Origin of the sequence: Streptomyces sp. NPDC051105 (assembly GCF_040682795.1) — a bacterium.
GTDB lineage: Bacteria > Actinomycetota > Actinomycetes > Streptomycetales > Streptomycetaceae > Streptomyces.
On the sequence record NZ_JBFBBR010000003.1, the window covers coordinates 1 to 57671 of the forward strand.

The following is a 57671-nucleotide window of genomic DNA, read 5'->3' on the forward strand; positions in this document are numbered from 1 at the left end:
GGCACGAGCAGCGCGCGGTACGCCGGATCATCGGTGACGAGCAACCGTACGCCGGGCAGTTCGAGGCCGGCGAGGAGAGGCAGATGAGCCCGCGCCCCTTTCAGGGGCGTCAGTCCCCGCGCCCCTCAAGGGGCGCGGGGAACTGCGCGAACAACCACGATGGCGCCGCACAGGGCGAACCCCCCGCAACCCCCTCAAGGGGCGCGGGGAACTGCGCGAACAACCACGACGGCGCCACACAGGGCGAACCCCCCGCAACCCCCTCAAGGGGCGCGGGGAACTGCGCGACCAGCCCCCGCGGCGCCGCACAGGGCGAACCCGCCGCAACCCCCTCAAGGGGCGCGGGGAACTGCGCGAACAACCACGACGGCGCCGCACGGGCGCAACCGCCGCCCCCGCAAGGGGCGCGGGCTACCGCGAAGGCGCCGCACCCGTGAAGCGGCCGGCACGGCCGCTCTCAGAACAGGCTGAGCAACGCCTCCGCCGGGTCCGTCAGGCCGGTCTCGCCGTCCGGCAGGGGGAGTTCGAACCACACGGTCTTCCCGCGTGGCGTCCGGCGTGAGCCCCACGCCGCGCTCAGCAGCCCGACCAGTTGGAGCCCCCGCCCGCCCTCGTCGGTGTCACGGGCGCGCCGGCGCCTCGGCTGGACCAGGCCGGAGTCCCACACCTCGCACACCAGGGTGCGGTCGAGGAGGAGGCGGAGCCTTATCTCGCCCTCGCCGTACCGCAGCGCGTTGGTGACCAGCTCGCTGACCAGCAGCTCCGTCGTGTCGACCAGCGGCTCCAGGTCCCAGCTGAGCAGCTGACCGCGCGCGTACTCACGGGCGCGGCCCACACTGCGCGGCTCGCGCGGCAGCGTCCAGTCGCCTACCGACCCGGCCGGCAGCCCCTGTACACGTGCCATCAGCAACGCGATGTCGTCCTCGCCGTGGTGCGTGTCGAGGGTGCTCAGGACGTGGTCGCAGACGTCCTCGAGGGGCTGGGAGGGATCCGTGAGCGCCCCTACGAAGGCCTGGAGCCCCTCGTCGAGGGGATGGTCGCGGGATTCGACCAGGCCGTCCGTGTAGAGGGCGAGCAGCGCGCCCTCGGGGAGTTCGACCTCGACCTCCTCGAAGGGCTCGCCGCCGACGCCGAGCGGCATGCCGGGGGGCACGTCGAGCATCAGCGCGTCCTCCCCGGGCTCGACGAGCACCGGCGGCAGATGGCCGGCGTTGGCGAACGTACAGCGCCTGGTGACCGAGTCGTAGACGGCGTACACGCAGGTCGCGAGGTAGACCTCGGAGAGGTCGGCGTCGCGGGGCTGGCGGCCCGTGCGGGTGGCCTGCTGGACTCCGCCGGGGGTGCCGAGGCCGCGCGCGATCTCGTCCAGGGCCGAGAGGACCTCGGCGGGTTCGAGATCGAGAAGGGCCAGGGTACGGACCGCCGTGCGGAGTTCACCCATCGCGACCGCCGCGCGCAGCCCCCGGCCCATCACGTCGCCGACCACCAGCGCCGTGCGGTGGCCGGGGAGTTCGATGACGTCGAACCAGTCGCCGCCGACCTCGGTCGCCGCGTTGCCGGGCAGGTAGCGGCAGGCGATGTCCAGCCCCGAGGCCTCCGGGTCGCCGGGCGGGAGCAGGGACCGTTGCAGTATCAGCGCGCGTTCGTGCTCGCGCCGGTACAGGCGCGCGTTGTCGATGCAGACGGCCGCGCGGGCCGCCAGCTCTACGGCGAGGTCCCGGTCGCGGTCGCCGAACGGCTCGCTGCCCTTGGTGCGGGCGAACTGGGCGAGGCCGACGACCGTGTCGTGGGCGACCATCGGGACGGCGAGGGTGGACTGCACGAGGCCGCCGTCCTCGGCCGGCACGTGCTGCGGGCGGGCGGTGCGCAGGGCGTCCGCGCAGGGCGAGTTGAAGGGGTAGTGGTGGACCGCGCCGACGGCGACCGGGGCGCCGCCGCCCACGAAGGGCGCGTCGGAGACCGCGCTGGCGAAGGCGACCCGGCGCAGCTCCGCGCTGCCGTCGGAGAGTCCGGGCGGCCGCTCGTCGCCCGCCAGCAGGCCCTGGTAGAGGTCGACGGTGGCGAGGTCGCAGAAGCCGGGCACGACCACGTCGAGGAGTTCGCGGGCGGTGGTCTCCAGGTCGAGGGAGTTGCCGATCCGGGCGCCCGCCTCGTTGAGGAGGGCGAGATTCCGCCGGGCCGCGGCGGCCTCGCGGGCGGCGGCGCGGCGGGCGGTGATGTCCAGGCCGAGCCAGGCGATGCCGATGGGTCGGCCGGTGCCGCTGTGCACCCGGTAGAGGTTGATGGACCAGTGCCGGCGCTCCTCGGAGCCCGGCACGAACCCCGTGACGTGCATGTCCGTGATGGAGTTGCCGGTCTCCAGGACCCGGCGCAGGGTGGCCGCGACCCGCTCGGCCTCGGAGCGCGGCAGATAGTCGTGGACGCCCTTGCCGCGGTGGTCGTCGGGGCTGCCGCCGAAGATGGAGGAGAACCGCACGTTGGCGCGGCGGATCCGCAGGTCGGGGTCGATCAGCAGGAAGCCGAACGGAGATTGACCGAATATCGACTGCGAGGCGGCGAGGTCGGTCTCGATGCTGCGTAGGGTGCGGACGTCGACCACTATGCACACGGCCGCGTTCTCGCCCTCGGCGGTGCGGGTGGGCATGACGTAGACCTCGGCGAGGCCCTCCTCACCGCGCTCGCCGTCCACCGTGTCGGGCATCCGGAACGGGACCACACCGGTCCACTCCCGCCCGTCCAGGATCTCGGCCATCTTCCGCTGGCCGCGCTCGCGCAGGTCCGGGTCTATGAACGCCTCGATCGGATCCATGCCGACGGCGCGTTCCGCGGGGATGCCGAAGATCTGCTCGGCGCGCAGGCTCCACTGGTCGACCAGGCCGCCGGCGCCGATGGAGAACGAGGCGACCTTGATGTAGTCGTAGATCGAGCCGGGTGGGCTGCTCTGCCACATGGCGTCGCCGGGGGCCGCGGCTGTCTCCGCGGTCCCCGCCCTCGCACCGTCCGACGGGTCCTCGGACTCCGTGGCCTTAGCTGGTATCTCGCTCACGCGAACCGTCCCCTCCAGCTCACCGCACCCGGCACCGGTCACCGGGGGCGGCTGCCCGCAGTATCCAGCACTACGGCGCCGCCTGACACGGTGTTCACGATCACAGCACGGTCCCGACGATTTCCGGACCGGACCGTGACAACACTTCCAGTCTTCTAACCAGGGAACACGCCATCGAATCACGCACTCCGGCACCCGTTCCCCGGCCGCTCCCACGAGTGGACGTCGTAGCGCTGCGTGTACACCCCGTTCACCCCGCCCGGCCGGGTACCGCCAGCTCGAACCAGACCGTCTTCCCGGTGTCGCCGGGCCGGGTACCCCAACTGCGCGAGGAGCCGGCGACCAGCTGGAGACCGCGGCCGCTCTCGTCGTCGAGGCCGGCGGGGCGCTCGAGCGGCGGGTCCGGGAGCGGGTCGGAGACCTCTACCCGGAGGGTGTCGCCGAGGCCGACGGGGCGGACCAGGCGGACGCCGATGGGGCCGGTGGCGTGCCGGAGCGAGTTGGTGACCAGCTCGCTGACCAGCAGGGCGGCGATGTCGGCGAGGCCGTCGAGACCCCAGCCGGTCAGTTGGTCACGGACCGCGGTCCGGGCGGTGCGCACGGCACCCGGTTCCGCGGGAAAGGTCCACTCGGCGGTGTCACCTTCGGTGTCGATCACACCGATCACTTCCCAGTCGCATCGCTGGCCGCGAGCCCACCCATGTCCGGTTTCGTGGGGTTAATGGGCACATACCCGGTTACCGGGATGCAGTACCGCACGGGAGGGCGCACTGTGGCCCGAACGGCGCACAGGAAGAGGGCCGAGCGCCCAGGGGGTAGGGGGTGCGGCTGTGGGGGGGTGCGGTGCCGCGTGGGCTTGTCGCGCGGTTCCTCCCCCAGCCTTCGGCCGGGGGTACCCCCAGCGCCCCTATTCGTCGGGGCTTCGCCCCGTACTCAACCGGTCGGCCACCTCACGCACCGCCGGCACGTCCTGGTCCAGCCAGTTCACGTCCCAGAGTTCGTCCGGGGTCAGCCACCTCAGCTCGTCGTGGTCCTGGAGGGGCTTCGGGGCGGGGGAACCCGGGCGCGGGGCGGCCGTCCACACCTGAAGGACGTACGGCTCCCGCAACGGCCACTCCCCCGGCACCCGCGTCATCGGCTCCGCCTCCACGCCCAGTTCCTCGCGCAGTTCGCGCACCAGGGCCTGTTCGGGGGTCTCGCCGGGCTCGACCTTGCCGCCGGGCAGTTCCCAGCGGCCGGCCAGTTCCGGGGGTGCGCTGCGGCGGGCCGCGAGCAGGCGGCCGGCGTCGAGCAGGGCGGCTCCGACCACCACGATCCGTTCGCTCATGGCCCGGAGCCTACGGGAGGCGGCGCGGGATCAGTTGCGCGCGCCGTCCCCGCCGAGGCCGATGCGTTCGACCCAGTAGAGCTGCTTGTGTCCGCGGTCGTCGAGACTGTCGGCGATCTTCTGCGCCTCGGCCCGGGTCGCGTACCGGCCGACGCGGTAGCGATTGCCGTTGTCGTCCTGCCGTATGACGAGCCAGGGGAGAGAGACCGTACCTTCCGTCATCGCGCCCCTCCGTTTCTCCCGGCTCCCGCCCATCCCCGCCCCGCTAAGGAAACCGCACTCCGCATATGCCCGAGCGTACGCCTAACCTTTACGCAGCGAATACGGCTTTTCACAAAGAGGTACGCAACCAGCCAGAACGGTGGGGGCGCACGATGACGAACGCGCCGTTCGGGCATCCGGCACCACGAGTCGGAGGCATACCGCGGACAGCCCGGGCCACCTGCGGGAACGGCCGGATCGCAGCGGCCGGGTCCAGGCCCTGACAGAGACCGTGGAGACGTCAACTATCGCAAGGGTGTGCGCTACTTCACGGGGAGGTGGTACGCGGCGCGGTACCGGTCGGCCGGGATGACGACGTCGGCGGTCTCCACCGGACGGCCGGAGGCGAAGTACGTCCGCTGGATCACCAGGACGACATGACCGGGGACGCCACCCAGGGTGAGCAGTTCCTCGGCCAGGCCGGGGCGGGCGCCGACCTCCTCGGTGACGTTGTCCACGATGACGTCGATGGCCCGCATCCGCTCGACCACGCCCATGCCGCCCAGGGGGCCCTCCTCGGGCAGCATCACCGGGGTGCGGCCGGTGACGGCGAGGGGCTCCCAGGAGGTGGAGAGCATCATCGGCTCGCCCGCGTCCCGGAACAGGTACCGGGTGCGCATCACACGGTCGCCGACCTGGATGCCCAGCCGGTCGGCGATCACGGCACCGGCCTCGGCCTGCTCACTGCGCGACTCCCAGGTACCGCGCGCGGTCGCGTCGGTCTGCTCCTGCCGGAACGGGGTGGCGCCGCCGACCGGGCGGAACCCGGAGCGGGCCACCCGCCGGGGCACGGGCCGCTCGCGCACATAGGTCCCGGAGCCGGAGCGGCCCTCGACCAGCCCCTCGGCCATCAGCACCTTGCGGGCCTCCAGGGCGACGGTGTCGGAGACGCCGTACTCCTCGCGGATGCGGGCCTGGGAGGGGAGCCGGGTGTGAGGGGGCAGCGAACCGTCGACGATCTTCTTACGGAGATCACCCGCGACACGCAGATACGCCGGCTGCTCACCGAAAGTCACTGGCCGCTCCCATCAGGTTGTACAGACAGCAACAGCCTGGCAACCGTGGGTTGTGCCATGCAAGCAAAGGCCAGAGAATCACTCGATGTGATGACATGTGGCCGGGGAAGGCTTTACGCAGGCACTTTCTCCCCGCTATAGCCGCGGTCACACCTGCATACCGGAGCCACTTCCTCCGCTGCCCGAGTCGCCGCCTCCCTCCTCGTACGCGGGCGGGACGGTGGTGAGGCCCAGAGCTTTGCGTACGGTCACCGTGCGGTGCGGGTCGATCAGCTTGCCCCCCTTGTCGTAATGCGCGTAGAAGGTATCGGCGTCCGGCGCCTTCGCGGCCTTCCCCCACTCGGCGCGCGCCTTGTCGAGGTCGGCGGCCAGGGCGAGGACCGGCTGCTTCGTGTCCGCGGTCCACTCGTACGAGCGCAGCATCGCCGACTGCTCGCCGAGCGCCGTGGCCACCCGGCCCGCCCACGCCTTGTTCCCGGGCAGGTCGTCCTCGATGTAGTCGGAGTCCGGCGCGGTGTCCAGGGCGGCGTTCAGGACGTGCGCGGCCTTGAGGTAGGCAACCTGTTCGGGGGCGTAGGAGTCGGCGTCCTCGTGGTAGGAGCTGGTGAGCCTGCCACCCTCCGTGGCGCTGCCGAAGGCACAGACGACACTGCGGTCCCCGGCGGCCCAACTGTCCTCGCTGGGCGTGAAGTAGTACACGGCGACGTTGTCGGGGACCGCCCAGACGTCGAAGGCGTAGGTCTCCTCCAGTACGTAGCAGCGTTGGTCCGCGGAGTCGCCGACCGCGTCGTCGCCCGGGTAGTCGGTGCCCTTGAGGTCGTAGGTGCCGAAGACCTCGCCGTCATGCCCACCGTCGCAGCCGACGTGCGTGACGTCGGTGACCAGGTCGTCGTCGAGCGCGTGGCCCGGGGTGTCGAAGCAGTCGCCGGTGGACAGCGAGAGGGTGGAGCGGTCGTTCGCACCCTCCTTGACGCCCTCCCAGAAGCCGGCCGCGCCGCCGGTGGCGAGCAGCAGCACCCACAGGGCCAGCCCGATCCCGGAGAGCACCGACCCGGTGACCGCCATCGCCGTGCCGCGCTCACCCCGCTTGCGGATCTGGCTCAGCGCGACCAGTCCCAGCACCAGGCCCACCCCCGGCAGACAGCACAGCAGGCCGAGCACGAGGGAGGCGATGGCGAGGCCGTTGACGGGCGCCGGGACCGTGTAGGGGCTGTAGCCCTGGCCCCAGGGCTGGTACGGCGAGGGGTACGGCGGCTGCTGTCCGTACGGTCCCTGCGGGTACTGCTGGGGGTACTGCTGCGGGTACTGCGGGTACTGCGGCGGGCCCGTCTGGGGCGGCTGGTACGGCCCTTGTGGCTGCTGGGGGCCGGGAGGCGGAGGTATGGACACCGGTACCGTGCTCCTGAGGGGGCGTCTGGCCGCGTGAAACGGACGGCTGAACTGACGTACGACTGCGCGCATCGTAAGCGCGCCGTGAACGGGGGCGGAATGAGGGTGGGAAGAGCGGTCGCGCGCGCGGTGAACGCGCTGACCGCCCGCTGGGCGGCCGCTTCGGCTTCCTCGCCCCGCACCGGCGCTCCCGGCTCGCCCTCGCGCCGGGTCGGGTCAGGGATCCCCTGCCCTTCCCCGAGTACTCCTGGGAGGACGACCGATGAACGACACCGTCAGCGCCGTCAACGCGCTCACCGCACGCTGGGCGCAGCGGACCAGACAGGGCACGGTCTTCTCGGCCGCCGGTGTCTGGCCGCTGCTGGCCTTCCTCGCCGACGGCGCCGCGGGCCCCGCCCGGGACGAACTGACCCGGGCCGTGGGGTTGCCGGCGGACCAAGCGGCGGCCGGTGCGCGGGAGTTACTCGGCGGGCTCGCATCGATGCACGGTGTCGGGGCGGCCCTGGGACTGTGGACCGACCGTGCGCTGGAGCTGCGCGAGCAGTGGGCGGCCGGGCTGCCCGCCGACGCGCACGGGGTGCTCGGCGCCGACCCCGCGGCCTCCCAGGAGGCGCTGGACGCGTGGGCGGCCAAGCGCACCGAGGGGCTGGTCGAGCGGATGCCGGTCAAGTTGACCGAGGGCGCCCGGGTGGTGCTCGCGACCGCACTGGCCCTGCACACGGACTGGCGGCAGCCGTTCCGGGAGACCGTGCTGCGGCCCGGCTCCGGGCCGTGGCAAGGCCGTACCCTGGCCGGTCTGCACCGCAGCAGTGTCCGCACGGACCGGATCGGGGTGACCGCGGGCCCGGACGGGTACGTCACCACGCTGAAGGTCCTGGGCGGCAACGCCCTCGACGTGCATCTGCTGCTCGGCGAGGAGGGGATGGCGCCCGGTCAGGTGCTGCACACCGGCATCGGCGTCCTGGAGCGCGCCCTGCCGGTGACCACCGGCGGCCAGCTCCCCTACGGGCAGGCGGGTCCGGGGGTGGCCGTGGAGCTGCTGCCCTCGGCCACCCCGGACCCCGTACGGCTCGATGTGACGACCGTCGGCTTCGAGGTGCGCGCGGACCACGATCTGCTGCAACTGCACGGTCTGTTCGGGCTCTCCACGGCGGCCGACGCCCGTGAGGGGCACTTCCCCGGCATCAGCGCCGCGCCGCTGGCCATCGGGGCGGCCGGGCAGTCCGCGGTCGCGGAGTTCGGGCCGCTGGGTTTCCGGGCCGCCGCGGTGACGGCCGTACTGGCGGCACCGGGCGGCGGCCCGCCGCAGTACCGGCACGAGTCGACCGTCGTCCGGGCCACCTTCGACCGCCCGTTCGGCTTCCTGGCGGTGCACCGCGACACCCGTCTGGTACTGGCGGCGGGCTGGGTCACGGAGCCGGCCGGCGGCGCCGGCTAGCCGAAGCCGGTACCGCTGCCGGAGCCCCCGTCCAGGACGGCGTCAGACGGCGGGCGGTACCCGGCCCCCGGTCAGCCGCAGCCTGATCGTGCGTGCCTCGGGGCGCAGCGCGAACTCGGGCCACACGTCCGGTCCGCAGGCCCGGGAGCCGAGGCCGTGCTGGGCCGCGTCGATGATGAGGTGGCTGGTGGTGGACTCCGGGAGTTCGTAGGGGTGGGCGGCCCGGGCGAGCTGCTGAGGGGTGTGCCGGGCCAGGGTGAAGCCGGGGCGCCGTCCGTGGGTGTCGGGGAGCGCCGTGAGCCGGAGCACCTCGGTGTCGGCGCTGGTCAGCGTGAGGCGGCGGAGCCGGGAGCGGTGGCCGGTCTCCTGGGGGCGCGCGTAGCCGGCCGCGAGGTCCGCGACCGCGGCGGAGAAGCGGCCGGTGCGGGCCGCGCGGAGGCTGTCCGGGTAGGACTCGTGCGGACCCAGGCCGAACCAGTCGGCGCCGTCCACGGGGGCCGTCCCGTCGGGCAGTTCGAAGCGCACCCCGATCCGCGGCCAGACCGTCGTCCAGCCGCGCGCGGGCTCGATCTCCACGCGCAGTTCCAGCTCGCCGTCCTCGACGGACCATACGGTCTCCACCGTCACCGACAGCGCGGAGTGCGCGGCGGAGACCCGGTCGACGGTGCGCAGGGCGTCCGCGGTCCGCTCCACGCCGATGCGCCGGGTGGTCAGCCGGTCGAGGCCGTCGCGGCGCCACAGATCGGCGCTGGAGATCTCGGCGAGGCTGGCGTCGCTGCCCTCCAGCCGGTCGGAGGTGCCCTCGTCGTTGTCGGTCGGCGCCCGGAACAGCTCCAGCCGCGGACCGGTCACGGCGCGCCCGGCGAGGCGGGTGAGGGAGCCGCCGGTGAACTCGGCGATGCCGAGGGCGAGCGTGCCCTCGTCCGGCCGCCAGCCGGTCCGGCGCCGGACGGCGGGCACCGTCCGCCGTACCGAGCGGTCCAGCTGGGCGGTGGCGACCTCGTGTCCCGCGGGCGCCCAGGGGGTCTCCGCGGCGAGCACCGCCTCGACCGTCAGCCAGGTCTCGGCGTCCTGGGCGACCGGGACCGCCGGCAGCGGCACCCGCCCCGACTCGCCCGCCGCCACCGCCGGGACCTTCAGGTCACCCGACGCCACGAGGGCGCCGTCGTGCTCGACACGCCAGCGAAAGCGCAGGTCGGAAGTGTCGGCGGAGTGCCTCAGGTTGGTGATCGCGAGCTGGTCGTCGTCGAAGTCGAAGCGGATCGGCTGCACGACCGCCTTGAACTCGTGGAGGCCGGGCGTCGGCACGTCGTCGCTCAGCACCATGCCGTCCATGACGAAGTTGCCGTCGTGCACGACCTCGCCGAAGTCGCCGCCGTAGGCGTAGTACGGCGTTCCCTCCGGGGTCCTGGCCAGGATGCCGTGGTCACGCCACTCCCAGACGAAGCCGCCGTGCAGCCGGGGGTGACGGTGGACCAGTTCCTCGTACTGGTCGAGGGCGCCGGGGCCGTTGCCCATCGCGTGGGCGTACTCGCACAGCAGGAACGGCCTGGTGCGCTGCCGGGCGCCCTGGGCGGGGGTGCAGCCCAGCAGCGGGGCGCGGGAGCCGTCCGTGCCGATCTGCTCGGTCTCCGTCACGGTCGCGTACATGCGCGAGTAGACGTCGGTGTAGTCGCCGGTGTAGTCGCCCTCGTAGTGCACGGGACGCTCGGGGTCGCGGGCGTGCACCCAGGCCGACATGGCGGCGAGGTTGGCGCCGGTCCCGGCCTCGTTGCCGAGCGACCACAGCACGATGCCGGGGTGGTTCTTGTCCCGTTCGACGGTGCGCTCGATGCGGTCGAGGCAGGCCGCGCGCCAGGCCGGGTCGTCGGTCGGGTTGCCGGTCCAGCCGACGTCGTCGAAGCCGTGGGTCTCCAGGTCGCACTCGAGGACCACCCAGAAGCCGAGTTCGTCGGCGAGGTCGAGCAGCCGGGGGTGCGGCGGGTAGTGGCTGGTGCGGATGGCGTTCACGTTGAACCGCTTCATCCGGGCCAGGTCCTCGCGGGCGTGCGCCTCGTCGAAGACCCGGCCGCGCTCGGGGTGGGCCTCGTGCCGGTTCATGCCGTGGAAGACGACCCGCCGGCCGTTGACCAGGAAGCGGTCACCGCGTATCTCGACGGTGCGGAAGCCCACCCGCAGGGCGATGGTCTCGGCGGCCGAGGACACGGTGACGTCGTACAGCCGGGGCTCCTCGGCCGACCACGGCCGCACGCCCGGGACGTCGAGGGGCGCCACGTCGGCCGCCGTCTCCCAGACCCGCTCGACGCCCAGTTCCGGGATGCGCAGGGTGACCGGGAAGGCCGCCGGGTCGGCGGTGATCTCGGGGTCGATCCGGCCGCGCCCGTCGTCGTAGCCGGTGCGCAGCCAGACGTCCTCGACGCCGCCGGCCGGGCGGGCGAGCAGGGTGACGTCCCGGAAGATGCCCGGCAGCCACCACTGGTCCTGGTCCTCCAGGTAGCTGGCCGCCGACCACTGGTGCACCCGGACGGCGACGACGTTGTCACCGGGGCGGACCGCGGACGTCACGTCGAACTCGTGGGCCAGCCGGCTGCCGCTCGCGCTGCCGATCTCGACGCCGTTGACCCACACCTTGAACAGCGACTCCACCCCGTCGAAGCGCAGCAGCACCCGCTCGGCGTCCGACCAGCCGTCGGGGAGGCCGAAGTGGCGGCGGTAGTCGCCGGTGGGGTTCTCGTCGGGGACGTGCGGCGGGTCGATCGGGAACGGGAACTGGATGTTCGTGTAGATCGGCCGGCCGTAGGCGCCGTCGCCCTCCAGCACCCAGTGCGCGGGCACCGGGATGCCGTCCCAGCCGTGGTCGTCGAAGTCCTCGGCCGCGAACTCCTCGGCCACGGCCGCCGTCGGCGACAGCCGGAAGCGCCAGTTTCCGTTCAGCGAGAGGGCGGGGGCGTCGGAGTGCAGCCACGAGCGGGCCGGGCGCAGGGCGCCACGCCACGGGGCGGTGTCCGATACGTACGCGGAGTGCTCGGAGGGCAAGAGTTCACAACTTTCTGCGTGTCGGGGGGTGTTGTCCACTAACGGAGGACGACGGTGCGGATCTCCCAGGGGCCGAGCTCGAGTGCGAGCCCGTCCCCCGCCATCGGCTCCGCGGCGATCGGCCGGCCGAGCAGGTCGACGGTCGTGGCCTCGGTGAAGGCGCCGGTCACCCGGACGGTCGACGCGGTGTCCCGCAGCGCGGCCAGCCGGACCTCGGTGCCGGGCCCGTGCCCGTCGATGACCCGGCGGATGCTGGACACCTGGACGTCCCGGCCGTCGACCTGCACACCGGTCGCGTCCGGGGGCAGCGGGCCGCCGCCGGGGGCGGTCCCGCGGGCCACCAGGACGTCGGCCCGGAACTCCTCGGTGAGCGCGACCGCGTTCGCGTCCCGCCAGCCGCTCGCCCAGGGCAGCACGGCGAACCGGTTCTCGATGCGCATGCCCAGGTCCTGCGCGCCCGGGACGGGGATCTCGCTCGCCGCGGGTTCGTCGCGCAGGGGGTGGAGGTTGACGCTGATCGAGCCGATGGCGCGGAGCAGGGTGACGGCGAGGGCGGAGCCGTCGTCGACGAGTTCGTACTCGGCGGAGTGGTCGAGCAGGACGGTGGCCGGGCCCGCCGACACGAAGGAGCTCGCGGGGAAGGTCGGCAGGGGGTACTCGCCCCAGCCGCCCTCGGCGGTCAGCCCGCGCTCGGTGACGGCGAACTGCCCGGCCGACGCGGAGGCGCCGACCGGCGCCGGCAGCGGCACGTGGAAACGCAGCCGGTGGTCGGCGGACCGGTTGAGGAACGCGGTGGAGATCCGGACGAACGGCTCGCCCGCGCGGACCTCCACCACCATGTCCACGGGGGTCGGGACGGTACGGAGGTCACGCCGGTCCCGGTCGTCCACGCGGAGCGCGGCCGGCCAGTCGTAGACACGGGTGACGCGCAGCCTGGCCCGCAGCGGGCCCTGGTCGAGGAGTTCGACGCCGACCCGGGCCGGCTCGGACACGAGGACGTCGTGCGCCGGAGGGGCGTAGTTGTAGCTGTCGCCCCGGTCGCCGCCGTCGACGAGGCGGCCGACTCCGGACAGGACGGTGCCGTCGGGCCCGGTCACCTCCAGGGTGCCGTCGGCGGCCACCGTGACGTCGACCAGACCGTTGGAGAGCCGGTCGGACGCCGCCGTGACCGGGCGCAGCGCCGGGGCGGCGGGCCGGTCGGCCGGCTCGACCCGGAAGGCGGCCAGTCCGCAGGCGGGGACGGGTACGGCCACCAGCGCGGTGGCCCGGGCCTGTGCCAGGGTCCGCACCCGCCACTGCCCCGGGTGCGCGGCCGCGGCGGCGGCGACCTCGCCGCGCAGCGTCATCAGGTCGAAGGGGCCGGCCGGTGCCTCGGCGAGGTGGAAGACCAGGGAGTTCGCGGTGAGTTCGTAGCGGTCGATCAGCAGGCCGAACAGCTCGCGGCGGTGGATCCGGCGCAGCACGCGTTCGAGCCGCGAGGCGTCGAGCCGCTCGTCACTGAGGACGGTCGGGGCCTCGGAGACCAGCTGGACGGGGTGTGCCGAGCCGTCGGCGGTGGTCGCGACCAGCGCGCTCCCCTCCGGTGCGGCCACGACGTCCACCTCGACCAGTGCGGTACGGGGTGCGGGCAGCGGGTTGGCGACCAGGTGGCCGTCGCTCGGGACCAGGGCGGCGGGCTCGGCGAGGGCCGCGTCCCGGACGGCCCGGGCGGTCTGTGCGGCCTCGGCGAGGCGGGCGGCGACCTGGTCGCAGGTCTCGTCGGTACCGGAGCCGACCACCGAGTCATGGGCGGTCGACTCGATGATCTTGTGCCAGGCGAGGGCGAGGAAGTTCGTGTCGTCGCGCCGCGACCACAGGGCGTTCATGCGTTCGGCGTGGTCGACGGTCCGCTCGGCGAGGGCCATCCGCTGCTTGAGCCCGAGCCGCACGGACAGCACGCCCGGCAGGATGTTGCCCCGGACATGGCTGCGCAGTTCACCGGTGACGACGGCGGTCACCTCGTCCCGTACCTGCTTGCGGAGGTACTCGTCGAGGGTCGCGACGGTGATCGGCCGTTCCTCGCCGGAGGCCTTCCGCAGCCAGTCCCCCAGCTTCGGGTCGGGCGCGTTGTGGTCGGTGCCGGCCATGGCCAGGAGCGGGTCGCCGCCCCAGCGCCCGGCGGTCAGCTCGGCGTACTCGGCGAGCGCCTGCCGGATCCGGTCCGGTACCAGCAGGACGTCGAGTCCGTTGTCGTACCCGTCGAAGAGGAACTCGGTGCGGACCTCGGAGCCGTCGGGGGCGCGCCAGCGGAAGGCGTGGCCGTCGACCGAGCCGGGCACCCCGCGCCACAGGGCGGCGTGCTCGAGGCCGGCGCGGGCCAGGATCTGCGGCATCTGCGCGATGTGGCCGAACATGTCCGGCAGGTAGCCGATCGGCATCGCACCACCGAGCCGCTCGGCGGCCGCCCACCCCATCTGGAGGTTGCGGACGATGGTCTCGCCGGAGCAGAGGAACTCGTCGAGCAGGATCAGCCAGGGCCCGACGGCGAGCCGGCCCTCGCGGACCAGGGCGGCGACCCGGTCGCGGTTCTCCGGGCGCATCTCCAGGTAGTCCTCGACCGCGGCCATCTGCCCGTCGACGGTGAACCGGAAGTCCGGGTCCGCCTCTGCGGTCGCCAGCACGGTGTCGAGGGCGGTGACGAGGCGGTGCCGGAACACCTGGAACGGCTCGTACCACTCCCGGTCCCAGTGGAAGTGGGGCACGAAGACAGCCGAGTCGGTCATAACGCGGAACACCTTCTGTGTGGGGGTCACTTGAGCGAGCCGGCGGCGAGGCCGGTCCGCCAGAAGCGCTGGAGCAGGATGAACACGACGATCACGGGCACGATCGACACCAGCGAGCCGGTGATGATGGACTGCTGCAGCAGGGGAGCCCGGGCGGTCTGGCCGTTCCACTCGTACAGGCCGAGCGTGATCGGGAAGAGGGACTCCTTCTGGAGCATCACCATCGGCAGGAAGAAGTTGTTCCAGATGGCCACGAACTGGAACAGGAAGATGGTCACCAGGGCCGGTGTCATCAGCCGGAACCCCACCGAGAAGAAGGTGCGGAACTCGCCCGCGCCGTCCAGCCGCGCCGACTCGATCAGCTCCTGCGGCACGGACGCGTTCGCGAAGATACGCGCGAGATACACGCCGAACGGGCTGACGATGCTGGGCAGGAAGACCGCGAGATAGGTGTTGACCAGGCCGGTCGCCGAGAACAGCAGGAACAGCGGCAGGGCGAGCGCGGTGGTGGGGACCAGGACGCCGCCGAGGATGACGGAGAACAGGAACTCCCGGCCGCGGAACCGGAACTTGGCGAGGGCGTAGCCGCACAGCGCGGAGATCAGGGTGCCCACGGCCGCGCCCAGCACCGCGTAGATCACGGTGTTGAGGATCCAGCGGCCGAAGATGCCGTCGCTGCGGGTGAACAGGACATGCAGGTTGTCGAACAGGTTGAAGTGCGAGAACGCCAGCCCGTTGGTGGCGGCGAGGTCGCCCTGCGGCTTGGTCGACGCGACGATCAGAAAGTAGACCGGCAGCAGGAAGTAGACGGTCAGCAGCAGCATCAGGGCCATGGCGGCCGTACGGCTGACGCGGCTCTCGCGGATCGTGGAGGTGTTGTCGCTGGTGCTCACAGTCCCGCCTTCTTCGAGGTCAGTCGCATGAACCCGAAGCTCAAGACGAAGGTGATGACGGCGATGACGACGGAGATGGCCGCGGCCTGCTGGTAGTTGTTCCCGGAGGCCACCGTGTAGGCGAGCATGTTCGGGGTGAACGTGCTGGAGATGTTCGAGGAGATCTGCCGCAGCACGGCCGGTTCGGCGTACAGCTGGAGGGTCCCGATGATCGAGAACACCGTGGTCAGGACGATCGACGGGGCGATGATCGGTACCTTGACCCGCCAGGCGATGGTCCAGTTGCTCGCGCCGTCGATCTTCGCGGCCTCGTACAGCTCCTGCGGGATCGACTGGAGCGCCGAGAACATGATCAGCATGTTGTAGCCGGTCCACAGCCAGGTGGAGACGTTCGCGGTCGACCAGAGGACGGCACCGGGGCCGAGGAAGTCGGGGTGCAGCCCGATGCCGTTCAGCGCGTCGACGACGGGGCTGAGCTGGGGCGAGTAGAGGTACGACCACATGATCGCGGCGATGACGCCGGGCACCGCGTACGGCATGAACGCGGTGATGCGGAAGAACCCCTTGGCCTTCAGCAGGGGCGTGTCGAGGAGCAGCGCGATGGTCAGGGCGACGAAGAGCATGACGGGCACCTGCACGATGCCGAACAGCCCGATGCGGCCGATGCTGGACCAGAACTCGGTGTTCTGGAACACCTTCACGTACTGCTCGAAGCCGCCGAAGGTCGTGTACGACGTGCCGTACTGCCCTCCGCTGCGGCGCACGACGCGGAAGCTCTGCCAGAGCGCGTAGCCGACCGGCACCAGGTAGAACAGCAGGAACGGCAGGAAGAACGGGGTGACGAAGGCGGCGACGGTGCCCGCCCGGGGGCCGCCGCCGTTGAGGCGGCGGCGACGGCCCCCGGGCGTGGTCACCGCGCCGGACGCGCGGTTCGCAAGATCGGTCATACCGCGGTCACTTACCCGCCGTCGCCGGGATCGCCTGGTCCTTCATCGACTTCAGCGCGGCGGCCTGGGCGGTCGCGAGCGCGTCGGTGAGCGTGCCCTTCCCGGCCGCGGCCTTGGCCATCGCGTCCTGGAGCGCCAGGTTCACCGTCTTCTGCGTGGGGCCCCAGGCGAAACTGGTGTCGATCTTCTTGGACGAGGCGGCGAAGACGTCGAAGATCTTCTCGTTGTTGTAGTACGGCACGCCCTGCTTCAACGCGGGAAGCTCCAGGCCGGCGTTGGCCGCCGGGTAGAGGCCGCCCAGCTTGTTCTCCAGCGCCAGCGCGTCCGGGTCGGTGTTCAGCCAGGTGTTGAACTCGACCGACTCGTACAGGTGCTTGCTGCCCTTCATGAACGCGACGGTCGAACCGCCCCAGTCACCGGAGCCGCCGTTCGTGCCCCAGGTCGGCATCGGGACGATCGACCACTTCCCGGCCTGCTTGGGCAGGTTGTCGCGGAACCCGCTGTACCCCCAGGCGGCACCGACGTAGCTGGCGATCTGGTCCTTCTGGTACGCCGCGTACATCTGCGTCGACCCGTTGGCGAGGTCGGTGCGCACGAGCTTCTCGGAGATCAGCTTCTGCCAGTAGTCGGCGACCTGCTTGCTCTGCTGCGACTCGACGGTGACCTGCCACTTGCCGCCGGAGTAGCCGTACATCTTGGCGTCGTTCTGCCAGAGGAGCCCGTTGAACCACTCGGCGTTGTTCGGGTCGAAGAACGTCATGTCGAGGTTCGGGTCCGCCTTGTGCAGCTTCTCGGCGGCCGTCGCGTACTCGTCCCAGGTCGTGGGGACGGCGACGTTGTACTTCTTGAAGAGGTCGGTGCGTACGAACAGGGCCATCGGGCCGGTGTCCTGCGGGATGGCGAACACACCGGTGCCGCCGAAGCTGGCCTGCGACCAGGTCCACGGCACGAACTTCGACTCGGCCGCGGTGGCCGCCTTGCAGGCGGAGGCGTCCACGAAGGCGCCCTGCGTGCGCAGGTTCGGAAGCTCGTCGTAGCCGACCTGGGCGAGGTCCGGCGCCTTGCCCGCCTTGAGGGCGTTGCCGATGAGGCCGTACTGGTCGTTGGAGATGTTCTTCATCTGGACCTGGACGTCCGGGTGCTGCTTGTTCCACAGGGCGACGACCTTGTCCATGCCCGGGACGGTGTTCCAGTACTGGAGGGTGACCTTGCCCTTCGCGGGCTCGCAGGACGCGGCGGACGACTTGTCCGACGAACCGGACGAGGAGCATCCGGCGAGTACGACGATGCCCGCTGTGGCGGCCGCGGCGGCGAGGCGGGTGCGTGTGACTGTGCTGCTCATATCTTCCGTTCCAGAGAACGCCTGGCGAGGGTCGGCAGGCGGGTCGACGTTGACACCTGGAGGCGGATGCCTTCTGGTTGGAATCAGGTTCCGTGAGCGGTAACGTGAGCGCTCACGGGAGCGGTAACGGGAAGTTGATTGGGAGTGTGAGCTTCGGTCCGCCGGAGTGTCAAGGCTCATGACGCCGGACCCGGGCATACTCGGTGTCCCTGCGACGCGGTCGCGTCGGCAACTGCACGGAGGTGAGTGATGGCGCCGTCGGGGACCGGACCCCGCAGGGTGACGATCGACGATGTGGCCGAGGCCGCGGGAGTGTCCCGGCAGACCGTGTCACGCGCGCTCAACGACAAGGGCGAGATCGGCGTCTCCACCAAGCAGCGCGTCCTGGACGCCGCCCTCGCGCTGGGCTACCGGCCGAGCCGGTTCGCCCGGGGGCTGGTGCGGCAGGACACGATCAGCGTCGGACTGGTGATCCCCGACCTGCTCAACCCGTTCTTCACCGAGGTCGCCGCCGCCGCGCTGGACGCGGCCCGGGGCCGCGGCTGGCACGTCGTGGTGTACGACACCGGCGACCGTGTCGAGGAGGAACGGGGCACCCTGGAGGTGATCGCCTCGCAGGTGGACGCCGTGGTGGGCTATCTGAGCCTGCCCGAGGACGAGATCGCGCGGCTCACCCGGGGACTGCCCGTCGTCCTCATCGACCGCAAGCACCCTACCGAGCGGTTCAGTTCGATCCGGATCGACGGCGAGGCGGGCGTGCACGCGGCGATACGGCACCTGATAGGGGCCGGGCACCGGCACATCGGCATGCTGGACCACGCGGAACGCTCCGAGCCGAGCGTCCGGCACGAGTGGTTCGACATGGCGATGTCCGCGTGCGCGCTGGACGCCGGTTCGGTGGCCCGCGCCGACCAGAGTGTGGAGGGCGGGGAGCGCGCGCTCCAGGAACTCCTGGCCCGGCACCCGCACCTGACCGCCGTGTTCACGTTCAACGACATCATCGCCTTCGGGGCGTTGCGCGCCGCCCGCCGGCTCGGCCGCCAGGTCCCCGAGGATCTCGCCGTGCTGGGCTTCGACGGCCTGGGCCTCGGCACCCTCGTCGAGCCGGCGCTGACCACGGTGGCCCTGGACACCCGCCGCCTCGGCGCGCTCGCCGTCGAACAGACGGCCAGACTCCTGACCGGAGCCGGCCCGCTGCGCCCCGACGAACTGACGGTGGGAGCGGAACTGCGACTGCGCGAGTCGGCGTAGCCGGCGGCTCGCTGGTGCGGGCGCGGTGGCCGCTCTCGCGTCGCGCGGGCACGGCGGCCGCCCTCGCGTCCGCACAGGCACCGTGGCCGACCTCCCGCCCACGCAGGCAGAGTGGCCGACCCCGGGTCGGCGTGCCGTGCACCCCGCTCCCGATGCGCACATGGCCGTCGACGGTCCGGTAGGCCCGGTGTTCCGGCTTGATCCGAGGCCGCCGCATCGCGGGCACCGTCATCTTCGCGCCAATCTCGTGAGCGCCAACTTGCCAGCTGACAAAGGACGTTGCCAAGATTCACCGGTCCGGCCAACTCTCACAAGAGCACGACAACCACGACACGCCACAGCCACCACCGGGAGGACATGGCATGCCGAACAAGATCGAGATCCGGCCGCTGGACAAGAAGGAGACCACCGGCGACAGCGGTGGCAACGGCGGCAGCTGACCAGGCGCCGATGCTGGACCGTTTCCTCACGGTCGGGGAAGTCACCGACTCGGCACGGCGGTTGGTCTCCCGGTTCCCCGGGACCGGCCGGCTGCGCCGGATCGGCACGTCCCGGGCCGGCCGCCCGCTCCTGATGCTGTCCGTGGGACACGGGCCGCACCACGTCCTGGTGGTCGCCCGGCCACACCCCGACGAGCCGGTCGGCGGGAGCACCGCGATCGCCCTGGCGGAGCGGGTGGCGAGCGCCCTGGCGGAGCGGGTCGCGCACGGCCACCGGCCGTCCACGGCGACCCATCCGTCTGCGATGACCCCTCCGTCCACCGCGACCCCTCCGTCCACGGCAACCCCTCCGTCTGCCGCGACCGATCCGTCCACGGCGGCCCATCCGTCCACCGCGACCCATCCGTCCACGGCGACCCATCCGTCCACGGCGACCGATCCGTCCCTCGTCACCTGGGACATCGTCCTGTGCCTCGACCCGGACGGCGCCGCGCTGAGCGAGGGCATCGAGGAGGCGACGGCCGGGTCCCACCACACCCTGGCCGACTACTACCGTGCCGCCTACCGCCCGGTCGCGGCGGAACAGCCGGAGTGGGCGCCCATCGAATCCCGGTACCTCCCGGAGAGCCAGGCGCTGTTCGACGTCATCGACGAACTGCGGCCGGTCCTCCAGTGCTCCCTGCACAACGTCGAAGCGGGCGGCACCTGGGTCCAGTTGACCCGCGACCTCCCCCGATTCGCCGCGCCGTTCCGGAAGTCCGCCGCCGAGCTGGCCGTCCCGGTCCAGCACGGCACCTTCGACGCCCTGTACTGGGAGAACCCCGGCCCCGGCGTCTACGTCCTGCCGCCGCCGGAGAGCGCGGCCCGCCTGGCGGCCGGGTCCGAGAACATCGGGTTGTCCACCTGGTGCGCACCCGCGCGGTACGGCGGGGTCACGGCGATCATCGAGGTGCCCCTGTGGGCGACCGACCTGGCCGACGACCTGTCCCCGCGCCCGGACGCCGGTGCCGTACTGCACGACCTGGCCGAGCTGGTACGGGACGGCGGACGCCAGGTGACCGCCGTCCTCGACAAGGCCCGCCCCTTCCTGCCGCCGGCCCGGGACAACGCGCCCAGACGCGTCCTGGAGTGGATGGCCGACGGTCTCTACGACCTGGTCGCCGGCTCCTGGGAACCGCTCGCCCGGCAGGCGGCCGACGGTCCACCGGGGTTGACGACGGCCCAGGTCTGCGCCCTGGACATCGTGGCCCGCCGCCAACCGCTGCGCGCCGCGGGCCTGCTGCTACGACTGCTGGAGGCGGCGGACGACCCCGCCGCGCCGGGGCTGTACCGCGATCTGGAGGGCCTCTTCACCACCTGGTCCGCGGACTTCGAGAAGGCCCTGCGACTGCGCCGGGTGTCTGTGCGCCGGCAGGTCGCCCTCCAGACACGCACGGTCCTGGCAGCCGCCGAGGGCGCACTGGCCACCCTCCGATGAGCAGGCCGCAGGCCGGGATCGGCACGGACTGGTCCGGCCACGACGGTCGGCCACCCGGCCCCCGGGCCGAGTGTGCTTCAGCGGTCGGGGCTGAAGTTGCCTGAAGCGGCATTCGAGAGGAAAGGGCTGCCTCGACAGTGCCGAGCCATGCGCCTCGGGTCGAATCGTCCCGCCCGCCCAAGAACATGGAAGAGGCCGAGCCCCCAAGGAGGCTCGGCCCCAAACCAGCGCGCTCAACGATGAAACTAAGCAATGGAGTGGTCACACATTGAACCGGAACATTTTGCGCAGAGCTCCCACCTGCGGAAACGCCGTTTTGGACGGGGTCATCCCAGCACAATCCCAGCACGGGAGATCCATCCCAGCACCAGCGGACGCAGACGCCCCTTGGGCCACAACGAGGCTTATGTAGCCGTGGCCCCTCACCCCAAGTCGGCTTCGCTCGTCCAAGCCTCGTTGAGACGGACCGTGACGCCCGGACCGCTTTCCGGCGTACTGCGTCACCCAGAGGAGTCAGAGTCTCCACCGCCGGCCGCCCCACCCAGCACCCGCTCAAGCCTGCGCGCCTCGTCGGCCAAGCGCAGAGTGACAGCCTCGCTGCCATAACCCTCGTGGGTGAGATGGCCGGCGAGTGTCTCCAGGAGAGTGATGCCGGAGCGCACCCGCGCCTCGACACCTGCGCCCTCCCCTGCGAGGGCATGGTCCTGCCCGCGCAGTGCCGACAGAGCGAGTCTCGTTTCCTCGCGTACATCGACCGGCAGTCCCGATCGCCCAAGGTGGCGGAGTAGACGCTGCATCACGCGATCTACCTCCTCAAGGAGGCGCACATCGCGATCAACGGTGAACCCTGCGTCCGTCACGGCGATGTTACGCAGAAAGCTGGTGTGCGTGTCGCTCGGCAGCGGGGTCTGCAGGGCTAGGTCCGCCGCCGTCGCTCTTGCCGTAGTGCCCTCCCTGCAGTTCAGTGCTTGGCGGAAACAGGGATGGACGTACAGATCGTCCTCGTAGAGTTGGACGGGCAGCGATGTTGAACCCGCATACGCGACGCTGTCGCCCCGCCGCACACCGAGGAAACCGACGGCGAAGAGGGCCGCCACCATGGCTTGTGCGGTGAGGTGTTCCGTGTAGGCGGAGTGCGCCTCGTGCAAGTTTGTGCGGATGGCCGAAAAGCGCTCGCCGAACTCCTCCCGGGAGACACGAGGTTCGCCGTTCTCGAACAAGGCGAAGACTTGGCGCAGAAACGGAAATCCGACGTTGTATTCCCTGGCAAGATCCTCCAGCTTCCACTGCGAGAAGCGCTTGGTCGCAGCCAGCACATCGGACTCGCGCACCGTGCTGTGCCCCCGTTCCCATGCGACGTCACGGCAGAGGGTGAGGGTGTCCGGGGCACAGTCGCACGCTCGACGCCTTTGAAGGTATGGCGCGGTGGGTCAGCGCTTAAGGCGAGGAAACCCAGAGCACTGCCCTCGGATCCCGGCCTTCCCCTCCGGAAACCTCCCCCTCGATCGCCCCCAGCAGCAATCCGGCACGAGAGCGGCAACCCAGCACGGATGGCCCCGCGGTCAGTAGTGATAGCGCGCCGCGAGGATCACGATCTCTTTGTCCGTGACCAGGTATACGAGGCGGTGTTCGTCGTCGATCCGCCTCGACCATGCCCCGGGCAAGTGGTACTTGAGTGGCTCGGGCTTGCCGATCCCCGTGAAGGGATCGCGCTTGACGTCCTCGATGAGCTTGTTGATCCGAACGAGCATCTTGCGGTCGTTCTTGAGCCAGGACGTGTAGTCCTCCCAGCCCTGATCCTCGAAGACAAGCCTCACGCAGCACCCTCAGCAGGATCCGTAGCATCCGGATCGATCAGCTCGCGCTCCGAGACGTTGATGTCGCCCAGGGCGTTCTCGTACGCCTTGAGCAGTCGCCGCGCGTTCGCAGGGGAACGCAGCAGGTACGAGCCCTCGCGCAGTGCCGCGTAATCCTCGGCCGAGACGAGCACAGCATTGCCGTGCTTGGAGACAATCTCGATGGCCTCGTGATCGTCATTGACCTTCTTGATCAGCGGAAAGAGAGCCTTGCGGGCTTCGCTCGCAGTTATCGACATGAACTGACCCCCTACCTCGAGTGGTACTGAATAACGTACCACTCACGGCCACCTCAAGCGAAGTCAATAAGTGACGATCCGTCATGAAACCCAGCACCATCCCAGCACGGGAAACAGCAGGGGGTCGACTCCTTGAAGAGTCGACCCCGTTTTACCTGCATGTTTGCCAGGTCGCCAACGTGGTGTTATTTCATCCGCTCACACATTGAACCGGAACTCCACCACATCCCCGTCCTGCATCACGTAGTCCTTGCCCTCCATGCGGGCCTTGCCCTTCGCGCGGGCCTCGGTCACCGAGCCGGTTTCGACCAGGTCCTCGAAGGAGATGACCTCGGCCTTGATGAAGCCCTTCTGGAAGTCGGTGTGGATCACGCCGGCCGCCTCGGGGGCCGTCGCGCCCTTCTTGATCGTCCAGGCGCGGGACTCCTTGGGGCCGGCCGTGAGGTAGGTCTGCAGGCCGAGGGTGTTGAAGCCGACCCGGGCCAGGGTGGCGAGGCCGGGCTCCTCGGCGCCGACCGACTCCAGCAGCTCCAGGGCGTCCTCCTCGTCGAGCTCCGCGAGGTCCGCCTCCAGCTTGGCGTTGAGGAAGATCGCCTCGGCCGGGGCGACCAGCGCGCGCTGCTCGGCCTTGAAGGTGTCGTCGGTCAGCTCGTCCTCGTCGACGTTGAAGACGTAGAGGAAGGGCTTGGTGGTGAGGAGGTGCAGGTCGTGGAGGAGCTCGGCGCGGTCCGAGCCCTGGAGGATGCCCTGGGAGAACAGGGTGTCGCCCTTCTCCAGGATCTCCTTGGCCTCCTCGACGGCCTTGACCTTCGGCGCCACGTCCTTCTTGATCCGGGACTCCTTCTGGAGGCGCGGCAGGACCTTCTCGATCGTCTGGAGGTCGGCGAGGATCAGCTCGGTGTTGATCGTCTCGATGTCGTCCTTCGGCGAGACCTTGCCGTCGACATGGACGACGTTCTCGTCCTTGAAGGCACGGATGACCTGGCAGATCGCGTCGGACTCACGGATGTTCGCGAGGAACTTGTTGCCCAGGCCCTCGCCCTCGGAGGCGCCCTTCACGATTCCCGCGATGTCGACGAAGTCGACCGTGGCCGGGATGATCCGCTGCGAGGAGAAGATCTCGGACAGCTTGGCCAGGCGGGCGTCGGGGACGCCGACCACACCCACGTTGGGCTCGATCGTGGCGAACGGGTAGTTGGCCGCCAGCACGTCGTTCTTGGTCAGGGCGTTGAACAGGGTCGACTTGCCGACATTGGGCAGGCCGACGATTCCGATCGTGAGCGACACGTTGCGACTTCCCGTAGTGAGTGGGTGAGTGAGCCGGAGGCTGCCAGTGCCGGCGGGCCGGCCGATCCACCAGTTTACGGGGTTCGGAGCCCCTGGCCGGTGGCCGCGTCGAACACCTGGACAAGCTCCGCTCTTCGGCTTGGTTTCGGCGTGTCTGGGCTGCGACTTGGCACATTAACCGACCTAAGTTGGTCCGGTGGAGCATCACAGGACCCGTCCCCGACAGCACGGACAGCGCCGTGGCGCCCCCCGCCCACCCCTGCCGCCCCAGGCCGGACGGCGTCCGGCGACGGCCGAGCGCCGACCGGCCCCGGGGAGGCCCGGTGCGGCGGCGGCCGGCCCCCGGCAACCGCCGGGCCCACGGCTCACCGGACTCGGCGGCGGCGTGTTCTGCGGGGCCGCGATGGTCCTGCTGGGCTTCCTGGACGCCTTGCTGTTCGGGTCGTCCCTGACGGTGTACGGCGTGCTGTCCCTGCCGGTGTGCGCGCTGACCGCGCTGTGGGTGCGCGGGAGCGATCTGCTGACCGCCCCCGTCATCGTCCCGATCGCCTTCGCCGCCGGCCTGCTGACCGTCGCCGACGACGGCGGCGGCGGCTTCCTGGGCGGTGTGATGGGCCTGGTGACGGCCCTGTCCACGCAGGCCGGCTGGCTCTACGGCGGCACGCTGGTCGCCGGGGTGATCGTCATCGGCCGCCGGATCCGGCTGGTCCGGAGCCGGCGCGGAGGCTGACCCCCGGCCGTCCCCGACTGTCTCCGGCTGCTGCCCCGGCTGCCCGAGACTGTCTCCGGCTGCCCCCGGCCGTCCCCGACTGCCCGCGGCTACTTGGCGTGGTGCGCCGCACGCATCGCGGCGCCCACGATCCCCGCGTTGTTCTGCAGTTGCGCCGGCACGATCTCGGCCTTGATGCCCTTGATGAGGGGCAGGAACTTGTCGGCCTTGCGGCTCACCCCGCCGCCGATGATGAACAGCTCCGGAGTGAACAGCATCTCGACATGGGCGAGGTACTTGGTGACCCGGTGCGCCCAGTGCTCCCAGCTGAGGTCGTGGTCCTCCTTGGCCTTGCTGGAGGCCTTCTTCTCGGCGTCATGGCCGTCCAGCTCCAGGTGGCCCAGCTCGGTGTTGGGGACCAGCTCGCCGTCGGTGAACAGGGCACTGCCGATGCCGGTGCCGAAGGTGAGCAGGATGACCACGCCCTTGCGGTCCCGGCCGGCGCCGAACTGCATCTCGGCCACGCCCGCCGCGTCCGCGTCGTTGACCACGGTCACCGGCAGGCCGCCGAGCCGGTCACTGAACAGCGTGCGCGCGTCGGTGTCGATCCAGCTCTTGTCGACGTTCGCCGCCGTGCGGATATGTGTGCCGTCGCTGATCACTCCGGGGAAGGTGAGCCCGACCGGGCCGGTCCACCCGAAGTGGTCGATGACCTGCTTGACCCCGTCGGCGACGCTGTCGGGCGTCGCCGGATGCGGGGTGAGCACCTTGCAGCGCTCCTGGGCCAGGTCGCCCTTGTCCAGGTCCACAGGAGCGCCCTTGATCCCGGAACCACCGATGTCCACGCCGAAGATCTGCATGGCTCCACGTTACGTCGTACGACTGACAGTCACGACGCCGGAGGGGTCGCCGGTCACACCGTCGTACGAGCGCCGTTCAGGCGCCGGTGCCGCTGCCGCCGCGCTCGGCGACCAGGGCGGCCGCCTCTTCGCGCAGGTCACGGCGGAGTTCCTTGGGCAGCGAGAAGGTGATGGACTCCTCGGCCGCCTTGACGATCTCCACATCGCCGTAGCCGCGCTCGGCGAGCCACGCCAGGACCTCCTCGACCAGCACCTCCGGGACGGAGGCGCCGGAGGTGACGCCGACCGTGGTCACCCCGTCCAGCCAGGCCTCGTCGATCTCGCTGGCGAAGTCGACCAGGTAGGCCGCGCGGGAGCCGGCCAGCTTGGCGACCTCCACGAGCCGCTTGGAGTTGGAGGAGTTGCGGGAGCCGACCACGATGACCAGTTCGGCCTCGGCGCCCATCTGCTTCACGGCGAGCTGTCGGTTCTGGGTGGCGTAGCAGATGTCGTCGCTCGGCGGGGAGATCAGCTGCGGGAACTTCTCCTTCAGCGCGTCGACCGTCTCCATGGTCTCGTCGACGGAGAGCGTGGTCTGGGAGAGCCAGACGACCTTGGACTCGTCGCGGACCTCGACCTTGGCCACGTCCGCCGGGCCGTCGACGAGCTGGATGTGGTCGGGGGCCTCGCCGGAGGTGCCGATGACCTCCTCGTGGCCCTCGTGGCCGATCAGGAGGATGTCGTAGTCCTCGCCCGCGAAGCGGACGGCTTCCTTGTGGACCTTGGTGACGAGCGGGCAGGTCGCGTCGATGGAGGCCAGGCGGCCGCGTGCGGCCTCCTCGTGGACGACGGGGGCGACGCCGTGCGCGGAGAACATCACGATGTTCCCCGGCGGGACCTCCTCGGTCCGCTCGACGAAGATCGTGCCCTTCCTCTCCAGGGTCTGCACGACGTACCTGTTGTGGACGATCTCGTGCCGGACATAGATCGGGGCCCCGTACTGTTCCAGGGCCTTCTCGACGGCGATCACGGCGCGGTCCACACCCGCGCAGTAGCCACGGGGGGCGGCGAGCAGGACACGGCGGCCAGGCGAAGCAGTCATGGCACCCATCGTAAGGCCGCGTTCGGGGGCCCAGAGATCGCGTCCCGGTGACGATCCCGGGGAGACGGACGGGAACCGGAGCCGGGTGCGCCACACGTCCTCGGGAGGCACTGACGTCCGAGACCGGTACGAGGACGGCACCCCGCCCGAGGCGGACGAACGGCACCGGTTGCGGCGCTCTCTCGGGTGGTGCTGGCCGCGCAGCGTCAGTGGCGGGCCACGCGACGAAGGCTTGTCGGTGGGCGCCGTTACTCTCGGCGCATGGCTTTGAACACGTCTGTCGAGGCGCCCGTGCCTGTCGGCGAGGTCTCCCGGTTGATCGGTGGGTGGATCGACCGGCTCGGTGCCGTGTGGGTCGAGGGGCAGATCACCCAGCTCTCCCGGCGGCCAGGGGCGGGTGTGGTGTTTCTGACGCTGCGGGATCCGTCGTACGACATCTCGATCGGCGTCACCTGCTACCGGCAGGTGTTCGACGCCGTCGCCGATGTCGTCGGTGAGGGCGCCCGGGTCGTCGTCCACGCGAAACCGGAGTGGTACGCGCCGCGTGGGCAGCTGTCGTTGCGGGCGGCCGAGATAAGGCCGGTCGGGGTCGGGGAGCTGCTGGCGCGGCTGGAGGCGCTCAAAAAGGCGCTGGCCGCCGAGGGGCTGTTCGCCGCCGAACGGAAGAGACCGCTGCCGTTCCTGCCGCAGCTGATCGGGCTGGTGTGCGGGCGGGCCTCGGCCGCCGAGCGGGATGTCCTGGAGAACGCCCGGCACCGGTGGCCGGCGGTGCGGTTCGAGGTGCGGAACGTGCCGGTGCAGGGCGTGCACGCCGTGCCGCAGGTCGTGCAGGCCGTGAAGGAGCTCGACGCGCTCCGCGACGTCGACGTGATCATCGTGGCTCGCGGTGGTGGCAGTGTGGAGGATCTGCTGCCGTTCTCCGACGAGCAGTTGGTGCGGGCCGTCGCCGAGTGCCGTACGCCCGTCGTGTCCGCGATCGGGCACGAGCCCGACAGCCCGCTGCTCGACTTCGTCGCCGACCTGCGCGCCTCCACCCCCACCGACGCCGCCAAGAAGGTCGTGCCGGACGTCGGCGAGGAACTGGACCGGGTGCGGATGCTGCGGGACCGGGCCCGGCGGTGCCTGGACGGGCTCGTGGCGCGGGAGGAGCGGGGGCTGGCGCATGCGCTGGCGCGGCCCGTCATGGAGGATCCACACCGGATGGTCGACGAGCGGGCCGATCATGTCGCCTCGCTGGTGGACCGGTCGCGGCGCACTCTCGGGCATCTGCTCGACCGTGCCGACTCCGAGCTGACGCACACGCACGCGCGCGTGGTGGCGCTCTCCCCCGCCGCCACGCTGAAGCGCGGTTACGCCGTGCTGCAGAAGGGCGACGGCCATGTGGTGCGGGGCAGCGCGGAGGTCGAGCCGGGCGAGGCGCTGCGGGCGCGGGTCGCCGAGGGGGAGTTCACGGTGCGGGTGGACGGCTGAGGTGCCGCACGGGTCGTACGAGTCGATGGCGAAGGTGGACGCATGAGCAGCACGACGGAAGAGACGCTCTCCTACGAGCAGGCGCGCGACGAGTTGATCGAGGTCGTACGGCGGCTGGAGGCCGGCGGGACGAGCCTTGAGGAGTCCCTCGCGCTCTGGGAGCGCGGCGAGGAGCTGGCCAGGGTGTGCCGGCGGTGGCTGGAGGGGGCGCGTGCCCGGCTGGACGCGGCGCTGGCCGTGGAGGAAGAGGGCGAGGAAGGGCCGGAAGGGGACGCGGAGGGGGAGTGAGCGGGGCGGTGTGAGCGGGCGGTGTGAGCGGGCGGCGCCTGTGAGGCGGATCACCGGGTCTCAGCCCTTGTTGAAGGTTGAACCTTCCCGGCGTATGGTCATGCCGTCAGCCTATCCGGACCGCGGTCCGGATTCGACGGATTGCGACCTCCAGGAAGTTAGAAACCATGTCTCTTGTTCTCGACCCCGCCGCCCAGGACCTGCTGTTCCGCGAGGCCCGCACCGCCAACACCTTCACCGACGAGCCGGTGACCGACGAGCAGGTCCAGGCCATCTACGACCTGGTCAAGTACGGTCCGACCTCCATGAACCAGTCGCCCCTCCGGGTGGTCCTGGTCCGCTCCCCCGAGGCCCGCGAGCGCCTGGTGCAGCACATGGCCGAGGGCAACCAGAAGAAGACCGCCGCCGCCCCGCTGGTCGCGATCCTCGCCGCGGACAACGAGTTCCACGAGGAGCTGCCGCACCTCTTCCCGCACTTCCCGCAGGCCAAGGACGCCGTCTTCGGCGACCGCGCGGTGCGCGAGGGCAGCGCCGCCCTGAACGCCGCCCTCCAGGCCGCGTACTTCATCATCGGCGTCCGCGCCGCCGGCCTCGCCGCAGGCCCGATGGGCGGTTACGACGCCGCGGGCATCCAGAAGGAGTTCCTGGACGACGACCACACCCCCGTGATGGTCGTCAACATCGGCAAGCCGGGCCCGGACGCCTGGTTCCCCCGCCACCCGCGCCTGGCGTACGACGACGTCGTCACGACCGTCTGAGCCACCCCGCAGACACGAAAGAGGCACTCGGCAACGGCGCCGGGGGCCTTTTTCGCGTGTGTGTCACGCCGCCCGGGTCAGGACATCTTCAGTGCCGCGGCCATCTTCGTCAGCTGGGTGAACGAGGCCGTGCCGGCCACCACCGTCGTGGAGCCGGGGGTGTTCTCCAGCACCAGCGCGTCGTAGCGGCCGCCGGTGTAGTGCGTCCAGGTGCGGTCGCCGATCTTCTCGGTCGTCTTCGTGGCCGTCGCGCCCTGGCTCGCGTCGGTGATGAAGTCCGCGGGCTTCTGAGTCGACTGCTCGATCTGGACGTACTGACCGTCGGGGGTCTGGTAGCCGAGGTGCCAGCGGTCGCCGGCCTCGCCCTGGAAGCGGACCGAGGTGGCCTTCCAGGCACTGGGCAGGCCCTCCGGCGCGGCCACCGGGTAGGTCGCCGCGCGCCGAGCCGTCAGCAGCTCGACCCGGTAGTCGACCCGCTGGATGTCGGGAGCGTGATCGTCGTGCGGGACGAGCAGGTAGATGAAGCCCGCCGCGAGGCCGATCAGGGCCAGGGAGAGGATCATGTCCCGGACCGTCTTCTGCTTGCCGTTCGTGCCTGCCACGTCCCCTATCGTCGCAGGTGCCCGCCGCGCTCATCCGTGGGGTCCCCTGCTCATTTTGTCAGCCTGGCGATAGAGTCGACGGGAACCCTCATCCGGCCGTCGTCGTATCAGAAAGGTGCGCTCCGATGACCGAGCATCATCACTTGCCGTCCGAACTCGATGTCCCCTCCGAGGCCCCCGACCGCAACCTCGCCCTGGAACTCGTCCGGGTGACCGAAGCCGCCGCGATGGCCGCCGGTCGCTGGGTGGGCCGCGGCGACAAGAACGGCGCCGACGGCGCCGCGGTACGCGCGATGCGCACCCTCGTCTCCACCGTCTCGATGAACGGCGTGGTCGTCATCGGGGAGGGCGAGAAGGACGAGGCCCCGATGCTCTTCAACGGGGAGCGCATCGGTGACGGGACCGGTCCCGAGGTCGACATCGCCGTCGACCCGATCGACGGGACCACGCTGACCGCGAAGGGCATGCCCAACGCGATCGCCGTGCTGGCCGCGGCCGAGCGCGGTGCCATGTTCGACCCGTCCGCCGTCTTCTACATGGACAAACTGGTCACCGGCCCGGACGCGGCGGACTTCGTCGACATCAACGCGCCCGTCTCCGTCAACATCCGGCGGGTCGCCAAGGCGAAGCGGGCCACGCCGGAGGACGTGACCGTCGTCATCCTCGACCGGCCGCGACACGAAGGGATCATCCAGGAGATCCGCGAGGCCGGCGCCCGCATCAAGCTGATCTCCGACGGTGACGTCGCCGGCTCGATCTACGCGCTGCGCGAGGGCACGGGCGTCGACATGCTGCTCGGCATCGGCGGTACACCCGAGGGCATCATCTCCGCGTGCGCCGTGAAGTGCCTGGGCGGGACCATCCAGGGCAAGCTGTGGCCCAAGGACGACGAGGAGCGGCAGCGGGCCATCGACGCCGGGCACGATCTGGACCGGGTGCTGACGACCGAGGATCTGGTGACCGGAGAGAACGTGTTCTTCGTCGCCACCGGCATCACCGACGGTGAGCTGCTGCGCGGCGTGCGGTACCGGTCGGAGACCGCGCTGACCGAGTCCATCGTGATGCGGTCGAAGTCGGGGACGGTGCGACGGATCGACTCCGAGCACCGGCTGCGCAAACTGCGGGCCTACAGCTCGGTCGATTTCGACAAGGCGAAGTAGCGCCCTTGGGGGCAGGGGCCGGGGCAGGGGCTGCGGGCGGTTGGCGGCTGCGGGTGCATCGTGGCCGGCCGCGCCCACGCGGCGACAGCCGCGCATCGGCACAGCCCCGCGCCCCTTACGGAGCGCTGAAAAGCGCCCTAGGCAGTGCGAAAGGCGCCCTCGGTGCGGAGAGGGCGACTTTTCGTCAGCCTGCCTGCGCTATGCGGTTCGCCGCTGCCGCCCTCGCCGCCTTCTTCAGTTCCATGTCGCGGCGCCTGCGCCTGGCCAGGACCACGCGGCGTTCCGCTGCGGTGAGGCCGCCCCAGACGCCGTACGGCTCGGGCTGGAGCAGTGCGTGTTCGCGGCACTCGACCATCACCGGACAGCGGGCGCACACCCGTTTGGCCGCCTCCTCCCGGGACAGCCGGGCGGCGGTTGGCTCCTTGGAGGGTGCGAAGAACAGGCCTGCCTCGTCGCGCCGGCACACCGCCTCGGTGTGCCAGGGTGCGTCTTGGTCCCTGTCCTGCACTGGCACCCGCTGGGCCGGAACGGCAGCTACCTGCAGGGACGAATGCGGCGGTTGCAGCACGGGTCTACTCCTGACGACGGCTTCGCGAGCGAGAGACGATGCAGCAAGGCCTACCCGCTGTGCGCGGGCCTATGCACAGCGTCCTCAACAGCCGTGGCGTGGCGGCCAGTTCACGACTCCGGGCGCCGCTCGTCGAGGAGTGATTCGCGTCCGTCAATGGTCCAGGTGTTTGCGCAACTTCCTGTCGACCTTGTCCTGAACCCGGTCCAGGATGTCCTCGATGAACTTCCCGCGCTTCGGCCGCGCCTCCACATTGCCGAGCACGGCCCACCCCTCGACATAGACGACCGGCGCGTCCGAGTCGACCGAATCCAGCGTGTCCGCCTCGAAGTTGCCCAGCACACCGCCACCGGTGCCGCGCAGCGACACGTTCTCCGGGACGCGGATCTGGACGTCGCCGAAGATCGAGAACGCCTTGATGACGACCTGCTGGTACTCGAAGATCGCCTCGGTGAGGTCGAGCTCGATGGAGCCGAAGACCGCGTACGCGTGCAGCCGGCGGCCCGCCCGCCAGCGGCCCCGGCGGCGGGCGCTGCTGAAGACGGCCACGACGTTGCTGTCCGGCTCGACGGGGATCGCGCCGGGCGTCGGCCGGGGCGGGACCGGCGTGTAGGCCGACGCGGCCGGGCCGGCGTGGGCCGCCGGCAGGTCCCGTATGAAGACCTCCAGCTCGCCCACCGTCTTGGCGCTCAGCACGCCTTCCACGCGCTCGGCGTGCTCGTCGGCGGTCAGGCGCCCCTCCGCGAGGGCCTCCCGCAGGATGTCGGCGATGCGGTCACGGTCGGCGTCCGAGGCGCGCAGCTCGGCGACCGGCGTTCCGGCGCGCTCCTGAGGGGTCTGCTTCTGAAGGTCCACGGCAGCAGAGTACCGAAACGCGATAGATCGCGACTAGGGGTGTGGACAACCTCGGGCGTGTCGAACTGAGCCTTACCTCACAAGCTCCGTGGCAGAGCCAGGTTCTACGCTGGAGGGCGCTCGCCGGCGTCGGCGGGCGGCCGTCCGCCAGAGTGAGGAATGGGCTGAGATGCCTGAGTTCGCGTACACCGATCTGCTCCCCCAGGGCGAGGACACCACCCCGTACCGGCTGGTGACCTCGGAGGGTGTGTCCACCGTCGAGGGACCGGACGGGCGGACGTTCCTCAAGGTGGAGCCGGAGGCGCTGCGCAAGCTGGCCGAAGAGGCGATCCACGACATCCAGCACTACCTGCGGCCCGCCCACCTCGCCCAGCTCCGGCGGATCATCGACGACCCGGAGGCGTCGGCCAACGACAAGTTCGTCGCGCTCGACCTGCTGAAGAACGCGAACATCGCGGCGGCCGGCGTGCTGCCCATGTGCCAGGACACCGGCACCGCGATCGTCATGGGCAAGCGCGGGCAGAACGTGCTGACCGAGGGCGGCGACGAGGCGGCGCTGAGCCGCGGCATCTACGACGCCTATCTGAACCTCAACCTGCGGTACTCGCAGATGGCTCCGCTCACCATGTGGGAGGAGAAGAACACCGGGTCGAACCTGCCCGCCCAGATCGAGCTGTACGCGACCGACGGCGGCGCCTACAAGTTCCTCTTCATGGCCAAGGGCGGCGGCTCGGCCAACAAGTCGTTCCTCTACCAGGAGACGAAGGCCGTCCTCAACGAGGCCTCCATGATGAAGTTCCTGGAGGAGAAGATCCGTTCGCTCGGTACGGCCGCCTGCCCGCCGTACCACCTGGCGATCGTCGTCGGCGGTACGAGCGCCGAGTACGCGCTGAAGACCGCGAAGTACGCCTCCGCGCACTACCTGGACGAGATCCCGGCGGAGGGCTCGGAGCTCGGCCACGGCTTCCGGGACAAGGACCTGGAGCAGAAGGTCTTCGAGCTGACGCAGAAGATCGGGATCGGCGCGCAGTTCGGCGGCAAGTACTTCTGCCATGACGTGCGCGTGGTCCGGCTGCCCCGGCACGGTGCGTCCTGCCCGGTCGCCATCGCCGTCTCCTGCTCCGCGGACCGCCAGGCCGTCGCGAAGATCACCGCCGAGGGCGTGTTCCTGGAGCAGCTGGAGACGGATCCGGCACGGTTCCTCCCGGAGACGACGGACGAGCACCTCGACGAGTCCTCCGACGTGGTGAAGATCGACCTGAACCAGCCGATGGACACGATCCTCGCCGAGCTGACCAAGTACCCGGTCAAGACCCGCCTCTCCCTCACCGGCCCGCTGGTCGTCGCCCGTGACATCGCGCACGCGAAGATCAAGGAGCGGCTCGACGCGGGCGAGGAGATGCCGCAGTACCTGAAGGACCACCCGGTGTACTACGCCGGTCCGGCCAAGACCCCCGAGGGGTACGCCTCCGGTTCCTTCGGTCCTACGACGGCCGGTCGCATGGACTCCTACGTGGAGCAGTTCCAGGCCGCCGGCGGCTCCAAGGTGATGCTCGCCAAGGGCAACCGCAGCAAGCAGGTCACCGACGCGTGCGACAGCCACGGCGGTTTCTACCTCGGCTCCATCGGCGGCCCGGCCGCGCGGCTCGCCCAGGACTGCATCAAGAAGGTCGAGGTCGTCGAGTACGAGGAGCTCGGCATGGAGGCCGTCTGGAAGATCGAGGTCGAGGACTTCCCGGCCTTCATCGTCGTCGACGACAAGGGCAACGACTTCTTCCAAAACCCGGCCCCGGCTCCGACGTTCACGTCGATCCCGGTGCGGGGGCCCGGCCTGGCATAGGGCCTCGTCCTCGGACGCCGGGCGGGCCGAGTGGTACCGCCCGGCGCACAGGTCGAACGACTTCCTTCAGGACCTGGCGCCGCGGCCGGACCGGTCAGTGGGGCATGCAGCCGAACCAGTTCAGCCGGTCGCCGTCCCTGGTGTAGCCCATGCACCTGATGGTCGCGTCGTGCTCCGTCTCGGTGCGCTCGACCGGTCCGTTCACGTATTCCGTCTCGTGGTGGGGCTCCACGAGGGTGTCGACCTCGACGCGGTACCAGCGGTGGTCGCCGGCCGGCACGCTGCAACCGCGCCCGGTCACGTTGCGGCTGGGATCGCCGGTCCACACCGGCCGTTCGGCGCGGTCGCAGTGGGCGCGGTGGGAGCGGCCGGACGCGGCCGCGGTGCCGGCTCCCGTGCCCAGCAGGGTCGCCGCGCCTATGCAAACCGCCGCGATGGCGCCGAGCAGACCCTTGGGAGTGAAGTTCATCGATCGGTCCTCCTGCCAGCCGTGGTGCGGGCGGGAATCGCCTGCCACCTTGGGCAGATAGTCACATTTATCCGCGATGTCCGTCCTGGCGGCAGCGGACGCGTTCCCCCGACCCGGTGACGTCGGTGGTGCCAATGCAGCAGGCCGGGCTCTCCCCGTGCCCCGTGCGGCCCACGGTCCGGAACAACCGCGACGCCCCGATCGCTGTTACGGGCATGAGCGACTACCGCATCGAACACGACTCCATGGGCGAGGTCCGCGTCCCCGTCCACGCCAAGTGGCGGGCCCAGACGCAGCGGGCCGTCGAGAACTTCCCGGTCTCGGGGCAGCGGATCGAGCGCGCGCACATCGAGGCGCTGGCCCGGATCAAGGGCGCGGCGGCCAGGGTGAACGCCGAGCTGGGGGTGGTCGACAAGGACATGGCGCAGGCGATCCAGGAGGCGGCCGGGGAGGTCGCCGAGGGGAAGTGGGACGACCAGTTCCCGGTGGACGTGTTCCAGACGGGGTCGGGGACCTCGTCGAACATGAACACCAACGAGGTCATCGCGACGCTGGCGACCGAGCGGCTCGGGCGGGAGGTGCATCCGAACGACCACGTGAACGCCTCGCAGTCGTCGAACGACGTGTTTCCGTCGTCCATCCACATCGCCGCCACCGCCGCCGTGACGCGGGACCTGATCCCGGCCCTCGAGCATCTCGCGGCGTCGCTGGAGCGCAAGTCCGACGAGTTCGCCGATGTGGTGAAGTCCGGGCGGACGCATCTGATGGACGCCACTCCGGTGACCCTGGGGCAGGAGTTCGGCGGGTACGCGGCGCAGGTGCGGTACGGCGTGGAGCGGCTGCGGGCCTCGCTGCCCCGGCTGGCCGAACTGCCGCTCGGGGGGACGGCGGTGGGCACCGGGATCAACACCCCGCCCGGGTTCTCGGCCGCGGTGATCGAGGAGGTCGCGCGGGTCACCGGGCTGCCGTTCACCGAGGCGCGCGACCACTTCGAGGCGCAGGGCGCGCGGGACGGGATCGTGGAGACCAGCGGACAGCTGCGGACCGTCGCGGTCGGCCTGACGAAGATCGCCAACGATCTGCGGTGGATGGCCTCGGGGCCGCGGACCGGGCTCGCCGAGATCGCGCTGCCGGATCTGCAGCCGGGGTCCTCGATCATGCCGGGGAAGGTCAACCCGGTGGTCCCGGAGGCCGTGCTGATGGTGTCCGCGCAGGTCATCGGGAACGACCAGACAATCGCCGTGGCCGGCGCGGCCGGGAACTTCGAGCTGAACGTGATGCTTCCGGTCATCGGCAAGAACGTGCTCGAGTCCGTGCGGCTGCTCGCCAACGTCTCGCGGCTGCTCGCCGACCGGACCGTGGACGGGATCACCGCCAACCGGGAGCGGGCCCGGGAGTACGCCGAGTCGTCGCCGTCCGTGGTGACGCCGCTCAACAAGTACATCGGGTACGAGGAGGCCGCCAAGGTGGCCAAGAAGGCGCTGGCGGAACGTAAGACGATCCGCCAAGTCGTCATCGAGGGCGGGTATGTCGAGAAGGGTGATCTGACCGTCGAGCAGCTGGACGAGGCGCTGGATGTCCTGCGGATGACACGACCGTAACCGCGTGCGAACGTTTCGCGCCGCCCGGCCAGAACCGTGACGTCGGCCGCAGCGTCGTATGCCTACGGCACCTAATATCTGTGCATGGCAGACGGTGGAGCGGTGAGACGCGTGATGCGCGGGGAAACGGGCGGTGCGACCGGTCATGGAGCCGGGTTCTGGGCTCCGGGGAGCCAGATCCTGTGGCGGTACCGGGAGAACGCCGGGGACGGTTTCCACATCGCGCGCCCCGTCACCGTCGTCCGGGACGACGCGGAGCTGCTCGCCGTCTGGCTGGCCCCCGGCACCGAGTGCGTCAGGCCCGTGTTCGCCGACGGCACGTCGGTCGGCGAGGAGCCGCTGGAGTCCCGGTACACCAAGCCGCGGACCGTGCGGCGCGGCCACTGGCTCGGCACCGGGGTGCTGAAGCTGGCCCGGCCAGGTCAGCCCTGGTCGGTGTGGCTGTTCTGGGAGCCGGGCTGGCAGTTCAAGAACTGGTACGTCAATCTTGAGCAGCCGCTGGTCCGGTGGGACGGCGGAGTGGACTCGGAGGATCACTTCCTGGACATCTCCGTGCACCCGGACCGGAGTTGGCGCTGGCTCGACGAGGACGAGTTCGCCCAGGCCCAGCGGGACGGCCTGATGGGCGCGGAGACGGCCGAGCGGGTGCGGGAGGCGGGTCTGGCCGCGGCGGCCGCCGTACGGGCCTGGGAGGCGCCGTTCTCGGACGGCTGGCAGCACTGGCGCCCGGACCCGTCCTGGGCGGTACCGTCGCTGCCGGACGACTGGGACCGTACGCCCGCGCACGTGTCCACATGAGACCCTTGATGCGCCCCCGGTGCACAACCGTAGGATCGTCCTCCGCAAGGGCGCGTTGAGCACAACTCCCGGAATGTGATCCGGGTTTGACCGAACGTCACCGAGGGGCGGCAGGACGTGAGCGAGGGGTACGAGGGCAGCACCGGCGAGCGGGGCGCGGGCCGTAGATCGTTCGCCGGTGGCACAGGAACAGCCTCCAGCCACGCCGGAATTCCGTTCCTGGGACATGTAATCCGGGTATCGGAGTTTCGGCGGGACCACCTGCGCGTCCGGCGCGCAGCCCCGGACGGACGGATTCGACACGCGTGACGGAGCACCCCACCTCCTACGAGCGCCCACAACCGGGCGCCGACCCCGCGCAGACCCGCGGGGCGCTCCTGCGTACCCCGCAGCCGCAGCCGCAGCCGCAGGTGCAGCCCCGTCCGCTCGGTGCCGCCGCCTTATCGGCACAGGCCCGCGCGGGCGAGACGCCCTCCGGCCCCGGTACCAGCACGTCCAAGGAGCACTCCGTCAACGGCCCCGAGCACGCCCAGCCCACCAGCGCTGAGCCCGATCCGCACCGGCCGCGCCCCACCCCGGAGGGCATTCCGCCGCAGCCCGGCGCCGAGCAGGAGCGGGTGGCGGGCGCGGGCGCCCAGGACCGCCGTACCGGGCGCGGGCTGCCGCCCGGCCGGCCGATGCCGATGCGGCGGGACGGTGACCGGCTGCGCTTCGTGGGCGCCGCGACCCGGCGGATCGCCCGGGGCATCGACCTGGACGAGATCGTGATGGGGCTGTGCCGGGCGACCGTGCCGACCTTCTCGGACGCGATCCTGGTCTATCTGCGCGACCCGCTGCCGGTCGGAGACGAGCGGCCCACCGGTCCGGTGGTGCTGCGGCTGCGCCGTACCGACCGGATCCCGGAGGAGCGGGACACCGAGGGCTTTCCGCCGCTGCCCGTGCCGGAGCCGGAACCGGCCGACATCGGCCTGGCCGCGCTCACCGCGGAGCTGTGCGAGGTACGGCCGGGCGGCGCCCTCAACGAGGTACTGCGGGGCGTACGACCGGTTTTCGCCGGCTCCCCCGCCGCGCGCGCCGCGCTGCCCGAGCTCCTCGGCGAGGGCGCCGAGTCCCTGGTACCCGGCGGACAGCACGCGATCCTCGCGCCGCTGCGCGGCCGGCGCCGGGTGATCGGTGCGGCCCTGTTCCTGCGCCGCCCGGAGCGGCTCGCCTTCGAGACGGACGACCTGCTGGTCGCCGCCCAGCTGGCCACGCACAGCGCGCTCGGCATCGACAAGGCGGTGCTGTACGGCCGGGAGGCCTACATCGCCGACGAGTTGCAGCGGACCATGCTGCCGGAGCATCTGCCGAGCGCCACGGGTGTGCGGCTGGCCTCGCGCTATCTGCCGGCCGCGGAGACCGCGCGGGTGGGCGGTGACTGGTACGACGCGATTCCGCTGCCGGGCAGCCGGGTGGCGCTGGTCGTGGGCGATGTCATGGGGCACTCGATGACCTCGGCCGCCATCATGGGGCAGCTGCGGACCACCGCGCAGACGCTGGCGGGGCTGGACCTGCCGCCGCAGGAGGTCCTGCACCATCTCGACGAGCAGGCCCAGCGGCTGGGCACCGACCGGATGGCGACCTGCCTGTACGCGGTCTACGACCCGGTGTCGCACCGCATCACCATCGCCAACGCGGGCCATCCGCCGCCGGTGCTGCTGCATCTGGGCGGGCGGGCCGAGGTGCTGCGGGTGCCGGCGGGGGCGCCGATCGGGGTCGGCGGGGTCGACTTCGAGGCGGTCGAGCTGGACGCGCCCGCCGGGGCGACCCTGCTCCTGTACACCGACGGGCTGGTGGAGTCCCGGCTGCGGGACGTGTGGACCGGGATAGAGCAGTTGCGGGAGAAGCTCGCCGCGACCGCTCAGCTGACCGGGCCGGACCATCCGCCGCCGCTCGAAGCGCTGTGCGACGAGGTGCTCGACATGCTCGGGCCGGGCGACCGGGACGACGACATCGCGCTGCTCGCGGCCCGGTTCGACGGGATCGCGCCGAGCGATGTGGCGTACTGGTTCCTGGAGCCGGAGGACGCGGCGCCGGGGCGGGCCCGGCGGCTGGCGCGCAGGGCCCTGGCCCGCTGGGGCCTTGAGGAACTGACCGACTCCGTCGAGCTGCTGGTCAGCGAGGTCGTGACGAACGCGGTGCGGTACGCGTCGCGGCCGGTGACGTTGCGGTTGCTGCGGACCGATGTGCTGCGCTGCGAAGTGGGCGACGACGTGCCCCAGTTGCCGCGGCTGCGGCAGGCGCGGGCGACGGACGAGGGCGGCCGGGGTCTGTACCTCGTCAACAGACTGGCCAGACGGTGGGGAGCGACCCGGTTGAGCACCGGGAAGGTCGTCTGGTTCGAGTTGAACCGATAGGCCCGTAGGGCCAGGGACCGGTGAGTTCCGCGTGCCCGGCGGGGGCTTGCCGCGCCCACGCGGCAGAGCCGCACATCAGATACAGCCCCGCGCCCCTGAGGGGCGCGGGGAACTGCGCGACCGGCCACGGCCTGCCCGGCGCCCGGATGACTACTGGAAGCCGTCCGCCGGGTCCAGCGGGTCGTCCGTGATGCCTCCCGTAGGGGTCTGGCTCGGCGTCTGCGACGGGGTCTGGGACGGCGTCGCGGACTTCGTCGGGGTCTGGCTCGGCGTCTGCGACGGAGTCTGGGACGGCGTCGCGGACTTCGTCGGGGTCTCGCTCGGCGTCTCGGACGGTGTCTCGGACGGCGTCGCGGACTTCGTCGGGGTCTCCGTGGGCTGGACGGCCGCGCCCAGGTCGGTGTTCAGGTCGAACTTCTGCTTCTTCGTGACCCCGAAGGTGTAAGCCGCCCAGATCTGCGCCGGGTAACCGCCACCGTTGATGCGGCCGGTGCCGGGGATGAGGCCCGTGGCGCCCGTCAGCGAGACCTGGTTGTGGCTCTTGTAATCCTCGCCGAACAGTCCGACCGAGGTCACCAGGTCAGGCGTGAAGCCCGTGAACCAGGCCGACTTGTTGTTGTCGGACGTACCCGTCTTGCCGGCCACCTGCTGGCCCTTGCGCAGCGGGTTCTGGGCCACGGAGACCTTCGCCGTACCGTCGTCGACCACGCCGGTCAGGACCGAGGTCACCTGGTCGGCCGCGCTGCGGCTGATCACCTGCTCGCCGATCGGGTCCGGCGGCTCGACCTTGCGGCCGGTCTTCTCCGCCGACGCGAGGATGCTCGGGGTGACCTTCTCGCCGTGGTTGTCGAGGGTGGCGTACACCCCGGCCATCTCCAGCGGGCTCGCGCCCATGCTGCCCAGGGTCTGCGCGGGCACCGCCGGCAGGTTCGTGGTGTCCAGGCCGAGGTCGTCGGCGACCTTCATCACGTTCTTCATGCCGACGTCCACACCCATCTGCGCGAACACCGAGTTGACGGACTTGTTCATCGCCGTCTGCACGGTGATGTCGCCGTAGTCGGCGTCGTCCTCGTTCGGCGGCGAGAAGGCGATGTCGCTGCCCTTGACCGCGCGACCGCTGGTGCCGTCGTAGATCGTGTTGGCGTTGATCTCCTTGCCGTCCTGCGTCTTGGCGTTCTGGTCCAGCGCGGCGGCGAGGATGATCGGCTTGAAGGTGGACGCCGGCTGGTAGTCGGCGCGGGTGGCGTTGTCGGTGTAGTGCTTGTAATAGTCCACGCCGCCGTAGAGGGCGAGGATCTTGCCGGTCTTGGGGTCGACGGAGACGGCGCCGGCCTGGACGTTCTTGTCGACCTTGCGCTTCTTGCCGTCGAGCTTGCTGGTGAGCTGGCCCTTGACGGCCGCCTCCAGCTTCTTCTGCTTCTTCGGGTCGATGTTGAGGGTGATCGTCCAGCCCTGGTCCACGACCTGGGCCTCCGCCTCGGAGCGTGTGAGGCCCTGGGTCTTCATCAGCTGGTTCTCCAGCTGGGTGTTGGCCAGTTCGACGAGGTAGCCCTTCTGGCCCTCCAGACCGGAGGCGGCCTTCGGCGCCTTGGGGACGGGGAACTTCAGGGTGTCGCGCTTGGACTTGTCCAGCCAGCCCTGGCCGACCATGTTGTCCAGGACGTAGTTCCAGCGCTGCTTCACCAGCTTCTTGCCGATGGGGCCCGCCACCGCCCAGTCGTACTGGCTGGGCGCCTGGAGCAGCGCGGCCAGATAGGCGCCCTGCTGGACCGAGAGCTTCTCCGCGTCGACGCGGTAGTAGGCCTGGGCGGCGGCCTGGATGCCGTAGGCGCCGCGGCCGTAGTAGCTGGTGTTGATGTAGCCCGCGAGGATGTCGTCCTTCGACGTCTCGCGGTCCACCTTCAGCGAGATGACCAGTTCCTTCAGCTTGCGCGAGACGGTCTGGTTCTGGTCGAGGTAGTAGTTCTTGACGTACTGCTGGGTGATGGTCGACCCGCCCTGGGTGCCGCGGCCCCGCGCCGTGTTGTAGAGGCCGCGGGCCATGCCCTTGAGGTCGATGCCGTTGTCCGTGTAGAAGGTCTTGTTCTCCGCCGCGACGAAGGTGTGCTGGACCTCCTTCGGGACCTTGGAGAGGTCCACGATCTCGCGGTTGACGGTGCCCTTGCGGGCCAGGACCGAGCCGTCGCTGTACTTGTAGACGTTGCTCTGCGTCTGGGCGAGCGCGTTGCCCTCGGGCACGCTCACCATCATGTACAGCGCGATGAAGGCGCCGATGCCCAGCAGACACACGGTGAAGAAGGCGCCGAGCATCTTCTTCCAGGTGAACAGCCTACGTATCCGGCCCTTGGCGGCCTTGCCGTTCTTGGCCGGCTTCCCCTTGCCGGCGGCGGCCTTGCGGCGCTCCGCGCGGGTGCCGCCCTCGGCCGGCGGTGGCTGGACCGCCGTCGCGGTGCCGCCCGGGGGCTCGGGTGTCTCGTGCGCGGTCTGCGGAGACGAGCGGGGCCTGGGCGCGGCGCGGCGGCCGCCGCGCTGTCGCGCTTTTCTCTCTTCCGCTCGTCCCATGAGTCCGTCCGCTCCGCTTCGTCTCGGCTGTCACACGTGTGTACGGGCGTCACACAAGTACGTGGCTCAGGTCAGCTCAGAAAGCTAACACCGCTCTCTATGACAAAGAGCAGACGATCCACCCCATACGGACGTGACAATCAGCACGCCGCCCAACGGAACCGACGAGCGGGGAGGACAGAGGGTTGCCTCCGCGCGATAAAGTGTTATCACTTAGTTAGAAGTAAGATAGCTCGCAGTCGGTCAATCAAGGGGGACCCATGTCCGTCAGGGTGGAGGCGGCCGGAGTGCGGGTCGTGGAGTCGCGGTTCACGCATCTCGCGTACGCTCCCGAGATCGCCTCGGCGATGCTCCAGCGGCAGCAGGCCGGTGCGGTGGTGGCCGCGCGACGGCAGATCGTCGACGGGGCGGTGGGCATGGTGGAGGCGGCGCTCGCGCGGATCGCCGAGCAGGGCATCGTGGATCTGGACGAGGAGCGCAAGGCGGCGATGGTGTCCAACCTGATGGTGGTGCTGTGCGGGGACCGGGCGCCGCAACCGGTGCTCAACACCGGGACGCTGTACCAGTGACGGACTCGCCCGACGAGACGCCACGGCGCCGGCCGCAGCAGCGCAAGCAGGTGCTGCTGCGGCTGGACCCGTCCGTGTACGAGGCGCTGGCGCGCTGGGCCGGGGATGAGTTGCGGTCGGCCAACGCGCAGATCGAGTTCCTGCTGCGGCGCGCCCTCGCGGAAGCCGGCCGGCTCCCCGGCGAGACGGGCCCCCTCCCCCGCCGCGGCCGCCCCCCTGGGGGCCCCGCCCCCAGACCCCCATCGACCTGAACGGCCTCGCCCTCGACCGCTGGACGGGCCGGCCGTTGGAGGGACGGACGGACTCGCACCTTCAGACCGGGAAGAACGAGGGCCACCCGGACCGACCTCGACCACAGGCCCGGCAGGCAGGGGGCGCAACCTCACGGGCTCCCCGGCCACAGGCTCAGCAGACAGAAGACACAGCCCCTCAGGCTCCCCTGCCGGGCCCCGGCAGGCAGAAGACACAGCCCCTCAGCCTCCCCGGCCGCGGCCCCGGCAGGCAGAAGACACGGCCCCTCAGGCTCCTCAGCCCAGGCCCGGCAGGCCCCGCAGGCAGAAGGAACAGCCCCTCCGGCTCCCCGGCCGGGTTCATGCCAGCGCCGCCCTGAAGCCCTGCCGCCAGGACGGGTACCGCAGTTCCCAGCCCAGCTCCCGCTTGGCCTTGGCGTTGGAGAAGCCGCGGCCCTCGGTCATGATCACCACCGCCTGTTCGCCGGCCAGTAGCCGAGCCAGCCAGACCGGCACCCGCAGCGGCCGCCTGGCCCCGGCGCACTCGGCGAGGTAAGGCAGCCACTCGGCGGCCGGCGCCGGTTCGTCGTCGACGATGTTGAACACGCCCCGCGCCTTCTGCTCGACCGCCAGCACGGTGGCGCTCGCCGCGTCGTCGAGGTGGATCCAGCTGCTGTGCCCTTCGGCACGGCCGACCAGGGGGTACTGGCGCTTGCGGACCAGGGTCACCTGGTCGTCGATGGCTCCGGGGCCGTAGAAGGCGCCGTACCGCAGGGCCGCGCCACCCGCGTCGAGGACCGCTTCCTCCAGGTGGTGCAGGGCCAGCATCCCCTGGTGCGCGGGCGTCCCGGCCATCAGGTCCAGCGGGTCCTCCTCCGTCTTCACCCAGCCGCCCTCACGGATGCCGTTCCAGCTGGCGTGGCTCTGCGCGACGACATGGGGGACGCCGACCGCCTCGGCGGCGGCCAGCAGATGGTCCGTGCCCTCGGTGCGCAGCCGGTTGGTGAGGGCGAACCAGCGGTCCGGATGCCTGATGTCGGGCTTGCCCGCGTGCGCAGGGGAGATCGCCGTCAGCTGGTGCACGATCACCTCCGGGCGGGCCTGGGCCACCGCCGCCCCGACCGACAGCGCGTCGAGGGCGTCCATCACCACGCCCTCGGCCCCCAGCCGCTTCAGCAGATCCAGCCGGGCCGCGCTGGTGGTCGTCGCCGTCACCCGATGCCCCCGCGCCACCAGTTGCGGCACCAGCCGCCGTCCCAGAACACCGCTGCCACCCGCCACGAAGACCCGCATGGCCATCACCTTCCTGATACGAGGAACAGACTCCCGGAGCGGAGACGAGACAGGCCCGCGCGCTGTGACATCGCGCTGTCGCACAACCGTGACAAACGGCTCCCACGTGCGCGTTCGCACATCCCGCCATGATCTACACACCGTGCGTATACATGCGGCGTATACACCGTGTGTAGAGTGCTGCCATGTCCATCGGTCACACCCTCCTGGGACTCCTGGAGTCCGGCCCGCGCCACGGCTACGACCTGAAGCGGGCCTTCGACGAGAAGTTCGGTCACGACCGGCCGCTGCACTACGGCCAGGTCTACTCGACGATGTCCCGCCTGCTGAAGAACGGGCTCGTGGAAGTCGACGGCATCGAGGCCGGCGGCGGCCCCGAGCGCAAGCGCTACGCCATCACCGACGCCGGCGTCACCGACGTCGAGAAGTGGCTGGCGACTCCGGAGAAGCCGGAGGAGTACCTCCAGTCGACCCTGTACACCAAGGTCGTGCTCGCCCTGCTGACGCACCGCGACGCCGGCGACGTCCTCGACAGCCAGCGCTCCGAGCATCTGCGCACCATGCGCATCCTCACCGACCGCAAGCGCCAGGGCGATCTCGCGGACCAGCTCGTCTGCGACCACGCCCTGTTCCACCTGGAGGCGGATCTGCGGTGGCTGGAACTGACCGCCGCCCGCCTCGACAAGCTCCGCTCGGAGGTGACCAAGTGACCGCTCCCGCTGGTTCGCTGCTCGCGGCCGAGGGGCTGCGCAAGGCCTACGGCCCCACGCTCGCGCTCGACGGCGCCGGGTTCTCGATACATCCGGGCGAGGTCGTCGCCGTGATGGGACCGTCCGGTTCCGGCAAGTCGACCCTGCTGCACTGTCTCGCCGGGATCGTGCCGCCCGACTCGGGCTCGATCGTCTACGCCGACCGCGAGATGGCCACCATGAGCGACACCGAGCGCAGCGCCCTGCGCCGCAGCGAGTTCGGTTTCGTCTTCCAGTTCGGCCAGCTGGTGCCGGAGCTGACCTGTGTGGAGAACGTCGCGCTGCCGCTGCGGCTGAACGGCACCTCCCGCAAGGAGGCCGAGAAGGCCGCGCTGGGCTGGATGGAGAAGCTGGAGGTCGACGACCTGAGCCGCAAGCGGCCCGGTGAGGTCTCCGGCGGCCAGGGACAGCGGGTCGCGGTGGCGAGGGCGCTGGTGACCACCCCCCGGGTGCTGTTCGCGGACGAGCCGACCGGAGCGCTGGACTCCCTCAACGGCGAGCGTGTGATGGAGCTGCTGACGGACGCGGCCCGCTCCACCAACGCGGCCGTCGTGCTCGTCACGCACGAGGCCCGGGTGGCCGCCTACTCGGACCGCGAGATCGTCGTACGCGACGGCAAGTCCCGGGACATGGAGCGGGTGGTATGAACGTCAGGCAGTGGTTCAGGGATCTGGCCATGGGGGTCCGGTTCGCCTTCGGGGGCGGACGCGAGGGCTGGTTCCGGGCCACGCTGACGGCCGTCGGCGTGGGCCTGGGGGTGGCGCTGCTGCTGCTCACCACGGCTCTCCCGAACGCGCTGGCCGTACGCCACCAGCGCGATGTGGCGCGGGCGGACTACACGTACGTGTTCGGCCACCCCATGAAGGCCAGCGAGAAGACGTTCGTCATCGCGGACATCGACACCCCCTACCGCGGCGACGACATCCGCGGCCGGATGATCCAGCGGGAGGGCGCGAAGGCGCCGGTGCCGCCGGGGCTCACCAAGTACCCGGCGCCCGGTGAGATGGCCGTCTCGCCCGCGCTGAAGCGGCTGCTGGACTCCCCCGACGGAGCGCTGCTGCGCACCCGGTTGCCGTACCGGATCACCGCCACCATCGCGGAGAGCGGACTGACCGGCTCGCAGGAACTCGCCTACTACGCGGGCTCCGCCGACCTCGCGGCCCGCATCGACCCGCCGAACGTGGCCCGGATCGACCACTTCGGCACCCCCAGGTCGCCGGACGCGGAGTCCGACCCGGTCCTCACCCTGCTGGTCCTCGTGGTGTTCGTGGTGCTGCTGATGCCGGTCGCCGTGTTCGTCGCGGCCGCCGTCCGCTTCGGCGGCGAGCGCCGCGACCGGCGGCTGGCCGCGCTGCGGCTGGTCGGCTCCGACGGCCGGATGGTACGGCGGATCGCGGCCGGCGAGGCGATGGCGGGCGCGCTGCTCGGCCTGGTCTTCGGCGTCGGCTTCTTCCTGGTCGGCCGCCAGTTGGCGGGCACCGCCGAGGTGTTCGGCATCAGTGTGTTCCCGAGCTATCTGAACCCCTCCCCCGCGCTGGCCGCGCTGGTGGCGGTCGCCGTCCCGGCGGCGGCCGTGCTGGTGACGCTGTTCGCGCTGCGCGGGGTGGTCATCGAGCCGCTCGGCGTCGTGCGGACGGCGAAGCCCAAGCGGCGCCGGCTGTGGTGGCGGCTGCTGCTCCCGGTGGCCGGTCTGGCGGCGCTCTACCCGATGGTCGGGCAGGGCCGCGGGGGCGGCGACTTCAACCAGTACCTGGTCACCGGCGGCGTCCTGCTCCTGCTGGTCGGCGTCACGGCGCTGCTGCCGTGGGTCGTGGAGACGGTCGTCGGCCGCCTCGGCCGGGGCGCGGTGGCCTGGCAACTGGCCGTTCGAAGGCTGCAGTTGAGCAGCGGTTCAGCGGCCCGCATGGTCAACGGCATCGCGGTGGCGGTGGCCGGCGCGATCGCGCTCCAGATGGTCTTCGCCGGTGTCCAGGCGGACTACACCAAGCGGACCACCAACGACCTCAACCGCGCGCAGATGTCGGTCCAGATACCGGACGGCGTCCCGGTGCCCAAGGTCGAGCGGGCCCTGACCGGCACCAAGGGTGTGCTGAAGGTGGTCGCGATCGCCAACGACCAGGTCGGCGACCTCAAGAAGGACCCGAGCCGGACCGCCGAGGTGAGCGTGGGAAGTTGCGCCTCGCTGCGCGAGGTCGCGACCCTGCCGTCCTGCCACGACGGCGACACCTTCGTGGTGAAGGGCTCGGACAGCGATTCCGAGACCACGAAGCTGCTGACGACCGTGACGAAGCACGACCGGACGCTCTACCTCAACCCCACCTACACCGGCGACGACCAGGGCTCCACGAGCCGCTGGACGGTACCGGCGGGGCTGAAGCAGGCGACGACCCGCGAGGACCCCACCGGCTACAAGCGCGGCGGCTTCCTGCTCACCCCGGGCGCCCTGCCGGCCGGCGCCAGTACGTCGGTGCAGGGCGTGGTCTATCTGTCCGTCGACTCCGCGGTGCGCGACGCCAACGAGTACGTGGTCAACACGGCGGTCCGGATCGACCCGCTGATGCACGCGGAGACGCTGACCTCGGTCGAGCGGGACGGCCAGTTCGGCTCCATCCGCACCGGGTTGTTCGTCGGCGCCGCCGCGGTACTGGCGCTGATCGGCGCGAGCCTGCTGGTCAGCCAGCTGGAGCAGCTGCGCGAGCGCAAGAAGCTGCTGTCGGCACTGGTCGCCTTCGGCACCCGGCGGCGCACCCTGAGCATGTCGGTACTGTGGCAGACGGCGATCCCGGTCGGGCTCGGCCTGCTGCTGGCCGGCGTGGTGGGGCTGACGCTGGGCACGGTGCTGCTGAAGATGGTCGGCTCCACGGTGCGGGTCGACTGGCCGGGCGTGCTGGCGATGACCGGCTTCGGCGCGGCCGTCGTGCTGACCGTGACGCTGCTGAGCCTGCCGCCGCTGCTGCGCCTGATGCGCCCGGACGGGCTGCGCACGGAGTAGGGGGCTACGAGTCGGCGCCGAGCACCCGGACGGGCAGCGGCCGCAGCGCCTCGCGCAACGCGGCCGCCAGCTCCCGGTACTCGGCGCCGCGCGCTGCCCCGGCACGCATCGCCAGGGCGATCCGGCGGCTCGGGGCGGGCTCGGCGAAGGAGCCGGTGAGGAGCCGGTCGCTGCGGCTGGTCTCGACCCTGACGGCGGTGTGCGGCAGCAGGGTGCAGCCGAGCCCGCCGGCCACCAGCTGGACGAGGGTGGCCAGGCCGGCGGCCGTGGTGGTCACCGGCGCGCCCGACCGTCGCCCGCCACCGCCCTCGACCGACGGGCTTCGCCCCGCCCCCTTGATTCCTCGGCCCGCCTCCCGGCAGATGTCCAGGGCCTGGTCGCGCAGACAGTGCCCCTCGTCAAGGAGCAGCAGAGTCAGCTCCTTGAGCGACTCGCGCGCAATACCGGACCGGCCGCCCAGCGGATGGCCGAGCGGGGTGACGAGCACGAAGTCCTCGTCGTACAGCGGCAGTTCGACGACACCGGGGATGCCCAGGGGGACCGCGAGGAGCAGCAGGTCGAGGCGGCCGGCGGTCAGTCCGTCCAGCAGGCTGGCGGTCTGCTCCTCGTGGACCTGGAGGTCGAGGTCCGGGTAGCGGTCGTGGACCAGCCGCAGCACGGTGGGCAGCAGATACGGCGCGACGGTCGGGATGACGCCGAGCCGCAGCGCGCCGGTGAACGGCGCCCGCACCGCCTCGGCCTCCGCGAGCAGCGACCGCATCTCCTCCAGTACGGCCTGGGCGCGTACCGCCAGCCGCTCGCCGGCCGGCGAGAGCAGCACCTTGCGGGTGGTGCGCTCCAGGAGCGTGACGCCGAGCGTCTCCTCCAGGGCCGAGACGGCTCCGGACAGCGCGGGCTGGCTCATGCCTATCGCGGCGGCCGCGTCCCGGAAGTGGAGGTGCTCGGCGACGGCGGCGAAGGCGCGCAGCTGGGCGAGGCTGGGTTGTCGGCGCTTGCTTCCCACGCCGACACCGTTCCCCATGGGGTTACCCACAGCCACTGATAGCCACCTCCGATCAACCCGCCCGATTGTAGCTATTTCAGGAATCAATGCACCTTGTGCCACGATCGGCGGCGTCCAACCCATCGGAGGCGACCCCGCGATCCGGGGTCCTTCCGCGATGCAAGGAGAGCGTGTGCTCACTGTCGGTGACAAGTTCCCCGAGTTCGAACTGACCGCCTGCGTCTCGCTGGAGAAGGGCAAGGAGTTCGAGACGATCACTCACAAGACCTACCAGGGTTGGAAGGTGGTCTTCGCGTGGCCCAAGGACTTCACCTTCGTGTGCCCGACCGAGATCGCCGCGTTCGGCAAGCTGAACGAGGAGTTCGCCGACCGTGACGCGCAGGTCCTCGGCTTCTCCGGTGACTCCGAGTTCGTCCACCACGCCTGGCGCAAGGACCACGACGACCTGCGCGAGCTGCCGTTCCCGATGATGGCCGACTCGAAGCACGAGCTGATGCGCGACCTGGGCATCGAGGGCGAGGACGGCTTCGCCAAGCGCGCGGTCTTCATCGTCGACCAGAACAACGAGATCCAGTTCTCCATGGTGACCGCGGGCTCGGTGGGCCGTAACCCCAAGGAGGTCCTGCGGGTCCTCGACGCGCTCCAGACGGACGAGCTGTGCCCGTGCAACTGGAGCAAGGGCGACGAGACGCTGGACCCGGTCGCGCTGCTGGCCGGTGAGTGAGATGTCGCTCGACGCCCTCAAGTCCGCGGTCCCGGACTACGCCAAGGACCTGAAGCTCAACCTGGGTTCGGTCATCGGCAACTCCGAGCTGCCGGCCCAGCGGCTGTGGGGCACGGTCCTGGCGACCGCCATCGCCTCCCGCTCCCCGATCGTGCTGCGCGAGCTGGCGCCCGAGGCGAAGGCGAACCTGTCGCCGGAGGCGTACCGGGCCGCCAAGTCCGCGGCCGCGGTGATGGCGATGAACAACGTCTTCTACCGCACCCGCCACCTGCTCTCCGACCACGAGTACGGCACCCTGCGCGCGGGTCTGCGGATGAACGTCATCGGTAACCCCGGTGTCGACAAGGTCGACTTCGAGCTGTGGTCGTTCGCGGTGTCCGCGATCAACGGCTGCGGGATGTGCCTGGACTCGCACGAGCAGGTGCTGCGCAAGGCCGGCGTCGACCGTGAGGTGATCCAGGAGGCGTTCAAGATCGCCTCCGTGGTCCAGGCGGTGGGCGTGACGCTGGACGCGGAGGCCGTGCTTACCGAGTTCGAGTAGGCGCCGTCGGCCCGTGGACCCCGCTCACCTCTCAGTGGGCGGGGTCTTCCGCGTTCCCGGATCCCGCTTCGGCGGGGACGACCTCGTCCTCGATCGCCTCGGGTGCCGGTTCGGGCGGCTCTTGGTTCTCGTACCGCTCGTTCGAGTACTGGTGCAGATAGCTGACCACCGTGTTCGTCACCGCCACCAGCGGTACGGCCACCACCGCGCCGCCGATGCCCGCGACCAGGCCGCCGGCCGCGACCGTGAGGACCACCGCGAGCGGGTGGACGCGGACCGCGCGGCCGAGGATGAACGGCTGCAGGATGTGGCCCTCGATCTGCTGGACGGCCAGGACGACGACCAGGGTCATGACCGCGGCGAAGACGCCCTGGGTGACGAGCGCGACCACCACCGCCAGGGCACCCGAGGCGACCGCCCCGACCAGTGGGATGAAGGAGAACAGGAAGATGAAGACGGCGAGCGGGACGGCCATGGGGACGTCCAGGAAGTAGATGCCCAGGCCGATGAATATGGCGTCGATGAGGGCGACCAGAACCGTGCCGCGGACGTAGGCGGTGAGCGTGCGCCAGGCGCGCGGGCCGGCGCCGGCCACGCCCTCGCGGGCCGCGCCGGGCACCAGCTTGAGGAACCACTGCCAGATGCGCGCACCGTCGTAGAGCAGGAAGAGCGTGGAGAAGAAGACCAGCAGGATGCCGGTCAGGGCCTCCACGACGACCTGGACGCCCTCCAGCCCGAACGAGGTGATCTGGTCGGTGTTGGCGCCGATCGCCTCGCGGAGGTTCTTGGCGATCTGGTTGATCTGCTTGTCGGTGACGTGGAAGGGGCTCTTCAGCAGCCAGTTGCGCAGGTCGTCGATGCCGTTCTGGACCTGGTCGGAGAGCGTGTCGATGTTCTCCATGACCTGCCAGGTCACGAACCAGCCCATCAGGCCGATCACCACGAAGCCGGAGATGGCGGTGAGCGCGGTGGCCGGGCCGCGGGGCATGCCGCGGCGGCACAGCCAGGCGACCGCGGGCTGGAGAAGGGCGGTGATGAGCAGCGCGATGACGAAGGCGAACACCACGAGTTGTACGGCGCTGATGACCCGCATCAGGATCCAGACGGTGCCGGCCAGCACCAGCAGCCGCCAGCCGGCTTCGGCGGCGACCCGTACGCCCCAGGGGATGGCCGTCACGGGGTCGGGACGCTGTGCCGGCTTCCGAACGGGCCTGGGGGCGGCGGGGGCCGCCGGCGCCGGCTCGGGAGCGGGGGCCTGTGCGGGCCGTGCGGGCGGCTCCGGTTCGGTGTGCTCGCGCTCCACCTCGGCGCGGCGCTCGTCCAACCGCTCGCTCATCTCGCTCAGTCCGGCGCCGAGCCTGCCGAGCCACTCCGGCACTCGCGACATGATCCGCTCTCTTCCCCCGCGTCTCCGGGTGCTCCTCACCACTCCCCCCGGGAGTCGTTCGGTTTGACCGTACAGGGCGACAGCCCCTCCCCCTAGGACGGGGAGGGGCTGTCGAAGGTTGAGAGAAGCCGAGCGGCCTCTAGTACCAGCTGTTCGCCTGCCAGAACGACCAGGCCTCGCAGGGGCTGCCGTACCGGGAGTTCATGTAGTTGAGGCCCCACTTGATCTGGGTGGCCGGGTTGGTCTGCCAGTCGGCGCCCACGGAGGACATCTTGGAGCCGGGCAGGGCCTGGAAGAGACCGTAGGCACCGGAGGAGGCGTTGACCGCCTGGTAGTTCCAGCCGGACTCGTGGCTCACGATGTTGCTGAAGCACTGGTACTGGCCGCTGGCCACCATCTGCTGCGCCATCGCCTGGATCTGCGCCACGGTGTAGGAGCTCCGGACCGGGAAGCTGGCGGTGGAGCGGCTGGCCGCTTCCTTCGCCTCGGCGCGCTCCTTGGCCTCCTTCGCCGCCTGTTCGGCCTCGGCCTTCTTGGCGGTCGCGGTCTTGGCGGCCGCCACCCGGGCCGCCTGCTCGGCGTCCTTCTTGGCGGTCGCGTCGGCCTGGATGGCCACGGCGTCGGCCTGCTGCGTCAGGGACGCGGTCTGCACCGTCGCCTGCTGACCCGCGGGGATGTCCGCGAGCAGCGTGGTGTCGGCTGCCGTCGCCTCAGCGTCGTTCGGCTGTGCGACGCTGCCCGAGGCAACACCGACAACGCTTCCGACGGCGGTGACCGCGGTGGCCGAGGCCACTGCGAATCCCCGGACCGAAATCCGGCTCACACGGTTTCCTTCCAGCATCGCCCGCTTCGGTGACCCTGGCGGACGCAATCGTTCCCCTGACGCTGGCCTCCCAACTGCGGGGTCACGGGAGGCGCGGGCCCGATGGGCGCCTCCCCGGTGGGGAGTGCCGTGTGGTGCTCGGGCGGCATACGACGTCACTGTGGAATTAGCTGTGATGCTTCTGTGTTGCCGTACCGCTGGGGGTACAGGTGTGTCGTATGCGGGGCCTGACAGGAGTGAGACTCTGCCGTAACCCGACGCCGGGTGGCAATTCCGAGTTGCGTGTGAAAGCTCACATCCCGTTTCCCCCAGGGGATTTCAGGAAAGCCGCACACACGAAGGCGCCGCCCGGCTAGGCTCAACGGCTTTGCCGGACGGCGCCAACGGATGGGTAATCAACCCAAGTTGGACACAGGGATCAGATGGATCAGATGTGCCCGTCCTCCAGCATTTCGGTCACAAGCGCGGCAATCTGGGACCTCTCGGACCGGTTGAGGGTGACATGCGCGAAGAGCGGGTGACCCTTGAGCTTCTCCACCACGGCGACCACACCGTCGTACCGGCCGACCCGGAGGTTGTCCCGCTGAGCCACGTCGTGGGTCAGCACCACCCGTGAATTCGCGCCGATCCGGGACAGAACGGTCAACAGGACGTTCCGTTCCAGTGACTGGGCCTCGTCGACGATCACGAACGCGTCGTGCAGGGAGCGGCCGCGGATGTGGGTGAGCGGCAGCACCTCCAGCATCCCGCGCGCGGTGACCTCCTCGATGACCTCGCGGCTGGTGACCGCCGAGAGGGTGTCGAAGACCGCCTGCGCCCAGGGGCTCATCTTCTCCGACTCGGAGCCGGGCAGATAGCCCAGCTCCTGCCCGCCGACCGCGTAGAGCGGACGGAAGACCATCACCTTCTTGTGCTGGCGGCGCTCCAGGACCGCCTCCAGACCCGCGCACAGCGCCAGCGCCGACTTGCCGGTGCCGGCCCGGCCGCCCATCGACACGATCCCGACGTCCGGGTCGAGCAGCAGATCGAGCGCGATGCGCTGTTCGGCGCTGCGGCCCTTGATGCCGAACGCCTCCCGATCGCCGCGTACCACACGGACGTTGCCCTCGGCCGTCACCCGTCCGAGTGCCTTGCCGCGCTCGGACTGGATGGTCAGGCCAGTGTGCACGGGGAGGTCGGAGGCCTCCGGGACGTACACGTGCCCTTCCTCGAAGAGGAGGTCCACCTGTTCGCCGGAGAGCGTCAGTTCCGACATTCCGGTCCAGCCGGAGGCTCCCGTGATGGCGAGTTCGGCGCGGTACTCCTCGGCGAGGAGGCCGACCGAGGACGCCTTGATCCTGAGCGGGAGGTCCTTCGAGACGACGGTGACGTCGTACCCCTCGGCCTGCAGGTTGCGGGCGACCGCGAGGATGCGGGAGTCGTTGTCCCCCAGGCGGTAGCCGCTGGGCAGGACGCTGGGGTCCGAGTGATTGAGCTCGACACGGATCGTGCCGCCGAGGTCCCCGATCGGGATGGGGGCGTCCAGACGGCCGTGCCGGACCCGGTAGTCGTCGAGCAGGCGCAGGGCCTGCCGGGCGAAGTAGCCGAGTTCGGGATGGTGCCGTTTGGCCTCCAGTTCCGTGACCACGACGATCGGGAGCACGACCTCGTGCTCGTCGAAGCGGGCCATGGCGTTCGGGTCGGCCAGCAGGACGCTGGTGTCGAGAACATAGGTGCGCCGGTCGGACTTGCGGCGCGTTGTGCTGGTCACCACGGAAGGACGTACCCCCTCGGATGAGGTCGGGGAGCGACGAAGAGGAGCTGGACCGGTTGACGGCCGCCCTGCACGGGCCGAAAACCGGCCCCCCGCTGCTTCTTCCGTGCCGTGACCGCACGGTCGGGCTGGTGCAAAGGGCCTCCCGGGCGGACGACCCCGAGTCGCCCGCTGAGATCCGATGCCCGTGGTTCGGGCATCGACCTGCTTGCCTTATGCCCTCGAACATGCGCCGCCATGCCACGGTCTGCAACGACGCGCAGGTGAACTCCGTGTTACTGGCGCCCCGGAATGGGTGATTTACGCCTCATGGGTGCGGTGGGGTCATCGGCCGTAGCGAGGGGGTTATCCAGCGTGGCGACGGTGACAGGGGCCGTATGCCGTGTCGACGTCCACCGTCACGATCACGTCACCCGCCGTAGCGGCGGTGGCGGGCCGCGTAGTCACGCAGGGCGCGCAGGAAGTCGACCTTGCGGAACGCGGGCCAGAAGACCTCGCAGAAGTAGTACTCGGAGTGCGCGGTCTGCCAGAGCATGAATCCGGACAGCCGCTGCTCCCCGCTGGTGCGGATCACCAGGTCCGGGTCGGGCTGGGCGCCGGTATAGAGGTGACGGCCGATCATGTCGACGGTGACGGAGTCGGCGAGGTCCTCCATCGCGACGCCCTTGTCGTTGGCGTCCAGGATCATCGAGCGGACGGCGTCGGCGATCTCCTGGCGGCCGCCGTAGCCGATGGCGACGTTCACCAGTATTCCCTCGACGTGCGCGGTGGCCTCCTCGGCCTCCTTGAGCGCGGTCTGCATCGGGGACGGCAGGAGGTCGGGGGTGCCGACGTGGTGGACCCGCCAGCGGCCGTCGGCGGCGAGGGTGCGGACCACGTCCTCGATGATGCCGAGAAGGGGGACCAACTCCTCCTTGGCGCGGTCGAAGTTGTCCGTGGACAGCAGCCAGAGGGTGACGACCTCGACATCGGTCTCGGAGCACCAGCCGAGGAACTCCTCGATCTTCTCGGCGCCGGCCCGGTGGCCGTGCACGGTGCTGGATCCGGCGGCCTTCGCCCAGCGGCGGTTGCCGTCCATGATGACGCCGATGTGCTTGGGCACCTGAGCGTGGTCCAGGTGACCCTCCACCCGGCGTGCGTAGAGCCTGACGAGCAGGCCGCGCAGCTTGTCGCGCAGGTTCACTTGAGTCCACCCCTCGTGTCTCGCTGCGGGGTTCCGCGGGCCGAAGCCTACCCCTCCGGGAGGCGAGGGGGGCGCGGTGGGGAGGGCACCCAAAGGGGGTGGGGGGCCTGTGCGGTCCGGTGCGTGCGGGTGCGTCGGGGCTGGTCGCGCGGTCCCCTGCGCCCCTCGGGACGCCAGGGCCGAGGGCGCTTGGAAGGGGGTGAAAAACGGGGCGGCCGTGCGTGGACGAACGGGGCGGCCGTGCGTGGAAGAACGGGGCGGCCGTGCGTGGAAGAACGGGCCGGGCCTTGGACAGAAAAAGGGCCGGGCCGTGGGCAGAAAAACGGGCCGGTCCGTGGGGGGGAGACGGACCGGCCCGAGGGGGGGTTTCCACCATAACCCTTTGTAAGTGATGCTGCGTGCATCGGCGTGCCACAACTACTCTCCGGAGTCGCCCGACGACGCCCCGAGGGGCTTGGAACGCTGGATTCAAGGGCCTCACATGGCCGATTCGCGGCGGAATCCCAGGAAAACTGGTCGCATTCGGGGAGATCAAGAGGGTTTGGGCCGTCTTGGTGACGCCTCGGCGGGTTGTTCAGCCCGTCCCTCTGATGGGCTACCCCGGCCGCGAACGGCGGCTTGACGGGAGCCAGTGGGGCATTACGGCACCGCACAGCCCCCTCCACTGCACGGTGCCGCCCGCGCAGCTTTGCTCACGCGAATTACCTTGGTCTGAACTTACGTCAGCCAACGGGTGGATACAGGGCGCTGGAGGTAACGATGTGAAAACTCTATGGAAATGAGAGATGAACAGAGAGGCCGAATGTTCACTAATGCGTAGATCCGCGACCTAGAGAATGTCTTGACCTTATTGAGCCGGAAGTGTCACGACATGCCCCGTGGTGATCGTCGGGGTGTGCCCGCGACCTGGTCCGCGTCCGGGGACCCGAACGGCAGTTCTTGGCCATTCTTCGGCACCTGGCATTCCAAGGGCGGTGGATCGCGGGCGGCGCGCCGGCTTGCGGGCGGGCCGGCTTGCGGGCGGGCCGGCTTGCGGGCGGGCCGGCTTGCGGGCGTCGATGAGGTGCCGGCCACCTCTGCGACGAGGTCCTCGAAGGTCTCGAACGTCTCGCCGGTCTCGCAGGTGTGGTGCGTGCGCTCTGCCATGACCCGCACGCTCCCCACGGATGTCAGTGCCCGCTGCTAATTTCGCCCACCATGAAGACCGATGACACGTACACGGCTGCCGAGAAGGACATCCTGCACGCGAGCCTGAACCGGCACCGGGACGCGGTGCTGTGGAAGCTGGAGGGCCTCGACGACGAACAGCTGCGCCGCCCGATGACCCCGTCCGGGACGAACCTGCTCGGGCTGGTGAAGCACCTGGCGTCCGTGGAGTACGGCTGGTTCGTGTCGAGCTTCGGCGGTGAGATCGAGCCCCTGTGGTTCGACCCGTACACGGACGAGGACCTGTCGGTCGGCCCCGGCGAGACGACCCAGCAGATCATCGACTTCTACGGCCGTGCGCGCGCCGCGTCCGACGCGATGATCACCGTACGGCCCCTGGACACGCTGGGGCGGCCGGACTGGTGGGACCAAACGGTCTCCCTGCGCTGGGTGCTGGTCCACATGATCGAGGAGACCGCCCGGCACGCCGGGCACATCGACATCATGCGGGAGCTGGTCGACGGGACGACGGGCGACCACCGCCGGACCACGCCCCCGGATACCGACTGACCGGCGGTCCGGCGGTCGGGCGGTCCGGCGGTCCGGCGAACGGGACCGCCCGACCGCTCACGGCACGAGCGGCCGGACCTCCTCCGCGGTGAACCGTACGAAGCCCTCGGGGTCGGGTTCGTCCCCCGTCGGCTGCAGGATGACGGTGTCGGCGCCGGCCTCCGTGAGCCGCCGCACCGCTTCGGCGACGGCGCCCGCGTCTCCGGCGACGCCTAGCTCGGGGACCGAGTCCAGGCCCTCGGCGGCGAGTTCGGCCCGGAGCCGGGCGGCCGCGTCGGCCCCGGTGGCAGTGAGGAGATAGACGACGACCTGGTGCGGCTCGTCCGCGCCCCGCCCGGCGGCCGCCCGCCCCTCCTCGATGAGCCGCCGGGCCCGGCGGACGCCGTCGGGCGGGGTGGCGGCGGTGAGGATCGTCCCGTCGGCGGCCTCGCCGGTGAGGCGGAGGGTGCGGGGGCCTCCGGCTCCGGCGAGGATCTGGACGGGCCCGGCGGGTGGCCAGTCGAGCGCGACGTCGTCGAGCCGGACGTACCGCCCGTCGACGGAGAGCCGCTCCCCGCGCAACAGCGCGCGCAGGGCGCCGAGATGCTCGCGCAGCAGGGTCAGCGGGGACTCGGCGCGGGCGCCGACCTGGCCCATCCAGTCCTGCACGCCGTGGCCGACGCCGAGGATCGCGCGCCCCGGGAA

At 70.7% G+C, this 57671-nt stretch carries 49 protein-coding genes and 1 pseudogene (1 of these 50 running past the window's edge); 20 read left to right on the forward strand and 30 right to left on the reverse strand.

The genetic code is table 11. The features are described 5' to 3' along the window. Positions 1–457: 457 nt before the first annotated feature. The 6 genes from AB0N16_RS07455 to AB0N16_RS07480 all read right to left on the reverse strand — a co-directional run bounded on the left by AB0N16_RS07455 (position 458) and on the right by AB0N16_RS07480 (position 7039). On the reverse strand, positions 458–3046 hold the full coding sequence (locus AB0N16_RS07455) for a SpoIIE family protein phosphatase (RefSeq protein ID WP_365794082.1): 2589 nt from the start codon (positions 3044–3046) through the stop codon (positions 458–460). 250 nt (positions 3047–3296) lie between these two features. After that, entirely contained in the window at positions 3297–3713 is a 417-nt protein-coding gene (locus tag AB0N16_RS07460; protein ID WP_365794084.1) for an ATP-binding protein, read from the reverse strand. A gap of 240 nt (positions 3714–3953) precedes the next feature. Beyond that, on the reverse strand, positions 3954–4373 hold the full coding sequence (locus tag AB0N16_RS07465; protein WP_365794086.1) for a (deoxy)nucleoside triphosphate pyrophosphohydrolase: 420 nt from the start codon (positions 4371–4373) through the stop codon (positions 3954–3956). Positions 4374–4403: 30 nt separating this feature from the next. Next, positions 4404–4595 carry an SPOR domain-containing protein gene (locus AB0N16_RS07470; protein WP_365794088.1) on the reverse strand — a complete coding sequence of 64 codons (192 nt, stop codon included), beginning with the start codon at positions 4593–4595 and terminating at the stop codon, positions 4404–4406. A gap of 302 nt (positions 4596–4897) precedes the next feature. After that, on the reverse strand, positions 4898–5650 hold the full coding sequence (locus AB0N16_RS07475; protein WP_365794090.1) for a GntR family transcriptional regulator: 753 nt from the start codon (positions 5648–5650) through the stop codon (positions 4898–4900). 147 nt (positions 5651–5797) lie between these two features. Further along, a complete protein-coding gene (locus AB0N16_RS07480) occupies positions 5798–7039 on the reverse strand; it encodes a DUF4190 domain-containing protein (protein WP_365794092.1) in 1242 nt (413 codons plus the stop codon). Between the two features lie 262 nt (positions 7040–7301). Between AB0N16_RS07480 and AB0N16_RS07485 the strand changes: the two genes are divergently transcribed. Then, positions 7302–8477 (forward strand): serpin family protein, encoded by a 1176-nt coding sequence (locus AB0N16_RS07485; protein ID WP_365794094.1) that lies wholly within the window; start codon positions 7302–7304, stop codon positions 8475–8477. 42 nt (positions 8478–8519) lie between these two features. Here the strand turns inward: AB0N16_RS07485 and AB0N16_RS07490 are convergent, their stop codons facing one another. From AB0N16_RS07490 to AB0N16_RS07510, 5 genes are read right to left on the reverse strand one after another with little or no spacing between them, the layout of a single operon-like run. Next, a complete protein-coding gene (locus AB0N16_RS07490) occupies positions 8520–11513 on the reverse strand; it encodes a glycoside hydrolase family 2 TIM barrel-domain containing protein (RefSeq protein ID WP_365794096.1) in 2994 nt (997 codons plus the stop codon). A 38-nt stretch (positions 11514–11551) separates the two neighbouring features. Next, a complete protein-coding gene (locus AB0N16_RS07495) occupies positions 11552–14275 on the reverse strand; it encodes an alpha-mannosidase (RefSeq protein WP_365794098.1) in 2724 nt (907 codons plus the stop codon). Between the two features lie 26 nt (positions 14276–14301). Then, positions 14302–15108: a carbohydrate ABC transporter permease gene (locus tag AB0N16_RS07500; RefSeq protein WP_365795187.1), complete on the reverse strand. Its 807-nt coding sequence runs from the start codon at positions 15106–15108 to the stop codon at positions 14302–14304. A 56-nt stretch (positions 15109–15164) separates the two neighbouring features. Continuing rightward, the gene (locus AB0N16_RS07505; protein ID WP_365794100.1) at positions 15165–16115 is read right to left on the reverse strand and encodes a sugar ABC transporter permease; all 951 of its coding nucleotides are present in this window, start codon (positions 16113–16115) and stop codon (positions 15165–15167) included. A 7-nt stretch (positions 16116–16122) separates the two neighbouring features. Continuing rightward, positions 16123–17457 (reverse strand): ABC transporter substrate-binding protein, encoded by a 1335-nt coding sequence (locus tag AB0N16_RS07510; protein ID WP_365794102.1) that lies wholly within the window; start codon positions 17455–17457, stop codon positions 16123–16125. Between the two features lie 249 nt (positions 17458–17706). Between AB0N16_RS07510 and AB0N16_RS07515 the strand changes: the two genes are divergently transcribed. Together AB0N16_RS07515 and AB0N16_RS07520 are read left to right on the forward strand one after the other, a co-directional pair. Beyond that, complete coding sequence (locus AB0N16_RS07515) at positions 17707–18708, forward strand: LacI family DNA-binding transcriptional regulator (protein ID WP_365794104.1); 1002 nt, start codon at positions 17707–17709, stop codon at positions 18706–18708. Between the two features lie 450 nt (positions 18709–19158). Further along, positions 19159–20625, forward strand: a complete 1467-nt coding sequence (locus AB0N16_RS07520; RefSeq protein WP_365794106.1) for a hydroxylacyl-CoA dehydrogenase — start codon at positions 19159–19161, stop codon at positions 20623–20625. Between the two features lie 500 nt (positions 20626–21125). Here the strand turns inward: AB0N16_RS07520 and AB0N16_RS07525 are convergent, their stop codons facing one another. The 4 genes from AB0N16_RS07525 to ychF form a co-directional block, all read right to left on the reverse strand. Then, a complete protein-coding gene (locus AB0N16_RS07525; protein WP_365794108.1) occupies positions 21126–21956 on the reverse strand; it encodes a hypothetical protein in 831 nt (276 codons plus the stop codon). Positions 21957–22187: 231 nt separating this feature from the next. Then, positions 22188–22442: a Txe/YoeB family addiction module toxin gene (locus tag AB0N16_RS07530; protein ID WP_363041344.1), complete on the reverse strand. Its 255-nt coding sequence runs from the start codon at positions 22440–22442 to the stop codon at positions 22188–22190. Beyond that, positions 22439–22720 carry a type II toxin-antitoxin system prevent-host-death family antitoxin gene (locus AB0N16_RS07535; RefSeq protein WP_067347279.1) on the reverse strand — a complete coding sequence of 94 codons (282 nt, stop codon included), beginning with the start codon at positions 22718–22720 and terminating at the stop codon, positions 22439–22441. The genes AB0N16_RS07530 and AB0N16_RS07535 overlap by 4 nt, the downstream gene beginning before the upstream one ends. 198 nt (positions 22721–22918) lie before the next feature. Further along, entirely contained in the window at positions 22919–24007 is a 1089-nt protein-coding gene (gene ychF / locus AB0N16_RS07540; RefSeq protein ID WP_365794111.1) for a redox-regulated ATPase YchF, read from the reverse strand. 196 nt (positions 24008–24203) lie between these two features. Here ychF and AB0N16_RS07545 point away from each other — a divergent pair, with 196 nt between their 5' ends. Next, a complete protein-coding gene (locus tag AB0N16_RS07545) occupies positions 24204–24737 on the forward strand; it encodes a DUF6542 domain-containing protein (RefSeq protein ID WP_365794113.1) in 534 nt (177 codons plus the stop codon). Positions 24738–24826: 89 nt separating this feature from the next. On the opposite strand, the gene ppgK is transcribed toward AB0N16_RS07545, so the two are convergent. Next, complete coding sequence (gene ppgK, locus AB0N16_RS07550; RefSeq protein WP_365794115.1) at positions 24827–25576, reverse strand: polyphosphate--glucose phosphotransferase; 750 nt, start codon at positions 25574–25576, stop codon at positions 24827–24829. Between the two features lie 76 nt (positions 25577–25652). Next, entirely contained in the window at positions 25653–26666 is a 1014-nt protein-coding gene (locus AB0N16_RS07555) for a 4-hydroxy-3-methylbut-2-enyl diphosphate reductase (protein ID WP_365794117.1), read from the reverse strand. A 252-nt stretch (positions 26667–26918) separates the two neighbouring features. On the opposite strand from AB0N16_RS07555, the gene xseA reads away from it, so the two are divergent. The 3 genes from xseA (at position 26919) to AB0N16_RS07570 (ending at position 29173) form a co-directional block, all read left to right on the forward strand. Then, the gene (gene xseA, locus AB0N16_RS07560; RefSeq protein ID WP_365794119.1) at positions 26919–28127 is read left to right on the forward strand and encodes an exodeoxyribonuclease VII large subunit; all 1209 of its coding nucleotides are present in this window, start codon (positions 26919–26921) and stop codon (positions 28125–28127) included. A gap of 42 nt (positions 28128–28169) precedes the next feature. Beyond that, positions 28170–28415 (forward strand): exodeoxyribonuclease VII small subunit, encoded by a 246-nt coding sequence (locus tag AB0N16_RS07565; RefSeq protein WP_365794121.1) that lies wholly within the window; start codon positions 28170–28172, stop codon positions 28413–28415. Positions 28416–28582: 167 nt separating this feature from the next. Next, positions 28583–29173 carry a malonic semialdehyde reductase gene (locus AB0N16_RS07570; protein ID WP_365794123.1) on the forward strand — a complete coding sequence of 197 codons (591 nt, stop codon included), beginning with the start codon at positions 28583–28585 and terminating at the stop codon, positions 29171–29173. Positions 29174–29250: 77 nt separating this feature from the next. On the opposite strand, the gene AB0N16_RS07575 is transcribed toward AB0N16_RS07570, so the two are convergent. Continuing rightward, positions 29251–29775, reverse strand: coding sequence for a DUF4245 domain-containing protein (locus AB0N16_RS07575; RefSeq protein WP_365794125.1), 525 nt, complete (start codon positions 29773–29775; stop codon positions 29251–29253). A gap of 125 nt (positions 29776–29900) precedes the next feature. Here AB0N16_RS07575 and glpX point away from each other — a divergent pair, with 125 nt between their 5' ends. Further along, positions 29901–30935, forward strand: coding sequence for a class II fructose-bisphosphatase (gene glpX / locus AB0N16_RS07580; RefSeq protein ID WP_365794127.1), 1035 nt, complete (start codon positions 29901–29903; stop codon positions 30933–30935). A 184-nt stretch (positions 30936–31119) separates the two neighbouring features. Here the strand turns inward: glpX and AB0N16_RS07585 are convergent, their stop codons facing one another. Next, entirely contained in the window at positions 31120–31503 is a 384-nt protein-coding gene (locus tag AB0N16_RS07585) for a WhiB family transcriptional regulator (protein ID WP_365794129.1), read from the reverse strand. Between the two features lie 153 nt (positions 31504–31656). Then, a complete protein-coding gene (locus tag AB0N16_RS07590; protein WP_365794131.1) occupies positions 31657–32358 on the reverse strand; it encodes a DUF1707 domain-containing protein in 702 nt (233 codons plus the stop codon). Between the two features lie 169 nt (positions 32359–32527). On the opposite strand from AB0N16_RS07590, the gene AB0N16_RS07595 reads away from it, so the two are divergent. Beyond that, a complete protein-coding gene (locus AB0N16_RS07595; protein WP_365794133.1) occupies positions 32528–34198 on the forward strand; it encodes a fumarate hydratase in 1671 nt (556 codons plus the stop codon). Between the two features lie 94 nt (positions 34199–34292). Here AB0N16_RS07595 and AB0N16_RS07600 read toward each other — a convergent pair whose 3' ends face one another. Further along, positions 34293–34667, reverse strand: coding sequence for a hypothetical protein (locus AB0N16_RS07600; protein WP_365794135.1), 375 nt, complete (start codon positions 34665–34667; stop codon positions 34293–34295). 215 nt (positions 34668–34882) lie between these two features. Between AB0N16_RS07600 and AB0N16_RS07605 the strand changes: the two genes are divergently transcribed. The 3 genes from AB0N16_RS07605 (at position 34883) to AB0N16_RS07615 (ending at position 39462) form a co-directional block, all read left to right on the forward strand. Beyond that, on the forward strand, positions 34883–36268 hold the full coding sequence (locus AB0N16_RS07605; protein ID WP_365794137.1) for a class II fumarate hydratase: 1386 nt from the start codon (positions 34883–34885) through the stop codon (positions 36266–36268). Positions 36269–36352: 84 nt separating this feature from the next. Continuing rightward, a complete protein-coding gene (locus AB0N16_RS07610; RefSeq protein WP_365794139.1) occupies positions 36353–37066 on the forward strand; it encodes a DUF402 domain-containing protein in 714 nt (237 codons plus the stop codon). 305 nt (positions 37067–37371) lie between these two features. Beyond that, positions 37372–39462, forward strand: coding sequence for a SpoIIE family protein phosphatase (locus AB0N16_RS07615; protein WP_365794141.1), 2091 nt, complete (start codon positions 37372–37374; stop codon positions 39460–39462). Between the two features lie 150 nt (positions 39463–39612). On the opposite strand, the gene AB0N16_RS07620 is transcribed toward AB0N16_RS07615, so the two are convergent. Further along, positions 39613–42024: a transglycosylase domain-containing protein gene (locus tag AB0N16_RS07620; protein WP_365794143.1), complete on the reverse strand. Its 2412-nt coding sequence runs from the start codon at positions 42022–42024 to the stop codon at positions 39613–39615. 269 nt (positions 42025–42293) lie between these two features. Here AB0N16_RS07620 and AB0N16_RS07625 point away from each other — a divergent pair. Together AB0N16_RS07625 and AB0N16_RS07630 are read left to right on the forward strand one after the other, a co-directional pair. Then, a pseudogene (locus AB0N16_RS07625) lies at positions 42294–42593 on the forward strand (SPFH domain-containing protein); the annotation flags it as partial. Next, positions 42590–42844: a hypothetical protein gene (locus AB0N16_RS07630; protein WP_365794145.1), complete on the forward strand. Its 255-nt coding sequence runs from the start codon at positions 42590–42592 to the stop codon at positions 42842–42844. The pseudogene AB0N16_RS07625 and the gene AB0N16_RS07630, both read left to right, overlap by 4 nt. Positions 42845–43183: 339 nt before the next feature. Here the strand turns inward: AB0N16_RS07630 and AB0N16_RS07635 are convergent, their stop codons facing one another. Continuing rightward, on the reverse strand, positions 43184–44116 hold the full coding sequence (locus AB0N16_RS07635; RefSeq protein ID WP_365794147.1) for an NAD(P)-dependent oxidoreductase: 933 nt from the start codon (positions 44114–44116) through the stop codon (positions 43184–43186). 185 nt (positions 44117–44301) lie between these two features. On the opposite strand from AB0N16_RS07635, the gene AB0N16_RS07640 reads away from it, so the two are divergent. The 3 genes from AB0N16_RS07640 to AB0N16_RS07650 are packed head-to-tail and all read left to right on the forward strand — an operon-like array spanning position 44302 to position 47857. Continuing rightward, positions 44302–44826, forward strand: coding sequence for a PadR family transcriptional regulator (locus AB0N16_RS07640; protein WP_365794149.1), 525 nt, complete (start codon positions 44302–44304; stop codon positions 44824–44826). Next, positions 44823–45512 carry an ABC transporter ATP-binding protein gene (locus AB0N16_RS07645; protein ID WP_365794151.1) on the forward strand — a complete coding sequence of 230 codons (690 nt, stop codon included), beginning with the start codon at positions 44823–44825 and terminating at the stop codon, positions 45510–45512. The genes AB0N16_RS07640 and AB0N16_RS07645 overlap by 4 nt, the downstream gene beginning before the upstream one ends. Further along, positions 45509–47857, forward strand: coding sequence for an FtsX-like permease family protein (locus tag AB0N16_RS07650; RefSeq protein ID WP_365794153.1), 2349 nt, complete (start codon positions 45509–45511; stop codon positions 47855–47857). Before AB0N16_RS07645 ends, AB0N16_RS07650 begins: the two co-directional genes overlap by 4 nt. 4 nt (positions 47858–47861) lie before the next feature. On the opposite strand, the gene AB0N16_RS07655 is transcribed toward AB0N16_RS07650, so the two are convergent. After that, positions 47862–48878 carry a LysR substrate-binding domain-containing protein gene (locus AB0N16_RS07655; RefSeq protein ID WP_365795189.1) on the reverse strand — a complete coding sequence of 339 codons (1017 nt, stop codon included), beginning with the start codon at positions 48876–48878 and terminating at the stop codon, positions 47862–47864. Between the two features lie 154 nt (positions 48879–49032). Here AB0N16_RS07655 and AB0N16_RS07660 point away from each other — a divergent pair, with 154 nt between their 5' ends. Both AB0N16_RS07660 and AB0N16_RS07665 read left to right on the forward strand, forming a co-directional pair. After that, entirely contained in the window at positions 49033–49584 is a 552-nt protein-coding gene (locus tag AB0N16_RS07660; protein WP_365794155.1) for a peroxiredoxin, read from the forward strand. 1 nt (position 49585) lies between these two features. Then, the gene (locus AB0N16_RS07665; protein WP_365794157.1) at positions 49586–50125 is read left to right on the forward strand and encodes an alkyl hydroperoxide reductase; all 540 of its coding nucleotides are present in this window, start codon (positions 49586–49588) and stop codon (positions 50123–50125) included. A gap of 31 nt (positions 50126–50156) precedes the next feature. Here the strand turns inward: AB0N16_RS07665 and AB0N16_RS07670 are convergent, their stop codons facing one another. The 5 genes from AB0N16_RS07670 to AB0N16_RS07690 all read right to left on the reverse strand — a co-directional run bounded on the left by AB0N16_RS07670 (position 50157) and on the right by AB0N16_RS07690 (position 56417). Then, a complete protein-coding gene (locus tag AB0N16_RS07670; RefSeq protein ID WP_365794159.1) occupies positions 50157–51512 on the reverse strand; it encodes an AI-2E family transporter in 1356 nt (451 codons plus the stop codon). A 139-nt stretch (positions 51513–51651) separates the two neighbouring features. Continuing rightward, positions 51652–52335 (reverse strand): transglycosylase SLT domain-containing protein, encoded by a 684-nt coding sequence (locus tag AB0N16_RS07675; RefSeq protein ID WP_365794161.1) that lies wholly within the window; start codon positions 52333–52335, stop codon positions 51652–51654. 427 nt (positions 52336–52762) lie between these two features. Beyond that, complete coding sequence (locus tag AB0N16_RS07680; protein WP_362563484.1) at positions 52763–54088, reverse strand: PhoH family protein; 1326 nt, start codon at positions 54086–54088, stop codon at positions 52763–52765. A 409-nt stretch (positions 54089–54497) separates the two neighbouring features. Next, entirely contained in the window at positions 54498–55271 is a 774-nt protein-coding gene (locus AB0N16_RS07685; protein ID WP_365794163.1) for an isoprenyl transferase, read from the reverse strand. An 864-nt stretch (positions 55272–56135) separates the two neighbouring features. Next, a complete protein-coding gene (locus AB0N16_RS07690; protein ID WP_365794165.1) occupies positions 56136–56417 on the reverse strand; it encodes a hypothetical protein in 282 nt (93 codons plus the stop codon). Between the two features lie 51 nt (positions 56418–56468). Here AB0N16_RS07690 and AB0N16_RS07695 point away from each other — a divergent pair, with 51 nt between their 5' ends. Next, complete coding sequence (locus AB0N16_RS07695; RefSeq protein WP_365794167.1) at positions 56469–56987, forward strand: DinB family protein; 519 nt, start codon at positions 56469–56471, stop codon at positions 56985–56987. 57 nt (positions 56988–57044) lie between these two features. Here the strand turns inward: AB0N16_RS07695 and AB0N16_RS07700 are convergent, their stop codons facing one another. After that, positions 57045–57671: the 3' portion of an LLM class flavin-dependent oxidoreductase gene (locus AB0N16_RS07700; protein ID WP_365794169.1), read on the reverse strand. 252 nt of this gene lie beyond the right edge of the window; 627 of the gene's 879 nt are visible here — the last part of the coding sequence; the start codon falls outside the window, past its right edge; it ends in the stop codon at positions 57045–57047.

Coding starts and splice junctions, on each gene's coding strand:
- AB0N16_RS07465 (WP_365794086.1), bottom strand. CDS start 4,373: ATGAGCGAACGGATCGTGGTGGTCGGAGCCGCCCTGCTCGACGCCGGC.
- AB0N16_RS07470 (WP_365794088.1), bottom strand. CDS start 4,595: ATGACGGAAGGTACGGTCTCTCTCCCCTGGCTCGTCATACGGCAGGAC.
- AB0N16_RS07485 (WP_365794094.1), top strand. CDS start 7,302: ATGAACGACACCGTCAGCGCCGTCAACGCGCTCACCGCACGCTGGGCG.
- AB0N16_RS07495 (WP_365794098.1), bottom strand. CDS start 14,275: ATGACCGACTCGGCTGTCTTCGTGCCCCACTTCCACTGGGACCGGGAG.
- AB0N16_RS07500 (WP_365795187.1), bottom strand. CDS start 15,108: ATGGCCCTGATGCTGCTGCTGACCGTCTACTTCCTGCTGCCGGTCTAC.
- AB0N16_RS07505 (WP_365794100.1), bottom strand. CDS start 16,115: ATGACCGATCTTGCGAACCGCGCGTCCGGCGCGGTGACCACGCCCGGG.
- AB0N16_RS07510 (WP_365794102.1), bottom strand. CDS start 17,457: ATGAGCAGCACAGTCACACGCACCCGCCTCGCCGCCGCGGCCGCCACA.
- AB0N16_RS07515 (WP_365794104.1), top strand. CDS start 17,707: ATGGCGCCGTCGGGGACCGGACCCCGCAGGGTGACGATCGACGATGTG.
- AB0N16_RS07520 (WP_365794106.1), top strand. CDS start 19,159: ATGCTGGACCGTTTCCTCACGGTCGGGGAAGTCACCGACTCGGCACGG.
- AB0N16_RS07535 (WP_067347279.1), bottom strand. CDS start 22,720: ATGTCGATAACTGCGAGCGAAGCCCGCAAGGCTCTCTTTCCGCTGATC.
- ppgK (WP_365794115.1), bottom strand. CDS start 25,576: ATGCAGATCTTCGGCGTGGACATCGGTGGTTCCGGGATCAAGGGCGCT.
- AB0N16_RS07555 (WP_365794117.1), bottom strand. CDS start 26,666: ATGGGTGCCATGACTGCTTCGCCTGGCCGCCGTGTCCTGCTCGCCGCC.
- xseA (WP_365794119.1), top strand. CDS start 26,919: ATGGCTTTGAACACGTCTGTCGAGGCGCCCGTGCCTGTCGGCGAGGTC.
- AB0N16_RS07565 (WP_365794121.1), top strand. CDS start 28,170: ATGAGCAGCACGACGGAAGAGACGCTCTCCTACGAGCAGGCGCGCGAC.
- AB0N16_RS07570 (WP_365794123.1), top strand. CDS start 28,583: ATGTCTCTTGTTCTCGACCCCGCCGCCCAGGACCTGCTGTTCCGCGAG.
- glpX (WP_365794127.1), top strand. CDS start 29,901: ATGACCGAGCATCATCACTTGCCGTCCGAACTCGATGTCCCCTCCGAG.
- AB0N16_RS07595 (WP_365794133.1), top strand. CDS start 32,528: ATGCCTGAGTTCGCGTACACCGATCTGCTCCCCCAGGGCGAGGACACC.
- AB0N16_RS07600 (WP_365794135.1), bottom strand. CDS start 34,667: ATGAACTTCACTCCCAAGGGTCTGCTCGGCGCCATCGCGGCGGTTTGC.
- AB0N16_RS07605 (WP_365794137.1), top strand. CDS start 34,883: ATGAGCGACTACCGCATCGAACACGACTCCATGGGCGAGGTCCGCGTC.
- AB0N16_RS07610 (WP_365794139.1), top strand. CDS start 36,353: ATGGCAGACGGTGGAGCGGTGAGACGCGTGATGCGCGGGGAAACGGGC.
- AB0N16_RS07620 (WP_365794143.1), bottom strand. CDS start 42,024: ATGGGACGAGCGGAAGAGAGAAAAGCGCGACAGCGCGGCGGCCGCCGC.
- AB0N16_RS07635 (WP_365794147.1), bottom strand. CDS start 44,116: ATGCGGGTCTTCGTGGCGGGTGGCAGCGGTGTTCTGGGACGGCGGCTG.
- AB0N16_RS07640 (WP_365794149.1), top strand. CDS start 44,302: ATGTCCATCGGTCACACCCTCCTGGGACTCCTGGAGTCCGGCCCGCGC.
- AB0N16_RS07650 (WP_365794153.1), top strand. CDS start 45,509: ATGAACGTCAGGCAGTGGTTCAGGGATCTGGCCATGGGGGTCCGGTTC.
- AB0N16_RS07655 (WP_365795189.1), bottom strand. CDS start 48,878: ATGGGGAACGGTGTCGGCGTGGGAAGCAAGCGCCGACAACCCAGCCTC.
- AB0N16_RS07665 (WP_365794157.1), top strand. CDS start 49,586: ATGTCGCTCGACGCCCTCAAGTCCGCGGTCCCGGACTACGCCAAGGAC.
- AB0N16_RS07670 (WP_365794159.1), bottom strand. CDS start 51,512: ATGTCGCGAGTGCCGGAGTGGCTCGGCAGGCTCGGCGCCGGACTGAGC.
- AB0N16_RS07690 (WP_365794165.1), bottom strand. CDS start 56,417: ATGGCAGAGCGCACGCACCACACCTGCGAGACCGGCGAGACGTTCGAG.
- AB0N16_RS07695 (WP_365794167.1), top strand. CDS start 56,469: ATGAAGACCGATGACACGTACACGGCTGCCGAGAAGGACATCCTGCAC.